Source organism: Actinoplanes sp. NPDC026619 (assembly GCF_040638295.1).
In the GTDB taxonomy this organism is placed as follows: domain Bacteria; phylum Actinomycetota; class Actinomycetes; order Mycobacteriales; family Micromonosporaceae; genus Actinoplanes.
The window spans coordinates 1-54,826 of the sequence record NZ_JBEZYA010000001.1 but is presented as its reverse complement, the minus strand read 5'-3'; the positions used below and the strand labels follow the sequence as shown (position 1 = coordinate 54,826).

The following is a 54,826-nucleotide window of genomic DNA, read 5'->3' as shown; positions in this document are numbered from 1 at the left end:
CGCTGTGCTCGGCCGGCGCGGCCAGCACATCGCGGAGCTGCTCCCGCGCGGCCGCCGCGGTGCCGGCGATGTCCTGCAGGTCGAGGGCGTCGAGCGCGTTGTCGAGCGCCTGGAGAATCCGCATCCGGCGCGGGCCCGAGCCGGGCAGCGCGGCCTGCAGTTCGAGCAGGACATCAAGATCAAGCATCAGCTCGTACGCCTGCTGGTCGAACAACGCGAGATCCATCCGCCGCGTCGTGTAGAGCGGCGCCGGCGACGACGTACGGACATCGCCCTCGTTCGTCGGCTGAAAACCGGTCAGCGTCGGATTCGACGCCGCTTCCAGGAAGAACTCGATCTCCGCGCCGTCACCGACCGGGATCCACTGGTTCCGCGGATTGATCGACTTCACCGGGCTGCCGTCGGCGCGATAGACCAGCGCCTCGCACTGGAACCCCGGCATGCCGACATCAAATCCAAGATCAACGACTGCTTCGGTACGCCGTCCGCGCCACGCCTGCGGGACGCGCCCCCGAAGCCGGAACCAGGTGGTGCTCCAGGCCGGCCCCCACGGCGTGCCGACCGCATACGGCTCGTAGTCCAGCGCGAGACCCTCGGCCGCCGGGATCGGCTCGCCCGGCAGCGCATGAAACGCCACCTCGAACGGCACGCTGTCGGTGTGGATGGCCGGCCGGATGCGCTCGGTGAGCACGCGAGTGACGCGCCCGACCGTCAGCGAGATGTCATCGTGCATACCCAGACCCTGCCGAACAGACGGCGTGTTGGCCAGATTCGGACGGAACGTGGCCGCCACTCCACTTCTCGGCGCGCGGCCAGGCGACGAGCATTTATGGCATGCGCGCCCAGTTCGTACTCTTCGATGGTTTTGATCCGCTCGACGTCGTTGCCCCGTTCGAGGTGCTGACCGCCGGCGCCGCGTTCCTCGGTGGCGGCCTCGACGTCGAACTCGTCTCCGCGGAAGGACCCCGCACGGTCGTCTCCGGCACCCCCGGCATCAGCCTGACCGCCACCGCCGCACTGGACCCCGGCGCGCCCGGCTACGTCGTCGTGCCGGGCGCGACCGGCCCGACGGAGGGCGATCCGGACGAGGGCGCCGAGACGATCCCGGTGCTGCTCGCCCGCTTCGCCGGAAGCGCCGCCGCACCCTTGCTGCGCCGCGCGCTGGCGGATCCCGCGGTGACGGTCGCGACGGTCTGCGGCGGCTCCCTCGCCCTGGCCATGGCCGGCCTCATCGAGGGACGGCACGCAAACACCCACGTCCTCGGCTTCGACATGCTCGAGGCGACCGGCGTCCACGCGGTCCGCGCCCGGGTGGTCGACGACGGCGACCTGATCTCCGCGGGCGGCGTCACCTCCGGCCTCGACCTGGCGCTCCACCTGCTCGAACGCGACTTCGGCCCACAGATCGCGCACGCGGTCGAACAGCTTTTCGAGTACGAACGGCGCGGAACCGTCTGGACGCGCGCCGGCCGTACCCCCGTCCTGGTCTGATCTTCCGAAGGGCACCTCGTGAGCATCGCCGGAGTCTGGCACCTGCGGATGAAGACGCCGATCGGCACGATCGACGCCGAGTACCGCTTCACCGAGTCCGACGCCGGCCTCACCGGCACCGCGTCCGGGGCCGGCGAGGACGTCGTCCTGGAGAACGTCGTGGCCGACGGCGACCGCGTCACCTGGACCCAGCGCATCACCAAGCCGCTGCGGCTGAACCTCGCCTACGACGTGACGGTCACCGGCGACCGGCTCACCGGGCATTCCCGCGCCGGGCGGCTGCCGCGAAGCCAGGTCACCGGACGTTTCCTGAAACACGGCATAGGTTCGGGTGATGAGCTCACTCGGTAACAGCGGCATCGAGGTCTTCCCGCTCGCTCTCGGCGGCAACACGTTCGGCTGGACCAGCGACGAGGCGACCTCGCATCAGGTGCTGGACGCCTTCGTCGAGGCCGGCGGCAACCTCATCGACACCGCCGACGGCTATTCGGCCTGGGTGCCCGGCAACTCCGGCGGCGAGTCGGAAACCATCATCGGCAACTGGCTGACCGCCCGCGGCAACCGCGACCGGGTCGTCATCGGCACCAAGGTCAGCCAGCACCCGCAGTTCCGCGGCCTGGCCGCGGCCAACGTCGCCGCCGCCGCGGACGCGTCCCTCACCCGACTGAGGACCGACCGCATCGACCTCTACTACGCCCACTACGACGACCCGAACACCCCGCTCGAGGAAACGGCGGGTGCCTTCGACGCCCTGGTCAAGGCCGGGAAGGTCCGCGCGATCGCGGTCAGCAACTACACCGCCGACCGGATTCGCGAGTGGTTCGAGATCGCCCGCCGCAACGACTTCACCCTGCCGGTGGCCGTGCAGCCGCACTACAACCTGGTGAAACGGATCGCCTACGAGCGTGACATCGCCCCGGTCGCGGCGGCCGAGCACCTCGCGGTCGTGCCCTACTACGCGCTGGCCAGCGGCTTCCTGACCGGAAAGTACAAGACCACCGAAGACCTCAAGGGCGCGCCCCGCGGGCAGGCGGCCAACGCCTACCTCTCCGAAGCCGGCCTGCAGGTCATCAAGGTCCTGGAAGACGTCGCCTCCGCCCACGGCGTGGCCCCGGCCACCGTCGCCCTGGCCTGGCTGCGCGGCCGCCCCGGCGTCGCCGCCCCACTGGCCAGCGCCCGCACCACCGAGCAGCTGCCCGCCCTGGTCGCCGCGGCCACCCTGGACCTCACCGCCGACGAGCGCACCGCCCTTGACGAGGTGTCGGCTCAGCTGCCCGAGTGACCGAACTGCCGCGCCACCTGCTCCAGGCGGTCGTGGTAGCCGATCCACCACGAGCGGTCGTCCGAGGGAAGGTTGCTGGTGGTCGGGTTGACCCCCGCCGAGCCGTCGACCAGCTCTCGGACGATGTCGGCATGGCCGGCGTGCCGGTGCGTCTCCGCGATCAGGTGCACCAGGACCCGGTGCAGCGTGACCGCCTGACCTTCCGGCCCCCACCAGGGCACAAAGCCGGGCGCCTCCAGCGGAAGCGCCTCGATCGTCGCGTCGGAGTGTGCCCGGACCCGCCCGTACAGCCCGATGATGTCCTTGATCGACTCGTCCGCCGTGGCCCACATGTCCGCGTTCGGCTCGGCATCCATCCACGGCAACGGCTCCGGAAACGGCCGGTCGAAGACCACGCCAAGATATTCGGCGTCGACCGAGGCCACGTGTTTCACCAGCCCCAGCAGATTCGTGCCGGTCGGCGTCAGCGGCCGCCGCGCGTCGTATTCCGAGGCCCCGTCCAGCTTCCACAACAGGGCGTCCCGGCCCTCATCGAGGTACCGCCGCAGGCCGGCCTTGGCATCGAGATCGGTCATGCGCAAGAGCATGCCACCGGGGTACGACATAAACGCGTTGCCCGCCGCACCCGCTCCCGCCTACCGTAGTCATCACCACCGGAGACCAGGTCAGGAGCAGGCAGATGAAGCGGCATATCGCGATCACCCCGCAGCGGATCACGCCGCGCGGCGTGGCCGGCATGCCCTGTGCCGTCCAGATCAAGCCCGTCCAGACCAAGCCCGTCCAGACCAAGCAAGGCCCCCGGAAGCGGTAACGCCCGAGCAAGGCTCGCGCCGCCGCCCCGATCCGGGACCGGCGGCTTTTTTCTGTCTCCTCACCCTTGAAAACTCCACAGTGGATGGCATGCAAGTCATGCGGTTGTAGCTCAGCAGGGAGAGCGCCACCTTGCCAAGGTGGAGGTCGCCGGTTCGATTCCGGTCAGCCGCTCCAGAAATCGCCAGCGCACTTACGCGACGCGCCTGCCCGGAATGGGCCGCGTGGTCCGAGCGCTGAGGCCGGCCGGCGGGGCCATCACCCTCGCCGGCCGCGATGGGAGCTGAGGTAACCGGCAGCATGACCGGCTCTGGACCGGTCCGTGGGGGTTCGAATCCTCCGCTCCCAGCATCGTCATGCCGGTGCAGCACGACTGGTCGTGCAGCCGACTCGTAATCGGCAGGCAGCGGGTTCGAGTCCCGCCTCCGGCTCTTCGTCGCCGTAGCTCAGCAGGTCAGAGCGCCGCCCTGATAAGGCGGAGGCCGGTGGTTCGAACCCACCCGGCGACACGCATCGGGTTGTGGCGCAGCTTGGTCAGCGCGCTCGCTTCGGGAGCGAGAGGACGCCGGTTCGAATCCGGCCAACCCGACTCATGCGCCGTTAGCTCAATTGGTAGAGCAGCTGACTCTTACTCAGCGGGTTCGGGGTTCGAGCCCCCGGCGGCGCACTTCAGAAAATCCCGCCCGTGTAGCTCAGCGGGAGAGCACCCCGTTCACACCGGGGCGGTCCCAGGTTCGAACCCTGGCGCGGGCACTGTGGCTGTAGCTCAGTGGCAGAGCGCCGGGTCGTGGCCCCGGAGATCGCCGGTTCGAATCCGGCCAGTCACCCTCATGCCCTCGTAGCTCAGCGGAAAGAGCACGGCGTTCCGAGCGCCGGGGCCGCTGGTTCGAGTCCAGCCGGGGGCACGCACGGTCGTATGCCCGAGTGGTCAGGGAGCCGCCTGCAAAGCGGCGCACGCCGGTTCGAATCCGGCTACGGCCTCCGCGCGGCAGACCCCGCACAGCGTCAGCGAGTTCGGCCGGCTCTGGCCGGCGGTCGGCGTCCCAGCGGTGGCTGCCCGGGGCGATCAGGGTGGCGCCGTTGCTGGGGGTGAAGTCGTCGAGCGCCCAGATCACGTTGGTCTCCGCATCCACGTCGCGGGGGAGGGATAGACCCCCGCGTCGAAGTGGAGCGGCTGGGCGCCCTGGCCCGAGTCGACGGCGGCCTCCACCATGGTTACGACCGTCGGCCGTCGCACCAGGGTCGGTTCGGTCACGATGACACCAGTGGCGTCATCACCACATCCGAGCCGGATCTGCATGTCCGCGAGCCTACCGAGGTAGCCAGCCGACGGAGTCTGCACGCACGCTCGGCGGCATGGGCGATCGACAGTTCGGCTAGTCCTCGTCCAGGAACCATCCCTCGGCTTCGTCCTGGGCAAGGGCCCGCGTGTATGCCACGAGCTGACCCAAGAATTCGACTCGGTTGTACTCCCTTCCGATGGAGCGGGCGCACCATTCACCGTTGTCGAGCTTCACAAGAAGGAAGGCGGAATGGAGGGCGGCGCCTCCTGGAAGGGGAGCAACCATCTGGCCGCGCAGAATCTCCTCGCCCGGAATGGGGCGGCGTGTTTCATCCTCGGACACGCGCCCAATTGTTCCCGAGCCTGCGGAAGTATGCGCTCGATTTCCCGATCCGCGGAAACGCTACATGGTCGGGCGAGCGCGGCCGCCGTCAACGCGGCAGATCCGGATGTCGGACCTGTCGCAACACCCCGCGACTACTTAATTCGTCGAGGCGAATAAGGTGCTTCCACGGCCGGTCTTCGCCAGCCGCTGCGCCTGGGCGTACAGCTCGTCCCGTGCCATTGAGTTCGGAACGAACCCGCCCGCCCAGTCGGTCAGAAACCGCTCGGCGGCCTGCTTACGCGCGCCCGCCGACGCCGCTGCCCGATAGGCTGGATCCTGGAGCAGGCGGCGCGCCAAATCCTCGTATTGCTTGCTGAGCCGGGCATACCTTTCCCGTGCGACCTCATCAGCTTTGTCGGCGGCGCCGTAGATGGCGTCCCACCGCGTCCGGTTGTCCAGGTCGGAAGGGATGTGCGCCTCGGCCACGCGATAACGCTGGGTGCGCCTAGCCGATCGATACTCGGGCATCACAAGCAACTCAGCCACCAGCTCCTCCACCTTGGCCCGCCGCTCCTCGTCGCTGAGGCGGGGCGTCGCTCGCCCGCCGAAGAACGATGGCAGCCCCTCCTCGGTGGGCAGGCTGTTCTCGTTGAGCGACTTCTCTGACCGTTCCCGTTCCTCGTACCACTCGGCGTACGAATCCCAGGCGTGGACAACTCCGCCAGCCACGAACACGGCTTCCAGCCGGCAAACGCGACCCTCGTATGCCAGCAGCACGGGGTCGGTGACCTGCTCTTCCTCTGGGTCGAACTTTTCGGGGTCCAGGTACAACGCCCGCACACCCATCTGCCGGCCCAGCTCCAGAAACTCGACCCATTCCATGTCGAGGCTCAGGCGTACCTCGGGCACGCCCTCCCACACCGGAACAGCCGGCACGAGGGCGATGCCGTGCTGATTGGAGAAATGCACGGCAGCGGTCAGCAGTTCAGCGAGATCGTCATCCACAGTGCGGCACCGTAGCTACTGGCCACGACAAGAACAGGGGATGCGCGCCGAACGGGTCACCCGATCGAGCCCGCACCGGAATCTTGCTTCGCTTTGCCAAACTGGGAACGGCGGCTTTTTCAACCACTCTCATGCCCTCGTAGCTCAGCGGAAAGGGCACGGCGTTCCGGGCGCCGGGGCCGCTGGTTCGAGTCCAGCCGGGGGCACGCACGGTCGTATGCCCGAGTGGTCAGGGAGCCGCCTGCAAAGCGGCGCACGGCGGTTCGAATCCGGCTACGGCTTCTATAGTGGTCGGCTACGTCACCACGCCGCCGCTGGCTCGGGAGTTCGGCGATGATTTCGGTGACCGGTGCAACGTTGCGGTAGTGAGGGTCCGTTTTAACGCCGTGAGAGCCGACGAGGAAGAAGCCTTCCGCCAAGTTCGTCGCCGCGCAGCTGCTTCCGCTGCGGAAGCTGGCGTACGTCACCTGCGGGGACTGGCACTTGGCCGAGGACGCGGTCGCGACCGCCCTGGCCAAGCTGTACCCGCGATGGCGTCGGCTGGACCGGCCCGATCTGTACGCCAAGACGATGGTCTACCGAGCCGCGATCGACGAACGGCGGCGCCCGTGGCGGCGGGAACAGTCAGCGAGCGACGCCATGCCCGACGTGACGCAGCGCGACCCCACGCTGCTCAGCGACGAACGGCTGCTCGTTCGGGCGGCTTTGCTGGAGGTGCCGCCACGGCAACGGGCGGCCCTGGTGCTGCGGTACTACCTCGGTCTGACGCAGGAGGAGACGGCCACGGTCCTCGGCTGCACCACCGGCACGGCCAAGAGCCAGGTGTCGCGCGGGCTGAGAAAGCTGCGTGACCTGCTGATCGCCGAACAGATCGAGCTGAGCGACGTGGAGGTGTGGAGCAATGCGCATTCGTGAGGTGGTGAACATGGCGACCGACGACGGGCCACCCCTGGGGGTGAGTGTCGACGACATCGTGGCCTCCGGACGGCGGGTGCAGCGGCGCCGCCGGACCGGCCTGGCAGCCGGCCTGGCGATGGCGGCAGTGGCCGCGGTAGTGGTGACGACGACCGCCCTGGTGCCGGCGAGACACCGTACGGAAAAACAGACGGCGCCGGTGGCTGCGTCGAGTAGCCCCGCCGTCGCCGAAGCGGCGGCCGTCCCGCTGCTGTCGGACCCGCTCGAGTTCACCTTTTCCGGGTACTCGGTGGGGCCGGTGCATGTGCAGAGCCCGATCGTGGCGGGCAACGCCTACCAGATCGCCGCGGTGACCGTCGACGGGACGACCGACAGCCGCCACCGGGGGAAGGTGTCCGACCGGCGCGACGCGAAGCCGAGGCTGGACGCGACACTCACGCTCTACCGGCCGGGCGCCTACGCCGTGCAGCGGCTGGCGGGCGCCGCCTCGACCACCGTGGCCGGGCACCGGGCGCTGGCGGCGGAGCATCACCAGAGCCCCGGTCCTTGGCTCAGGACGCTGGTCTGGCAGTACGCGCCGAACGCCTGGGCGGTGCTCGACAGCAACGCCGACCGGGCCGACCTGCCGACGATGCAGCAGCTGGAGGCGACGGCCGCCGCGCTGACCGGCGCCGCGGCCCGGCCGGTCACGGTGCCGTTCACGTTGACCTACGTCCCGGCGGGATACGACGTGTTCGCCGTTGGCGACCACATGACCGGCAGCCTCGACGCCGTCGGCGGCCCGAGCGCCACCCAGTACAGCGGTCTCATCTTCGCCAAGAACGGGCTTCCCAAGTCGGGACTGCTGGGGCCCTACGACAACATGATGTGGGGCGCGTTCCAGATCATGATCTCGGCGAACACCCCTGACGCACCCGCCACACCCGGCTGCGATTCGGGGCTCTGCACCCGGCTGGCCGACGGCGGCAAGGTGACCGTCGCGGTGGCGAGCAACGCTGGCAGCCTCTCGAACGCCGAGTCGATGAAAGTCCTCAACGGAGTCAAGCTGGCCGACGTACACGACACCGGCACCTGGGTCGACATCCGTACGGCACTGGCCCGATAACCCTCGAGCCGACCCCACCCGATCCGTGCGTCCCGTGCCCGACACGCCATCCGGCGCACGGCTCGCGGCGATCGTTTGCCCAGCGATCTCCCACCCTCCGCCGGTAGGGCCGGGACACGGAGCCCGCGGGTCAGAGCCGAGCCAGTATCTCTTCGGTCTCGACCACAGGGCCGAAGCGCGGGAGAACCACAGAGAGGGCGTGGTGGTGTTCGGCGGAGGTCATGCCACTCATGGCGTCGGCTACGAACAGCACGTCGAAGCCGTGGTCGGCGGCCGCGCGGGCGGTGGATTCGACGCCCATGGTCGTGGCCAGACCGGTCATGACCACGGTGTCGACACCTCGTTCCTGCAGCCGAACGGACAGGTCTGTTCCGTAAAAGGCCCCGATGGTGCGTTTGACGACGACGATGTCGCGTTCCTGCGGCTGGATCTCCGGTACGAAACCGCTGCCTGGCGGCTGTGATGTGACGCCAGGACGTTCCACCCGCACCAACACGACCGGCGCCCCGACTCGCCGCCAGGCGTTTGCCAGCAGTACCGCCCGGGCGACCACATCTGCGCCGCGGTGCGGGCCGAGATCCAAGCTCACCAGTCTCGGCATCAGATCCACGATGACGAGTGCGGCTCGTCCGACGGTGAAGGTCACGCCGGGATGCTAGACGCGACGCACACGCCTGCGCAGCCGGAATAGGAGTGCGCTTGTCGCCCGACATCCGGATCTGCCGCAGACAACGCTCGCGAGCAGATAGTCGTTTCCCGAGCCAGGTCGTCGAGTGGATCACTTGATGCCGGCCGCCGCGTCCAGTTCCTGGAGGAGGTTGTGGGCGGCCAGTTCGATGGCCTTGTGTTGCCACTCCGCAGCGCGGTAGACGCAGGCGATCAGGCCGCTGCGGTGCAGGCGGCGCAGGTCGCCGTAGGCGAAGGCGTACCGGGCCTTGGTCTCGTCCGAGGCGCCGTCGGTCAGGCCGAGGTACCAGGAGGCGTACTCGTCCCAGGAATGTTTGTCGAGGAATGCGTTCTCGGTGTCGGCGCGTGGTTGCACACCGCCCCAGTCGCTCTCCAGCACGTACTGCTTCGAGGCGATGAGCTGCCGGGCCCGTCGCAGCGCCGCCTCGTTCACTTCGTACTTGGCCATGACCTTGCTTTACCCCGCGGTGGGCCGGCCACGCGGCGCGGCCGCAATCGGCTACGCGGTGGTCAGCTCTTGGCGCCGTAGTTCATGGTGTCCGGATCTGCTCCCGTGCGTCCCTTGTCGCCGCGGTCGAGCGCGGTGATGCTGCCCATCGCAGCGCCGTCGAGCTCGAAGTCGAAGATCTCGAAGTTCTCGCGGACCCGCTCGGCCGTCTTCGACTTCGGGAAGATGATGTCGCCGCGCTGGATGTGCCAGCGCAGGACGACCTGGGCCGGGCTCTTGCCCGACTGGCGGGCGATCTCGGTGATCACCGGGTCGGCGAGGACCTCCCCCTGGGCAATCGGGGAGTACGCCTCCGTCGCGATCTCGTTGTCCGCGTTGTACGCACGCAGAGCGTCGTTGGTCAGGTAGGGGTGCACTTCGATCTGGTTGACTGCCGGGCGGACCTGGGTTTCGGCGCGCAGCCGGCCCAGGTGGTGCGGGGTGAAGTTCGAGACGCCGATCGAGCGGGCCCGACCCTCGCGGTAGAACTCCTCGAGGGTGTTCCAGGTCTGCACGAAGTCACCGCCGTAGCTGGCCGGCATCGGCCAGTGGATGAGGAACAGGTCGACATAGTCGGTGCCGAGCGCCTTGAGGGTGTCGTGGAACGCGCTGCGGGCGTCGTCGGGCTCGTGGAAGCCGTTGTTGAGCTTGCTGGTAATGAAGAACTCGCTGCGGTCCAGGCCGGAGTTGTTTACGGCCTCGCCGACGCCGGCCTCGTTGCCGTACATCTGGGCGGTGTCGATGTGCCGATAGCCGATCTCGATGGCCGTCTCGACCGCCGCGCGAGTCTCCTCCGGCGGCACCTGGAAGACGCCGAAGCCCAGTTGCGGGATGGTACGGCCGTCGTTTAGCGAGATGGTCGGGATTGCGGAACTCATGGTTCTCCCTCGTGCTCGGCAGGGGTGCTCTACCCGAGCCATACCCGCTGAGCGGGCCGATCCACCAGTTCGGCCGCGTGCGTTACTAGTTTTGCCGCAGCCACTGCTCGGGGTCCTGGCCCGCGACGAAGCCGAGGTAATCGCTGGCCGGTGCCACTCCGGCCAGGCGCCGGAGTTCGGGGGTCAGGTTTCGGAGCTGGTCGACGCCGGTGGCCAGGATGTGGTTGTCGGCGGGGCGCAGCCACGGCAGGACGTGCTCGCAGATCAGAGCCCGGCGGGTGGTCTCGGCGCCGTTGTGACCGGCGGCGTGCCACAGGCGGCCGCTGTAGACCAGCGCGCTGCCGGCGGGCATGACCGCCGGAACGAGCTCGTCCGGCTGCGGCCGGCGGCCGGCGGCCCAGCGGTGGCTGCCCGGAGCGATCAGGGTGGCGCCGTTGGTGGGAGTGAAGTCGTCGAGCGCCCAGATCACGTTGGTCTCCGCCTCCACGTCGCGGGGGAGGGGATAGACCCCCGCGTCGAAGTGGAGCGGCTGGGCGCCCTGGCCCGGGTCGACGGCGGAGAGGAACAGCATGCCGAACTGGTAGACCTTGCCCAGGCGTGCGGTGACGAGCCGGCGCACCTCGGGGTGCAGCAGCAACGGTTCGAGTGAACCGGCGCGGCTCAGCAGGCCGTACACGCGTCGGGTTTGCCGGCCGTCGAAGTCGTTGTCGCCCCAGCCGGCCCCGCGCAGCAGGTTGTCCGCGTGTTCGCGAGCTTCGGCGAGCTCGACATCGGACAACAGCCCGCGCAGCACGACGAAGCCGTCTTCCTCCAGAGCAGCGAGAGTCACGACGGTGGATTTTAGACGCCCCACATGGCGGCCACGTGCCGGGCGTCGGTGCCGCAGCAGCCGCCGATCAGGGTGAGGCTCGGCAGGTGCGGGCGCAGCGCGTCCTGGGCGCGCGCCAGCCCGGCCGGGTTGCCCTCGTCCAGCTCGGTGGCTGCGTCCAGTTCCTCGTGGCTGCGCTCGGAGGCGTTCGCCCGCAGGCCCACGATGCGCGAGCGCCAGGCGCCGTCCTCGGCCAGGCCGGGGGCGACGTGCCGGGGGTGAGCGCAGTTGACCATGAAGTAGTCGGGGGCGGCCACGGCGTCGACCGCGGTGACGGCCACCGCCAGCGTCGTGCCGGAGGGGAGCCGGCCGTCCTGCTCCACGGTGAACGACACGACCACCGGGAGGGCGGCCGCCCGGGCCGCGCGGACGATGCCGATCGCCTCGCCGGGGTCGGTCAGGGTCAGGGCGCTGACCAGGTCGGCGCCCGCCGCGGCGAAGGAGTCGATCTGCGGCGCGTGGTATTTTGCGGCGTCCTCGGGGGTGAGCGCGCCGGCCACGTAACCGTCCCCGCGCGGGCCGATGCAGCCGCTGACCAGCAGCGAGCTCAGGCCGGACCGCTCGCGCAGCTCGACGAGCAGGGCGACCGACGCGCGGTTGAGTCGGTCGAGGTCGGCGGCGGTGTGGCCGAGCCGGTCACCCCAGTCGCTGCTGGCCCGCCACGTCGGCGTCTCCAACTGCAGGCCGACGCCGGCGCGCCGGGCGATGTCCACATAGTCCGCGTAGTAGCTCAGCAGCAGCTCGCGGCCACGCTCGTCGTCGACCAGCGGGAACGCCGCGAAGTCCGGCAGGTCGACGTCGTGGTGGTAGATGAGATCGGTCTCCAGGCCGCCGTCGGTGACCATCGGATGGCCGGCCATCTGCGGTAACGGTGTCATGATCCGTACCCCCTAGCGTTTGTTACAGACTAATCAGTCTGATACAACGGGTCCATGCCCCGAAATGGTCAACCCACCCGCGACCGGCTCCTGCTCGTCGCCGAGCGGCTGATGACCGAGCAGGGCTACGGCTCCACCTCGGTCGACCAGGTGATCGCCGAGGCACACAGCTCCAAGGGCGCGTTCTTCCACCACTTCCGGTCCAAGACCGACCTGGCCACCCAGGTGGTCGCGCGCTATGCGGCCGCCGATCTCGCCCACCTCGATGCCGGCCTCGCCGCCACCGCCCATCTCGCCGATCCGGCCGAGCGGGTGGTGGCGTTCCTGCGTTTCTACGAGGACGGGGCCGACGAGCTGATGGCCGAGCAGTCCGGCTGCCTCTATGCCACCGTGCTGGCCGAGCGGGAGCTGACCGGCACCGCGATCAACGATCAGGTCGCCGGCGCCGCGCAGGCCTGGCGGGACGCGCTGGCCGGCCTGTTCCGGGGTGCCCTGCCGGCCGGTGCCACGATCGACGCCGAGGCGCTGGCCGACCACCTCTACACCACTTTCGAGGGCGGCTTCATCCTGTGCCGCACGACCGGCGACCCGTCCGCGATGCGCGCGCAACTGCGGATCTACCGCCAGCTGGTGGAGGCACTCCTGAGCGGGCGGTAGGCCGGGGAGTGCGGGGCATTGCCGACTCTCGAACGTCCTGTAACGGAACGACGTGCCGCCTCGGCCGGCGGTTAGCGTCAGTGGATGCCGGTCCGACTCGAGCGGCGACGTGCTGGACACCTGCCTATACACCGCGCCGGGCCGGCACGGCGGCGGGGGAGCGGGCACGACGTGGCTGGTCGGCTCACCGGACGAGGTGGCCGCGGCTATGCGCCGCTACGCCGACCTGGGCATCACCCAATTCGCCGGCTGGCCGAGACCGGCGCGCCCCGGCCGGAGCTGAACCGGGGCGACGTCGACCGGTTGCGTGAGCATCTCGACCAGATCTGGCAGCACGCCCACACGATCGACCCGGCCAGCGAGCGCGACCTGAGCCAGGCCCGTCATCGGGACGTCTTCCACCGGGCGGTGGCTCGGTGTCCCGGCATCGGAGCCGAGCTAATCGCCGCGCTGTACGCGGTGATGCCGGATCAGTGGATCCCCTTCGACGACACCCTCGCGGTCCTTCGGGAGCTGAAGTCGCGCGGCGTCCGGATCGCGGTGCTGTCCAACATCGGACCGGTGCACGGCCTGGGCACAGTTCTCCGGATGGTGGGGTCAGACGGTGCGTAGGTCGAGGGCGTGCCGGACGAACTCGTCCTGGCTGCCGGTCGACCACTGCAGGACGCCGGCGCGGTAACGGACGTCGGTGGCGTCGGGGCTGATCTCGACGGTGGTGTGCCGGGCCATGTCGTACGCCAGCAGCTGGAACCGGCCGCTCAGGTCGGAGTTGTCGGTGAGCTGGGAGAAGAGCTCGAAACGGTCCAGCACCGCGGTGTCGGTGACGACCGTCGCGGCGGTGTTGCCGGCGATCTTGCGGCGCTCGGTGCCGTCCGGGCGCATCAGCTCGATCTGCGGGTAACCCTTGCGGTCGAACGACACCACCCGGCACCAGACCGGGCTGCACGCGGTCACCCCGCGGGCGGTCACCGGGACCGCCCGCTCCTGGCCGGTGCTCATGTTGCGCAGCCGGGTGGTTCCCCCGGCCGCGGTCACCCCGTCGACCAGCCAGGGCCAAGCCGACAAAGACCAAGACCCCGATTCCGTGTGTACGCCGACCCGCCCGCCCCCCACCGCAATCGAGCGAACCTCCGTGGTGTCGTCCGGGCCGGCCGCCACCCAGTGCACCCGTCCCTCCGCGATCACCAGGTCGTACTGCGACTCGTAGAACCGTGCGTCACCGGTGTCGGCGGTCAGCAGCCGGGCGGGCCGCCGGTCGTCCAGGTTGATCGTCCAGAGCTGCTCGCGGTTCTGCGAGCTTTCCGCCCACACCACCTGCCGGCCGTCGACGGTCGGGCTCTGGAACGATGGGTTCTGGCTGCTCGGCAGCGCCCGCAGGGCCCGCACCGAACCGTCGGCGGCCCGCAGCACCAGGCGCAGCGTGCGGTGGTCGGGCGCCGGCGCGGTGCCGATCGACCGGGTGGCGTCGAGAAAGACGGCCGGCTCGTAGGCGGCGCCGTCGGCCAGGGTGGCCGGCAGGACCGCGCGCTGCGCCTGCGGCCAGGCGACGCGGGCGTTGAGCGGCGGCACCGGTTTCTGCTTCGGCCCGGGCGGTGCGGCCAGCATCGCCCCGGACGCCAGCAGCGCGGCCCCGAGGCTCACCCACCTCTTCACGCCCAGCAATCAAGCCTCGTCTCATCGGGCCGGCACCGCCGACGATGCTAGCCGCCCGGCCGCCGGTCGCCACCTCGCGCGGGACAGCAGCAGCGACAGGGCCAGCAGCGCGGTGGCGGTCAGCGTGATGCTGGCGCCGGCCGCGATGTTCCAGCGCATCGACGCGTAGAGACCGCCGAGGCCGCTGGCCGCCCCGAACACCACGGCCAGGGCGGTGATGACGCCCAGCCGGGTGGACCAGGCGCGGGCCGCGGCGGCCGGGGCGACGATCAGCGCGAGGGCCAGGATGGTCCCGACCGCGGGAACGATCGTCACGACCACGACCTCGATGGTCAGCAGCAGCACGATGTCCCAGGCGCCGGTGGCGAAGCCGGCCGACTGCGCGCCGGCCCGGTCGAAACCGGTGAAGGTCAGCGGCCGGTGGCAGGCGAGCAGGACCACCGCGACGACCACCAGGACCGCACCCGTGATCATCAGGTCCGTGGGGCTGACCGTGAGGATCGAGCCGACCAGGAACGACGACAGGTCCCGGCTGAATCCGTTCTGGGTGGCCACCAGCCCGGCGCCGATCGCGAAGCCGGCGGAGAGCAGCACCCCGGTCGCGGAGGCGGCGTTCTGGCCCCGGCGGCGGCTGAGCGCGGCGACGCCGAGCGCGATGATCCCGCCGGCGACCGCCCCGCCGAGCAGGATGTTCACCCCGATGATCGAGGCGGCCACCACGCCGGGGAAGGTCGCGTGGGTCAGCGCCATCGTGAAGAACGACAGCCGCCGCAGCACCACCTGCACCCCGACGAGCCCGGCGAGCGCCCCAGTCAGCAGCACCTCGGCCGTCGCCCGGTGCAGCGCGTCATCCCACCAGTTCATGCGGCGACCTCCCGGTTGACGCTGGTCGGGTGCGGGTGCGGAACGGCAGAAGCGCCAGGTAGGCGAACACGAGGACCAACACGACCGCGGACGCCGAGGTGAGCGCGAAGCCGTAGTCCACCGAGGCGGTCCAACTGGCGAGCAGGCCGCCATAGCCGGCCAGCAGGATCAGGCCGGTGCCGATCGCGGCCATCACGAGCAGCCGGGAGGTGATCATCCGGGCGGCCGCGGCGGGCACGATGAGCAGCGCCACCACCAGGATCGTGCCGACCGCGCGGACGGCCGCCACGACCACCAGCGCGACCACCAGGTTGAGCCACAGGTCGAGGCCGACGATCCGGTAACCGGCCGCGGCCGCGCCGGCCGGGTCGAAGGCGCGGAAGATCATCGCGCGGGCGCCGATCAGCAGCAGGCCGAGGATGACGACCGCGAGCACGGCGGTCTCGGCCAGCTGCCGCGGCGTCACGGTCAGAAGGCGGCCGAAGAGAAAGGTCGTCAGATCGGAGGTGTACGACGATCGCCGCGACACCAGCGCAACGCCGATCGAGAACATCGCGGTGAGCACGACGGCCGTGGACGCGTCGTCGGAGAGCGCGCCACCCCGGGTGAGCAGGGTCAGCGCCACCGCGGTGACGACCGCCGCGACCAGCGCCCCGGCGAAGATCCCCTCGACGCCGCCGGCCAGGAAACCGACGACGACGCCGGGAAAGACGGTGTGGGTGAGCGCGTCGGAGACGAACGACAGCCGGCGGGCGAAGACGAACACGCTGACCGGGCCGCAGATCACCGCGAGCAGCGCGAGCTCGGCCAGCGCCCGGGCCAGGAAAGGGACGCCGAAGGGTTCGATCACAGTTCCACCAGGGCCGATCCGCCGTACGCCGCCCGCAGTTTCTCGGCCGTGAGGGTCTCGCCGGGCGGCCCGGCCGCCCATTGCCGGCCGTTGAGCAGGCAGACGATGTCGGCGAGCTCGCTCGCGACGGTGAGGTCGTGGGTGCTGAGCACCACCGCGACGCCGGCCGCGGACAAACTGCGCAAGACGGCGAGGATGGCTTCCTGGCTGACCGTGTCGACGCCGTTGAACGGCTCGTCGAGCAGCAGCAGCCGGGGCTCGGCGGCGATCGCCCGGGCGAGCAGCACCCGCTGGCGCTGCCCGCCGGAGAGGGTGCCGAAGTGTTTTCCGGCCCGGTCGGCCAGGCCGACCTGGTCGAGGGCGGCCCGCACGGCGCTCCGGTCGGCCGCCCGGGTCGGCCGCCACCAGCCGATCCGCCGGTAGCGGCCCATCAGCACCACCTGGGCGGCGGTGACCGGGAAGTCGGCGTCGAGCGAGTCGGTCTGCGGAACGTAACCGGTCATCGACCGGGCCTGGGCCGGCGGCCGGCCGAGCACGGCGGCCGTGCCGCCCAGCACCGGCACCAGGCCGAGCATCGACTTGATCAGGGTGGATTTGCCGGCGCCGTTCGGGCCGACCAGGGCGAGCCGCTGCCCGGCCGCCAGGGTGAGGTCGACGTGGGTGAGCACGGGCGTGCCGTGGTAGCCGGCGCTCACCCCGGCGTAGCTGAGGGCAGCGTCCATCTCAGCCGCCCAGCGCCGCGACGATGACCTGGGTGTTGTGCCGCTCGGCGCCGAGGTAGGTGCCCTGCTCGGTGCCGGCCGCGCCGAGGCTGTCGCCGTAGAGCGCGTCCTCGCCGCCGACGACCTTGACGCCGGCCTGTTTCGCGATGGCCTCCGCGGTCTTCGGCGGCAGCGAGCTCTCCGTGAAGATCGCCTTGGTGCCGGTCGCCCGGATCTTCGCGACCAGGTCGGTGAGCTGCTGCGCGGACAGCTCGGCCGAGGTGTCCATGCTCGGGATGACCGAGCCGACGAAGGTCAACCGGTAGCGGTCGACGTAGTAGCCGAACGCGTCGTGGTTGGTGACGAGCTTGCGCTGATCGGCCGGGACCTTCGCGTAGGCGGCCTCGTTGTCGGCGTCGAGCTTGTCGAGCTGGGCGGTGTAGCTGGTGAGGTTGGCCGCGTACACCTGGGTGTGTTGGGGGTCGGCGGCCGCCAGGCCCTTCTCGATGTTGCTGACCATGATCTTGGCGTTGCGGGGGTCGTGCCAGATGTGCGGATCGCCGTTCTTCATCTCCGCGTCGTCCGGGTCGCCCTTGCGCCGCTGCACGCCCTGGCTCGAGTCGACGACGGCGCCGCCGAAACCGGCCGACTGAATGGTCTGGTCGAGCCACGACTCCAGGCCGACGCCGTTCTTCACGACGAGCTTGGCCTGGCTGATGGCCTGGATGTCGGCGGGGGTCGGCTCGTATTCGTGCGGGTCCACATTGGGCTTGATGATCTGGGTGACGGTCACGTCGTCGCCGGCGATGTTGCGGACGAAGTCGGCGACCTCCGGCGTGGTGGCGACCACGGTGATCCAGGCGCCGGCGCTGCTGGCCGCGGCGTCGTTGCCGGCCGAGCCGCATCCGCCCAGCAGGGCGAGGAGAGCAGCGGCGGCGAGGGGGGTCTTCTTCACGAGAACCACTCCGTTTCTGAGGTACGCAGACGGTAATGGTTTTCATTTCTTATCGTCTAATGGCGAAATGACGATGAGTTGATACAGCCGCCCGGCGGGGACGGAACTTCGCGGACGGCCCGGCGGCACTTTCGCCCGGACGGCGGATGCGCTGTTACCCCTGAGTCGCAGGGTGCGAATGAGGCGGACATTGCGGCCTCGAAGGCAGAGTTACGACCGGTTTATCGCGATTCTTTATTTAAAAGAGGTTTGTCAGTAAATATCGGTCTTGTCAGGAAACTCTGCAACTTTTCGACGTTAGGCTGACATTCCCTCCGACAATTTGGGACATCAATGCGCAGAATTGTGGCACTCGGCGTGGCAGGAGTCGTGCTCTGCGGCAGCCTGTCCGGCTGCGGCAGCCTCAAGGAAATGACGAGCAGCAGCAAGCCGTTGATCGGCAGCTCGCCCAGCAGCAGCCCAAGCGCGTCACCCGCCCCCACGGCGACCACGTCGGCTGACACCGTCGTGGCCAAACTGCCGGTCCGGTCCAGTGGCCCGCTGGACACCGGCAGCGTCGTGCACCGCCTCAAGCAGGGCAACTTCACGGTCCAGCTCACCTACTGGACCACGGACAACGCCAAGCTCTACAGCGCCGGCACGGTCAAGACCATCAACGTCGCCGCCCACATCGAGGACGCCGACAGCACCCACCGCATGGCCGTCACCACCTTCCAGGTGACTCAGGACGACGGCACGAAGCGGGCAGTGGTCAGCACCGACAGCGGCAGGTTCGACGTCACTCCGCCGTACCCCTACAACACGGTGGTGACGCTCCCGGCAGCGACGGCGGGGGCGACTCAGCTGACTCTGAGCATCCGGCTGGACCTTCTCGCCGAGACCGCCCCGAAGTCGGACAGCTATTACCGCTCCACCGCTCTCGACACCCTGACCCTGCCGTTGCTAACGAATGGTGCCAACTGATGACCGACCTCAGCCCCGGCCTGCGCCGAGCTACCGACCGTCAGATTCTGCTGCCCCGCAGTTCCAAGGCCGGCCCGCTCGCACTGCCGCCGGCCGTCCCGCAGCTGCACGAGCTGGAGTCCATCGAGACGGTGGCCGGGGAGATCGCGGCCGCCGCCACCGTCACCGGCCCCCGGCACGCCACCATCAGCTGCATCATTCCCTGCTACAACGAGCAGGACACGATCGCTGACGTGATCAAGAGCATCCTCGCGCAGACCCGGATGCCCGACGTCATCCACGTCATCATCAACAACACCGACGACGACACCCCCGAGATCGCCCGTACGTTCGCCGGCAAGCACACCCGCACCATCAAGGGCGACGTGTTCGAGACCGTCGTCCACGTGCACGACATGGGCGTCAACCCGGACAAGAAGGTCGGCGCGCTCAACTACGGCTACTTCCTGTCCCGCGGCTTCGACTACGTCCTCGGCGTGGACGGCGACACCACCCTCGCCCGCGACACCGTCGAGCGCCTCGAGCTGGAGATGACCGACGACCCGCGGATCGGCGGGCTGAGCGCGATCTACAGCATCGACAAGGGCCGCATCAAGGGCGCGATGGCCCGGTTCCTGGTCGCCGGCCAGCGGGCGCAGTTCGCCGCGTTCAACATGGACAACCTGCTCCGCGGCCGCAACATGGCGGTGCTCGGCGGCCAGTGCAGCCTGTTCAACATGCGGGCGCTCGAGACCGTCATGATCCGCCACCACCAGCAGGCGCCGTGGGTCCGCGACAGCGAGGTCGAGGACAGCAAGCTGTCGCTGCAGATCAAGGACGCCGGCTACAGCACCAAGATCAGCGCCAGCGCCCGCGCGTTCGTCGGCCCGATGACGAACCTGCGCGCGCTGCACGGCCAGCAGGTCAAATGGAACTTCGGCGCCATCGACCTGTTCTGGCCCGGCCAGCGCGGCGACAACAAGGGTCAGCCGATGCACCCCAACCTGCGGCTGCGGTGGTACGAGAACATCTCGATGGCGTTCAACATCGCGTCGCGGCTCGGCTTCCTGCTGCTGCTGATGGCGGCGATCTCGATCCACGCCTTCGTGTTCAACCCGATCTGGCTGATCCCGCCGGCCGTCGCGATGCTGCTGAACTTCCGCCTCGCCCTGTCGATGAAGGACAAGAGCGCTTCCGACCTGCTGTACGCCGTTCTCGCCCTCCCGGCCGAGCTGTACATGTTCATCCGGATGGGCCACTTCGTCTCCGCGTGGGCGCAGTTCCTCGCCAAATCGGACCAGGACAACTGGGCCGCCCAGGCGAACGCCGAGAAGGGCAAGGGCTCGGCGTACGTCATGCCCCTGATCGTGCTGATCGCCATCCTGGGCGGCGGGATCTTCGCCTGGACCCAGCAGAGCGTGAGCGTGCAGTCGGCGATCCTGTCGCTGGGCTGGCCGATCCTCTACATCGCCACCATCGCCCAGACCGTCTTCATGCTGCGCAAGCTGGTCCGCCGCCACCGCGGGTTCCTGGTCTGACGCACCCCTGACGGCGCCTGCCGGACCGGTCGCCCCCGACCGGTTCGGCAGGCGCTTTTTTCGTGTCCCGCGATCGAGAGGATCATCGGAGGATGACGACGAGGATCGCGATGTGGTCCGGGCCGCGCAACATCTCGACCGCGATGATGCGCAGCTTCGGGGCCCGGGCCGACACGCTGGTGGTCGACGAGCCGCTCTACGCGCACTATCTGGACGTCACCGGCATCGACCACCCCGGCCGCGACGAGATCATCGCGTCGCAGTCGCCCCGGTGGCCGCAGGTGGCGGCGGAGCTGACCGGGCCGCTCCCCGGCGACCCGGCCGTTCACTACCAGAAGCACATGACCCACCACCTGCTGCCGGTGATCGGCCGGGAGTGGCTGGGCGCGCTCACCCACGCGTTCCTGATCCGCGACCCGGCGCACGTCGTCGCGTCCTACGCCCGGGTGCGCGGCGAACCCACCCTCGAAGATCTCGGTTACCCGCAACAGGCGGAGATCTTCCGGGCGTACGGCGGCCCGGTCGTCGACGCCGCCGACGTGCTCCGCGACCCGGCCGCCACGCTGCGCCGGCTCTGCGAAGCGCTCGGCATCGGCTTCGACCCGGCCATGCTCACCTGGGCGCCGGGCCCGCGGGCGACCGACGGCGTGTGGGCGCCGCACTGGTACGCCGCGGTCGAGGCGTCCACCGGCTTCGCGCCGTACGACCCGCGACCGGCCGAGGTCCCGGCCCGGTTGCGCCCGCTGGTCGAGGCGGCCCAGCCCTACTACGACGAGCTGGCCGCCCACCGCCTGGTCAGGGACGCAGGGTGACCGAGGCGCGGAACGAGCCGTCCATCTCGAACGGCACCGACTCGTGCTCGTGGGTGACCAGCCAGCGCCCGTCGATGCGGCGCAGCCCCAGCGTCACCCGGAACCAGAGCGTGAAGCCCTCGGTCGCGCCGCGCGGCGTGGCCGTCAGGGAGTCGAGGCTGGTCGCGAACGCCACGTCACCGTCCGTGGTGATCTCCAGCTGGGTCACCTCCCGGTGCGGCGGCGTCTGGAACGTCGCCATCCAGGCCGCAAGCGCCGCCGGGTCGCGTGCGTCGCCCGGCTGACGCAGCGGCGGGGCGAGGGTGTATTCGACGTACGTGTCGGCATAGTGCGAGAGGACGGCCTTGGCATCGCCGGTCTCCAGCAGCGCGGCCTTTCCCTCGATGACTTCCCGGATCTCGTTCATGGGAGTTCCACCTTTCTGTTCGCCGGAACGTCGAAGCCGGGCCGGCCGGTTTCGACATCCTTGCCGAGAGAAAGGGCACAACTCATGAAGTACGTCATCCTGATCCAGTCCAACCCGCAGTCCCTCGCCGTCTGGGAGACCCTGACCGACCAGCAGCGCATCGACTTCGGCCGCGGCCACCGGCAGCTCAGCGCCCAGATGCGCGAGGCCGGCGTGCTGGTGGCCGGCGAAGGGCTGGGCGATCCGGCGCTGGCCACCCAGGTCTCCGTCCGCGACGACAAGACGATCACCTCGGACGGCCCGTACGCCGAGGTCAAGGAGCATCTGGCCGGGTTCTACCTGATCGACGTGGCGGATCTCGACGAGGCGGTCGGCTGGGCCGCGAAGGCGCCGGACGCGGCCTACACCCGAGTCGAGGTGCGGCCGGTCCTGGACATGAGCGCATGGGACCTCTGACCGGCCTGCCGGAGCTGCTGCGCGAGCTGGCCCCGCAGGCCCTGGCCGCGGTGGTGCGCCGCTACGGCGATTTCGAGGCGTGCGAGGACGCGGTCCAGGAGGCGCTGCTGGCGGCCGCCCGGCAGTGGCCCGAGACCGGCGTCCCCGCGCAGCCGCGGAACTGGCTGATCACCGTCGCCGGCCGCCGCCGGGTGGAGTTGCTGCGCAACGAGACCGCCCGGCGGCGGCGCGAGGAGGCGGTGCAGCACGAGCCGGCGCCCGAGGTCCGCGGCGACGACGAGCTCGCCCTGCTGCTGCTCTGCTGTCATCCCGCGCTGACCGAGCCGGCCCAGGTCACCCTCACCCTCCGGGCGGTCGGCGGGCTCACCACCGCGGAGATCGCCCGCGCCTTGCTGCTGCCGGAGGCCACCGTCGGCCAGCGGATCAGCCGGGCCAAGCAGCGGATCCGCGACACCGGCACCCGGTTCGAGATGCCCGCGCAGCCTGAGCGGCTGACTGCGGTCCGCCACGTGCTCTATCTGATCTTCAACGAGGGCTACACGGCCAGCTCCGGCGACGCCCTGAACCGGGTGGAGCTGACCCGCGAGGCGATCCGGCTGACCCGGCAGCTGCACCGGCGGCTGCCGGCCGACGGCGAGGTGGCCGGGCTGCTGGCGTTGATGCTGCTCACCGACGCGCGCCGGCCCGCCCGCACCGGGCCGGGCGAGACGCTGATCCCGCTCGCCGAGCAGGTCCGCGGGTGTTGGGACGCGGCCGCGATCGCCGAGGGCGTGGCGATCCTCACGCACGCCCTGTCGACGGCCCCGATCGGGCCCCTTCAACTGCAGGCCGCGATCGCCGCGGTGCACGACGAGGCGGCGCGGCCCGAGGACACCGACTGGCCGCAGATCCAGCTTCTGTACGGGATGTTGCACGCGCTCGCGCCCAGCCCGATGGTCACGCTGAACCGGATCGTGGCCGGCGCCATGGTTGACGGCCCGGCGGCCGGCCTCGCCGCCCTCGACGCGCTGGCCGGCGACCCGGTGCTGGCCCGTCACCACCGGACCGCCGCGGTCCGCGCCCACCTGCTGGAGATGGCCGGCGACCCCGACGGGGCGCGGGCGCACTACCGGCAGGCGGCGCGGCTCACCCTCAGCCGCCCCGAGCAGGAGTACCTGGAGTCGCGGGCCGCGAGACTCTAGGGCTGCACGTCGAGGCGCACGCCGTTGGCCGCGGCGTACCCCTGGTAGAGCTTTGCCATCCGGGCCGTCAGCGGGCCGGTCTCGCCCGCGCCGATGGTCCGGCCGTCGATCACCGTGACGCCGGCGATCTCGCCCATCGTGCCGGTGCAGAACACCTCGTCGGCGTTGTACATCTCGGTCAGCGAGAGGTCCCGCACGACCGCCGGGAGGCCGGCCGCGGCGGCCAGCTCGAGGACCGTCTGCCGGGTGATCCCCTCCGGGCAGGCGGCGGTGTACGGGGTGGCCAGGCCGCCGCCGGAGACCGCGAACAGGTGGGTGGCGTTCGTCTCGGCGACGAATCCGCGCTGGTCGAGCATCAGCGCGTCGTCGGCGCCGGCGAAGTTCGCCTCGATCTTGGCGAGGATCGAGTTCAGCAGGTTCGCGTGGTGGATCTTCGGGTCGAGCACATCCGGGCCCGGGCGGCGCACGCTGGCGGTGGCCAGGCGCAGGCCGGTCGTGTCGTACACCGGGGGCTTGTGCTCGGCCAGCACGATCAGCGTCGGGCCGGAGCGGTTGAGGCGGGGGTCCATGCCACTGGTCACCTTCACCCCGCGGGTCAGGGTCAGCCGTACGTGCACACCGTCGTACATCCGATTCGCGCGCAGCGTGGCCGTGACCGCCTCGATGATCGCGTCGTCGCCGGGGATGTCCGCGAAGTCGAGCGCGGCCGCCGACCGGCGCAGCCGGGCAAGATGCTCGCGCAGGCCGTAGATCGCGCCGCGGTAGAGCCGCAGCCCTTCCCAGACCGCGTCGCCGCCCTGCACCACCGAGTCGAACGGGGAGAGGCCCGGCTGGTCACGGTGCAGCAGCGCCCCGTTGACCCAGTACTGGAGATCGGCGTTGCGCTCGTCGTATTTCTGCAGCATGCCGCCGAGATTAGTGCGGCGGCGGTGGCGGCGCGGTGGACAGGTCCGGGGGTTCGTCCGGCCAGATCAGCAGGACCCGGCAGGGCGCGTGGTCGATGACGAAGCGGGCGTGGTGGCCGAGGCTCTTCGGGCCGAGCCGGGTGTGGTCGCCGTCGCGGGCCAGCACGAGCAGGCCGGCGTCCGCGCAGGCGGCGATGACCTCGCGTTCGATGCGGCCCTGCCGGGCGAGCTGCTGCGACGGGCGGCCGAGGCGTTTCTGCGCCGCGTCGAGCAACGCCGACTGACCGTCGAGAAGCACCTGTTCGGCGTCGCCGGCCGGGCGCAACCCGCGGCCGAGAAGACCGGCGCGAGCGCCGCTGACCGCATGCACGGCGTTGGTGTCGAGCACGTGCAGCAGCGTGACGTCGGTGGCCGGCAGATCTCGGGCAGCGTCCACGGCGGAGTGCCAGGTGCCCTCGGTGACCCACACGATGACCTTCACGGCCCATCACTCTGCCGGTTCTTGGCCCGAAACGCCAGGATTAGGCCGGTCGGATGGCCACCTGCGGGCGACTGACCTGCGGCTTTACGGTCGGCATTCTGACCCGCATGTCTTCCTGCGTATCCGGTGCAGCCGGGGTTGGCCCTTGACGGGCATGATTTGGGTGATGACGGCCGCGCTCGGGGCGGCGGCCGCGTGGGGGATCTCCGACTTTCTCGCCGGGGTGCTCGGCCACCGTCTGCCGGTGCTCACGATCCTGTTCGGATCAGAGCTCGCGGCCATGGCGCTGGTCCTGCTCGCGCTGGCGGCGCGCGGCGAACTGCCGGCCTGGGACGCCCGGCTGTGGCTGGCGGTGGTGGCCGGGCTGGTCGGGCTGCCGGCGATGGGCCTGCTCTATCGGGCGATGCGGGACGGCACGCCGGCCGTGGTGGCGCCGGTCGCCGCGATCGGCGCGCTGGTCCCGGTCGGCTGGGGGCTGCTGCATGGCGAACGGCTCGGTCTCGCCACCGGCCTCGGCGTCGTGGCCGGGCTGGTCGGGGCGACGATGGCGAGTTGGCCGGTGCCGGGCGGCGAGCGCAACCGGCTGCGGCATTCGGCCAACCTGTGCGCCCTCGGGGCCGCCCTCGGCCTCGGCGTCTTCTTCGTGCTCCTGCACGAGGCCGGGCAGGCGGACCAGCTCGCGGCGCTGGCCGTCGCCCGCACCACCGAGGGCGTGATCGCGCTGTTCCTGGCGATGGCCCTGAACCGCTTCGACCGCCGGCTGATGGGCGCGTCGATCATCGTGGTCGGCGGGCTGGACGTGGCGGCCGACGCGGCGTTCATCGCGTCGGCCACGGCGGCTCTCGCCCCCGCGGCCGTCGTCGCGTCGCTCTATCCGGCGGTCACGCTGCTGCTCAACCGCTCGTTCCTGCGCGAGCGGCTGCACGCCGTACACCTGTGTGGGGTGTTTGCCGCTCTTGTTGCCGTTGCCTGTCTGGCCCGTTGACCTATGAATCGAAGGAGTAGCCCAGCATGTTGGCGGCCTTGAGGACCAGGCCGTCGCGGCCGCGGCGGTCGGCACGGGCGATCGCCCGCCGGACCAGCTGCACCGCCGGGTAGATCAGCGGCTCCGGGGGGATCGGCAGCGGGCGGCGGGTGGCCATCCGCAGCCGGGTCCGCGGGGTGTTCGCGCCGGCCAGCAGGTCGAGCATCACCGAGCCGGCGAACCGGGTGGCGGCGACGCCGAGGCCGGTGAAGCCGCTGGCGTACGCGACCTTGCCGCCCATCGCCGCCCCCTGGAACGCGGCCAACTGGGTGGACATGTCGATCATGCCGCCCCAGGCGTGGCTGAATCGGACGTCGCCGAGCTGCGGGAACGTACGCAGGAAGTGGTCGGCCAGCCGGGAGAACGTCTCCGGGCGCTGGTCGTAGTCGGGCCGGATGGCGCCGCCGCGGTGGTAGACCGCGTCGTAGCCGCCCCAGAGGATCCGGTTGTCGGCGGTCTTGCGGTAGTAGTGGAACTGCCGCGACGTGTCCGAGATGCCGAACGGGCGCTCCCAGCCGATCTCGTCGAGCTGTCCGGGCGTCAGCGGCTCGGTCATCAGGACGTAGTCGTAGACCGGCAGGGTGAGCTTGCGGTTGCGGCGCAGCAGCGACGGGAAGCCGTTGGTGGCCAGCGCCACCTGCCGGGCGCGGATGATGCCGTTGTCGGTGCGCGCGCAGACGATCGTGCCCTCGTCGGTGATTTCCGCCACCGGGGTGTGCTCGAAGATGCGCACGCCGAGCTTCTGGCAGGCCGCCTTGAGGCCCCAGGCCAGCTTGGCCGGGTGCACCAGGGCAATGCCGTCCTTCTTGAAGGTGCCGGCCCGATAGAGCGGGGAGCGGACCAGCTCGGTCAGCTCCTCGCGGTCGTAGAAGACGCCCTCGGCCGTGCGCAGCGCCGCGACCTGGTGTTCCTCGGTCGCGACGTTGAGCCCGCCGCCGTGCTGGTATTCCGCGTCGATGTCGTGCCGCAGCAGCGACTCGTGGAACTGGCGGAAGTTCTCCTCGGCCAGGCCGGACAGCACACCGAGGTCACCGGCGAAGTAGCGGCGGCCGTTCTCCGGCCCGTGGGTGAGGCTCGCCTCGACGAAGCCACCGTTGCGGCCGCTCGCCGCCCAGCCGATCTCGGCGCTCTCCACCAGCACGACGTCGCGCGCAGGGTCGGTCTCCTTGGCCTGCAGAGCGGTCCAGAGCCCGCAGTAGCCGCCGCCGATGACCAGCAGATCGGTCTCGGTCGTGCCGGTGAACCACGGCTGCGCCGCCGGCCGGCCCGGGTCCTCGAGCCAGAACGGGGTGCGCGCCGCCCCGGCGAGGGCGGCGTCGATGCGCTTCTGGTCGGTCCGGATGTCCAGGTCGTAGGCGGGCGTGGTGCTCATGGATCAAGAAGAACGCGAGCGCTATGCTTAAGTCAATGCGTTGACATAAGGAGTTGGTGAGATGGCGACCACCCGTGCGGCCGCCGGCCGGGTCCGGCGGCGGCCGACCCGCTCCGGCGTGGTCCTCGACCCCGACATGATCATCAATGCGGCGTTGCACCTGATCGAGGCGCCCGGCGGCAACGCGCTGACCGTGCGCCGGCTCGGGGTCGAGCTCGGCGCCGACCCGAGCGCCATCTATCGGTACTTCCGCAATCTCGACGCGCTGCTGATCGCGATCACCGACCGGCTGCTCGCCGAGACGCTCGACGGGTTCACCCCGGCGGCCTATTGGGCCGACTCGCTCCGGCTGCTCGCCGAAGGGATCTATCGCTCGACGCTGCGACACCCGCGGCTCGCCCTGCTGCGTGCGGTCCGGTTCACCGCCGGGCCGTACGAGTTGCGGGCCGCCGACATCGGCGTCGGGCTGCTCATGGAGGCGGGCTTCGGCGGCCCCGACGCGGTCCGGCATTACCGGGACCTGATCGAGGCCGCCTGGGCCCTGGCCGCCATCGACGCCAGCGAGATGACGCCCGAGCAGGAGCGGGACGAGGAGCGGGCGCTGGCCCGGGCGTACGCCACGTTGCCCGCGGATGATTACCCGCACCTCGCCGCCGTGCGCGCTGAGCTGCCGGCGATGAGCGAGCCGGCGTTCCCGGGCGTACTCGCCAAATTGATCGACGCCCTGGAGCGATTGCTGCCCCCTTACTCGCCGCCCAGTTGATCGCTGTGCTTCTCGAAGCCGATGTACAGACGGGCTGAGGCGTTCGCGCCGAGCGCGCCCAGCGTCTCCAGCTCGCGCAGCCGGAGCAGGGCCGGGTGCTGCGCGTACGCCTCGGCGCCCGCGGCCAGCCGGCGCAGCGCGTCGACCTCGGCGTCGGCCCGGATCCGCTTCGCCTCGGCGTCGGCCTCGGCGGCCATCCGGGTCGACTCGGCCTTCGACGTCGCCTCCAGCGCCTCCCGCTCGGCCCGGGTGCGGGCCTCGACCATCTGGGCCTCGGCCATCCGCTGCGCGGTGAGCACGCGGTTCATGATCTCCTGAAGGTTGCCCGGGAAGACCAGGTCCTTCACGTCGGCCCGGATGATCCGCACGCCGTACCCGGCGGAGACGCCCTCGACGTCGCGCAGAATGTCCTCGGAGAGCTGGTTCCGGTTGGTCAGAATGGCCTCGAGCGTCATCGACGCGAGCGACCGCCGGGCGGCGAGCTGCACGTCGCTGTAGATCCGGTCGCTGTAGTCGGCGACCTGCTCGAGCGCGGCCTCCGGGTCCACCACGCGGAAATGCGTGATGATGTTGACCCGAACCGCGACCTTGTCGGCGGTGAGAATCTCCTGACCCTTGATGTTCAGCTCACGCTCGCGCACATCGACCGGCACGATCTCGACGCGCGGCACCCGCTGCCCGGGAAAACGGCGCTTGGGCAGCTCATAGCGCCCCGGCTCGAGCACCCGGTCGAAGCGCCCGTCGGAATAGCGGAGCCCACGGAATCCACTGTGGATTATCATTTCGTTCTTGTTCATGTCTTACCTCTATGGGAATAGCTTGGAATGGCCCCGAAGCGGATCCGATTTGAAGGATCGGTCGCCGAGAAGGGCTACGGATCAGCGTGGTTTGATCGCCAATGCATCCGTGCGGAAGCGCGTTACTTCTGAAACCGCCGGGGCCGAGATCAGAATGACAAACCCCACCCGGCGACACAACGCATTAACCCAGCCCATGCCGTCAGCGGGGCGCGGCCCGCGCCATTGCCGGGGGTCTCGCGGTTGGACGGGTGCGGCCCCGGGTCTCGCGGTTAGCGGGGTGCGGCTTTCGGCATGATCCGGGTCTCGCCGGTGGCGGCCATGCCGTGCAGCATGCCGCTCGCCAGCGGAAGCAGCCGGGCCAGCGCGGGCCGGCCGTAGCGCCGGGCCAGCTCGGGGCCGAGGCGGGACATCAGCTTGGTGAGCGCCGGCAGCGGCCGGATGAAAAGCGTGATCTCGGCGATCAGGCCGTCATCGGCCAGGCGCAGCCGCTGGGCCTCGTGCAGCCGCAGCCCGTCGATGCTGCCCTCGTAGAACAGCGCGACATCAGGCCCTTGCCGGATCTCGTCGGTGTAGCGGATCGCATCGATCGCGGGCAGCGCCACCTCGAGCAGGACGCGCACCTGCTCCCGCCCGGCGAACTCGAACTGGTCGGTGATCGGCGAGATCAGCCGCACCTCCGGCGCCAGCGCGGTGACCGCCTGGGCGGCATCCCGATTCTCGCCGCCCGCGCGCCACCGGGCCACCGCGTCGTTCAGATCCATGCCCGGCAGTCTGCCAGCAGACAGCCAGTTCACGGCCGGGTCCAGCTGCCGCCGGCGTGCCCCCATCCCACTTCAGGGAAACCGGGGCCTTGTCCGCATCGCAGGACACCGGTTTCAAGGAAACCGGTGTGGGGGCGGATCGGTCGCGTGCATCACTTGGCTCGGTGCAGCAGGAGCCAGGCGTCGGCTGGGAAGAGTTTGCGGGCGATCGCCCAGGTCAGGCGGGAGTAATACGGGCGGGCCGCTGCCTCGTCGATGATGCGGGGGGCGTCGACCCGGTGGTCGGCGCCCCGCCAGCGGATGGTGCAGCCGTCGGCGGCCATGACGTTCCGGACCCAGTTCGTGGCCGCGCCCCAGGGCAGGTTGATCACGAAGTCGTCCGGGGTGACGATCACCGCGACCGGTACCGCCAGGCTGCGGCCGGTCTTGCGGCCCCGATGCTGCACGACGGCCCAGCCGGGAAACCAGCGCCGCCCGGCCATGACACGGGTGGCAGGCGCGGTGGCACGGGCGAAACGCCAGGAAGTGTTGTGCGGGGCGGTCGTCATGACTCGATCCTCCGCCCGGGCGCGATGCCCGCGCTTCCCGGCAATCCGTCAGGTGGTGTGGCGGTTTTCCGCTATCTCCCGCCACGCATAGGCGACCGCGTCCGTCCGGCCGCGTGCGCCGATCTTGCGGTAGAGGTTGGCCAGATGCCGCTCGACAGTGTGCACCGCGATGCCGAGTCGTCCGGCGATCTCGATGTTCGAGTCACCCGTCGCGAGCAGCTGCAAAACCTCGGTCTCCCGCGGCGTAAGCGATCTGGAGCCACCCGGCCCAGCGGTCGTAGCGCCGGGCGCGGTCGTCCCGCGGCCGGATGCGGTCGTCCCGTGGGCGCGCGCGGCTGTCCCACCGGCGGGCGCCATCGTTCCGTGGGCGGATGCAGTCGTTCCGTGGGCGGATGCGGTCGTTCCGTGGGCGGATGCGGTCGTTCCGTGGGCGGATGCGGTCGTTCCGTGGGCGGATGCGGTCGTTCCGTGGGCGGATGGGGCCGTTCCAACGTCGGGTGCAGCCGTCCCGCCGGCGGGTGCGGTCGTTCCGTGGGCGGGGGCGGGCGTTCCGCCGGTGGGGGTGGTGTCGGCTGAGCCGGTTACGAAGTCGGTGATCAGCTCGAGGTCGGTGGCTTGGTTCTCGATGAACAGGGTTGGCGTCGAGCCGGGCAGCTCGACGAACCGCGCCCCGGGCAGGCCGCCGGCCAGGCGCTGGGAAACCTCGACCGGGATCTGCCCGGCGCCTTGCCGATGCAGGACCAGGGTGGGCGCACGCACCTGCCCGAGCTCGCCGGTGACATCGACCCGCTCCGCCGCGTCGAACCACGCCCGGGCGAACGGCGCGGTGGTAGCGGTGCGGAACGACTCGGCGGTCCACCGGCCGGACGGCGCCTTGTCCCACCCGAGCCAGGCGGTCGCGGCCGCGTCGGCGAACAGACTCCAGTCCTGATCGACCAGCGACAGCAGAGCCTGCGTCTGAGCCGGCCGCATGGCGTCCCGCAGCCGAGGCGCCCCGCCGAACAGCACCAGCCGCTCGACCCGCTCCGGATGCCGGGCCGCGAAGGCGATCGCGGTCGGCACCGAGTGGTAGTACCCGAGCAGGGAAACCCGCTGCAGACCGGCGTCATCCAGCACCGCGACCAGATCCCGGAGGTGAGCCTCGACCCCGAGATCACGCATGTCGATCCGCCGGTCGGAGCTGCCGGTCCCGCGCCCGTCGTAGAGCGTGACCGTCATCCGCCGGGCCAGCGCTTCATACGCCGAACGCAGAGCCGGCACCCGCCACTGCGCGACGATGTTGCTCAGCGAGGGCAGCCACACCATCGAGGCCCCGGCCCCGAACTGCTGGTAGCCGATCGTCACGCCGTCACCGGTCCGGGCGTACCGCACCTCGGGAGCCTGATCCACCCGCCCAGTATCCGCCAGCCGCCATGTTCATGACCGGCACGGTGGCTTCGACGACGATGTCTGTCTGACCGGACGGCTGAGGCACCGGCCAAGTCCGCAACCGGCATCAGCACGGCGAAGCCGGGCGACCGCCACCACACCGTTGATATCTACTCCACCCACCGCAGCTGCCGCCGTGCTGGAGAGCTGGGCGAAGCGCTCGGCGAGTGGGACTACTACGACTGCGATCGGACCTTCGGCGGCTATGCCCTCCGGCCGCGCTCGAGACTGGTGCCGGCTTCGGCAACTGGCCGGTCAACGACTGGCACGGCCCGTGGGGTGACAACGGCAGCCACCACGGTGCCGGTGGCGGTTGGCTGCACGTCAGCTGCTTAGCGGTGCGGCCCATTCGGGGCGCTTCACCAGGCAGAACGGGTGGCCGGCCGGGTCGGCGAAGACGCCGTCGCCGGGCAGCTTGGTGGCTCCCAGCTCGAGCACCTGCGGCGTCGCGGCGGCGACGTCCTCGACCATGACGTCGAAGTGGATCTGCTGGGGGACGGCGCCGTCCGGCCAGGTCGGGGGCCGGTGGTCCGGCGCCAGTTGGAACGCCAGGCCGGAGGCCTGCGAGCTGGTCGACACCACCACCCAGTCGTCGCTGACGTAGGTGATCGGATGGCCGAGCAGCCGCGACCAGAAGCGCGCCAGCGCCATCGGGTCGGGACAGTCGAGCGCGACGTGGTGAAGGCGACCCAGCATGACCAATATGCTGCCAGTCCACCTTCCTGAGGAGACGTGTGAGCATCACCTATGACCACGCCGTGGGCGCCGGCGGCGTACCCATCGTCCTGATTCATGCCGGTGTTGCCGATCGCCGGATGTGGGATCCGCAGTGGGCGGCCGTCAGCGAGGCGCGCGACGCGGTGCGGCTCGACCTGCGTGGGTTCGGCGGGTCGGCCGAGCGGCCGGACGGGGTGCTGTCGCATGTCGACGATGTGCTCGCGACGCTTGCCGGGCTCGGCATCGGGCGGTGCCATCTGGTCGGCTCGTCGTTCGGGGCCGGTGTCGCGGTCGAGGTGGCGCTGACGGCGCCGCAGCTCGTGCAGTCGCTTCTGCTCTGCCCGCCGGGTGGCAGCCTGCTCGCCGAGCTCACCGACGACCTCGCGGCTTTTTTCGCCGCCGAGCGCGGTGCGCTGGCCGCCGGCGACATCGAGGCCGCGGTCGAGGCCAACATCGCCACCTGGGTGGTCGGTCCCGGCCGCGACCCCGAGAAGATCAACCCCGACTTCCAGGATTTGGTACGCCGGATGCAGCGCCGCGCTTTCGAGGTGACCGCGTCCTGGGCGGACGTCGACGAAGCCGAGCTGGATCCGCCCGCGCTCGAGCGGCTGGCCGAGATCGAGGCGCCCGCCCTGGTCCTGATCGGCGGGCACGACCTCGCCACCACCCAGGACTCCGCCGACCGGCTGTGCGCCGGTCTCCCCGGCGTGCGCCGGGTCGATTGGCCCGACGTCGCCCACCTGCCCTCGCTGGAGCAGCCGGAGCGATTCCTCGCCCTGCTCCTGGACTGGGTGGCCGGCCACGAGGGCTGAGCGCGATCAGCCCTGCTGGAGGATCCGGATCGCGTTGCCGGACGGGTCCCGCAGGCCCATGTCGGTGCCGTAGAAGTGCTTGGTGGGCTCCTGGGTGAAGTCGGTGAAGCCGCTCGCCCGGAGACCCTCGTACAGGCCCTGGATGTCGTCGGTGTTGAGGACCGGGCCGCTCAGGGCGCCCTTCGCGATCAGCTCGCGCAGCTGCGCGGCGGTGGCCTCGTCGTGCAGCGGCGCGCCCGGCTGTTCCAGGGAGATCTCGGTGCCGCCGTCGCCGGGGACGCGGACGGTCAGCCAGCGGTAGTCGCCCTGCTGGACGTCGTTGCCCTTCTCGAGCCCGAGCTTGCCGACGTAGAACTCCAGCGCCTCGTCCTTGTCCAGGACGTAGATGGTGGCGACGTTCAGCTTCGTGATCATGGTGCGCTCTCCTCTGCCATCGGGGTGGTAACCCCACCAAGGCTAAAGAAGGCACCGCGGCCGGGGCTTCTCGAAAACTGCTCGATTCGAGGCCGCGCAGTGTCGACGCTACCCGACAGATCCAGGCTTGACCGTCGCTTTCGGACTGCGGTGTTAATCCGCCGGAAATATTGACGACATCCATTGCCCCACTTAAAGTTCCGGCACCGAGAGAGCGCTCTCACGGAGGCTGTGAGTGGAGGCGTGATGGGACGAACCTTGCGGGTGATGGTGCTGACGGCTCTCCTGGCCGGCGTCGGAGCGGTGGCCCTCGGCGGCGCCGCGGACGCGGGCACGGTCGGCGCCGGCAGTTACACCGAGACTCTTCCGGCCGGCGCGAGCCTGCCGGTCGGCTGCGGCGACCTGGCCACGAACCCCCGCCAGTTCATGACCGCCAACGCGCCGGCCGGCCCGGTGCCGACCAACGACTGGTGGTCGTCGCTGGTCTTCAAGAAGTTCGACTGCGCCTACAGCGAGAACCTGCACGCGCACCCGACCAGCTACGACACCACCGCGAGCGGGCTCGGCTTCTCCTACAACACCACGCCGCAGATCAGTGGCTCGGCCACCGGGGTCGGCGAGTACCACTACATCTACCAGGAGGATTTCACCGCCGGGGTGGCCGGGCTGAATGCGCCGCGGACCCTCGTCGACAACTGGACCGACTGGACCGTCACGCCGTACTGGAGCGATGGCACCCACACCATGAAGGCGACCATCGGGCACGGCCTGCCGTTCGCGTACTTCCAGATCACCGGCGGCAACGCCCAGATCACCGCGAAGAGCACCCCGGCCGTCTGGTCCAACAGCGGCTCGTGGATCGGTTACTCGGTCGCCGGCAAGGACTACGTGGCCTACGCCCCGACCGGCGCCACCTGGACGGTCAGCGGCAACGTGATCACCTCCACGCTGGCCGGCAAGGGCTATTTCTCGATCGCCGTCCTGCCCACCGGGATCACCGACAAAATCGCAATGGCCAACAGCTTCGGTGTGTACGCGCACAACCACGTCACCGGCACCCGCGTCTCGTACGCCTACAACCAGGCCGCCAGCCGAGTTGCCACCACCTACACGTACACCACCACGGCGCGCGAGGGCTCCGGCACCGGGACCGTCATCGGCCTCTACCCGCACCAGTGGCGGGCGCTGACCGGTGCGACGCCGATCGCGCCGACCTACGTCACCGCCCGGGGCGCGATGAAGGTTTTGGTGGGCGCTACGGCGTACACCACCTCGGCGGTCTTCAATGGTGTTCTTCCCGAAGTGCCGGCGGTGGCCGACAGCGCCGCGGCCGATCTGGCCACCCTCAATGGCTATCTCGACCAGGTGAAGGACAACCCGGTCAACGTGCTGGGCAACGACACCTACTGGACGGGCAAGGCCCTCGGTGCCGGCGCGCGGATCGCCGAGATCGCCGATCAGCTCGGCCGCACCGACGTGCGGGACACCGCGCTCGCCGCCATTCGCAGCCAGCTGACCGAATGGTTCACCGCCGCGCCGGGCAAGGCGCAGAAGCTGTTCTACTACGACAAGAACTGGGGCACGCTGATCGGCTATCCGGCGTCCTACGGGTCCGATGCCGAGCTCAACGACCACCACTTCCACTACGGCTATTTCATTGCCGCCGCCGCGACGCTGGCCAAGTTCGATCCGTCCTGGGCCACTAATGCGCAATACGGCGGGATGGTGGACCTGCTGATCCGCGACGCCAACAACTACGACCGTGGTGACAACCGGTTCCCGTACCTCCGGGACTTCGATATCTATGCCGGTCATGACTGGGCGGCCGGGCACGGCGCGTTCTTCGCCGGCAACAACCAGGAGTCCTCGTCGGAGGGGATGAATTTCGCCAACGGCCTGATCCAGTGGGGGCAGGCGACCGGCAACACCGCGATCCGCGACGCCGGCATCTACATCTGGACGACCGAGTCGGCCGCGATCAATGAATATTGGTTCGACACCCGCAACGAGAACTTCCCGGCGGCGTTCGGCCACCACACGGTCGGCATGGTCTGGGGCGACGGTGGCGCCTATTCCACCTGGTTCGCCTCCGCGCCCGAGCAGATCCACGGCATCAACATGCTGCCGGTCACCGGCGGTCACTTCTACCTGGGCAACGACCCGGCGTACGTCACGCGCAACTACGCCGAGATGGTCACCAACGCCGGGCACGAACCGGCGCTCTGGCAGGACATCGCCTGGCAGTACCTGGCGCTCGGCGACGGCGACGCGGCGCTGGCCAAGTTCCGGGCCGGCAGCGGCTACACCCCGGAGGAGGGCGAGACCAGGGCGCACACGTTCCACTGGATCCGCAACCTCGCCGCCCTCGGCACGACCGACCTCACGGTCACCGCGAACCATCCGCTCTACCGGGTGTTCAGCAAGAACGGCGCCCGGACGTACGTCGCCGCGAACATCACCAACGCAGCGATCACCGTCACCTTCTCGGACGGCAAGGTGCTGGCGGTCCCGGCCGGCCGCACGGTCGCGGCGGGCGCGGTGAACTGGTCCGGCGGCAACGCGACCGGCGGCGGCATCGGCACGACTGGTAGTCCGACGCCGACCTCGTTTCCCACCACTCCGCCGACTACCACTCCGCCGACTACCACTCCGCCGACTACCACTCCGCCGACCACCACCCCGCCGACCACCACCCCGCCGGCCGGTGGGGGAGCGGTCCGGTATCTGCAGGCCGGCGGCGTGCTGGCCGGTGCCGCCGGCGGGGACGGCACCGCGACCGTGGCCAAGGCATCGGGCGCCAACGACAACCAGCCGCACTCGCCGGCGACGTTCGTCGCGACCGGCCTGAACCTGGCCTACCGCGCCGGCGCCGCGACCACGTTCGACATCGCGGTGGACGCCGGAACCTCGGTGGGCAACGCCACCCAGGCCCGGGTCTCCTACGACCTGACCGGAGACGGCACGTTCGACCGGGTCGAGACGTTCCGCTACTTCGCCACCGACCCGGTGACCGGCTGGGAGCGGTACACCGACGCGACCGGGCTGGCCACCAGTACCGGAGCCGCCGGCGCCCTGGTGAACGGCACGGTCAAGCTGGAGATCTGGAGCGCCATCGGCTCGGCCCCGAGCACGGTCGCGCTGGGCACGCTCTCCACGCTGACCCTGCCGTATCAGTGAGAGACGGCGGCCACCGCCGCGGCGGTGGCCGCCAGGCCGGCGTTCATCCGGCGAGGAACTGTTCCAGCAGGCCGGGGACGGCGGTGCGGGCCACCCGGAGGGCTTCGGCGTCGGGGACGTCCGGGACGGCGTACTGCTGCCGGCCGCCGGCCGTGGTGGCGACCAGCGTGGTCAGGCCCGCCCGGCGCTGGAACACCGAGGTTGTCATGTTCCAGCCGATCACCGAGTCGGTGTGCAGCACGTAGCGGCGTCGCACCAGGCTGCCGTGCCGGCTGACCAGCCAGTTCTCGGTGAGGGCGTGGCCCAAGCTCGCGGCGCGGTCCGCGGCCAGGGCCGCGCCGATCGGCAGCAGCGCCAGCGCCGTCCAGAACGCCCACCACGGTGCGCCGGCCAGCAGCACGAACGCCAGCACGATCAGGATCACGATCGTGCTGACCACCGCCGCCCGGGTGAAGCGGCGCCGGCGCGCCCGCGGGCCGTGCCCGGTCAGCGCCACGGTCAGCGGTTCGACGTCGCCGATGACCGTGCCGGCCACCTCGACCGCGACGGCGCGGGGCGCGGGTGGCAGCAGGATCGAACCGCCGCGGTCGGCGCCCCGGCCGACCCGCAGGCCGGTGGCGATGGCCAGGACCCGGGCGCCGTGCGCCGCCCGCAGCAGCAGCGGCTCGCTCAGTTCCACGCCGCGCAGCCGTCGTTCCTCGATCGTGGTGCTGCGGGTGGTGAGCAGGCCGCGGCGCACGTGCAGGGTGCCGCTGCGGTGCCGGCTCAGCCGGAAGTTCCAGAAGGTCAGGACGTAACCGATGGTCGACGCGATCACGGTGAACACCACGATCACGGCGGCGACCAGGAGGATCGCCACCGGCAGCGGCTGGTCCCGCAGGTACTCGATCGAGTCGTGCACGAAGCCGATCTTCGTCGGGTCGACGTGGCTCTCGTTCACCAGGCGGGAGCCGATGCCGAACAGCACGCCGATCGCGATCAGGCCGGACAGCGTGAACGGCCCGTAGCGAACCCAGGCCGGGTCCAGGGCGGCCAGCACCGACTCCTCGGTGGCCGGCTGCGGCTGAGCCGCCGACGCCGACGCTGCCGTGGCCACCGGGCGATGCAGCAGCTCACGGTGCAGATTCTCGGCGGCGGCGGCGCTCAGCCCGTCCAGCTTCACGCCGTCGTTCTTCTTGTCGGTCTGTCCGGTGCCGACGGTGACCCGGGCCAGGCCGAAGATCCGGTGCAGCACGTTCGAGGTGACGTCCACGGTGCGGATCCGGTCCCGCGGCACGGTCAGCGTGCGCCGGCGGAGCAGGCCACGGCGTACCTGCACATGGGTCGGGGTGATCCGGAAGGAGGTGGTGAAATAGCGCAGGAAGCCGATCGCGATGCCGATGCCGCCGATGCCCAGCGCCCACCAGCCGCCCTCGCCGCCGTCCCCGCTGCGCACCCCGATCAGCACCGCGACGAGCGGAAAGATCAACCGCCGAAGTTCCATGACCGGGTGTACGGCGAGCATCCGCGGGCTGAGCCGGCGCCACGCCACCTCTTCGGTGGGGCGGACCATGGTGGTCACGTCGCGTCCCCGGTGGTCTGACCGACCCGGGTGGTCAGGTCGGCGACCAACTGGTCGGCGTCCGCCACGGCCAGCCCGTCGATCTTGATGGGGCCGGCCGCCGACGCGGTCGTCACGGTCACGTTCGCGAGCTTGAACAGCTGCTCGATCGGCCCGCGCTCACTGTCCACGGTCTGCACTCGGGAGATCGGCGCGATCCGCCGTTCCTGGCTGAGCCAGCCGGTCTGGGTGTAGACCGCGGTGTCGGTGGCCTCCCAGCGGTGCACCCGGTAACGCCACTGCGGCATCACGACCAGGTGCACGGCCGCCAGCACCAGCCAGACCACACCCACGACAAGGTGTTTCCAGCCCTCGCTGTCCGCGAACCACCAGATCACCTGGGGCACGAGCAGCACGATCCACAGCACCGCGGCCCGGGCCGCCCAATACCAGAGGGCGCGGGGGCTGACCCGATTCATCGGGGGCCGCAGCCGTACGACATCCGCCGTCATGTTCACGTCTCCCACGATCGCACCCGGTGCCTAATCTTCACCGGCCCGTTCGTCGTGGGACGCCCGGGACAAATGTCATAGGACGGTGATCGTGACCTTGATGGCGGGGTGCTGGAGGCTGGCACAGACGTACCGGCCGGGCTCGTCGAGAGCGAGAATCTCGGTCTCGCCGGCCTCCAGCCGGGTGTGGTCCTTGCTGTTGCCCGGTGTGCAGCTCACGCTCTGCGGGTCACCCGAGGAGTTGACCACGGCGAAGTTCTCGGTCGCCTTGACCTCGGCCTTCGCGGGCGTGAACTTGCCGGCGCCGATGGTGAGGGTGGGGTCCGGGGCGCCGCATCCGCTGTCCCCGGCGACGGTGAGGCGCAGCACCGCGTCACCGGTCTTCCCCGAGAACTTGCCGGCCTCGGGGAACTGGATGACCTGCCGCTCCTCGAGGCCGATGACGCTGGTGACCATCCCGGCATCCGGGGCGGACCGCAGCGGGTGCGCCGCGTTCGACTTGTTGGTGACGGCCAGGTACGCCCCGCGCTGAATGGTCAGCCCGACCGGGCTGAACGCGTATCCGTCGCCCTTGTCGACGATCGCGACCTTCGTCGCCTTGGTGCAGTCGGCGCTGCCCTTCTCACTCGTCGGGCGGGCTGTCGCCGTCGCTCTTGGTGGCGCCGCGGCGGTGGGCACCGCCGGCGCACAGCCCGACAGCGCCACCACACTTCCGATAACCACACCACACACCACTACGCGCACCGCTGGCCCTCCCGCCGTCGTCCGTCATGGGTAACGGACCGCGGGTGTCGCCTGGATCAATCAGGCGTGTGTCACTGGTGCCACTGCTGGTTGTCCTGGCCGTTGCAATCCCAGACCTGCACCTTGCTGCCGTTGCGGGTGCCGCCGGCGATGTCCTCGTCGAGGCAGCGCCCGTCGTGCGCGCTCCGGATCGTGCCGTCGGAGCCGAACGACCACCGCTGGTTGTCCTGGCCGTTGCACACCCAGACCTGCACCTTGGTGCCGTTGCGGGTGCCCCCGGCGATGTCCTCGTCCAGGCAGCGCCCGTCCTGCAGGCTGCGCAGCGTGCCGTTGGGCCCGACCGACCACGACTGGTTCTTCCACCCGTTGCACTGCCAGACCTGCACCTTGGTGCCGTCGTGGGTCGGCCCGGCCACGTCGGAGTCCAGGCACCGCCCGTCGTGGCCGCTGACGAAGGCGCCGTCCCCGGCCCAAGCCGCGGAAGCCGGAGCGACAAGCGCGGCCGCGACGAGAACCAGGGCCCCCGAGCCCTTCAGAAGTGCTGCACGCATGACTGCTGTCCTCACCTCAGACCGCCGACCGACGCTGGCCAAGCGGAGGATCCGCCTCAATGTAGAGCGATTTCGCCCACTTTCGGACGATTCCCCCAGGAGGCCAAAGGTCGGACCGGGCGAGTGCGTCCCGGGCACCCTGGGACCACGGCGGGACGCGACCGCAACGGGAGCGACCAGAGCCTGGACCAGGTCCCGGCCGCGGTGACCGCCTATCGGAACCTGGTGGAAGCGGCTCGTCTCTAGTTCGTAGCGCTCTCGATCGGGAGCGATCCGGCGGAGGGCGTGAAGGAGTACGGCGGGCCTGATGCGCCGAAGCCGGTCTGGCCGGTCGTGCTCAGGAACTCGAAGGCGAACCCCGCGTGGCCGTTCGCCTGGGCGTCACCGGAGGCGAAGACCCGCAGATAGCCGTACGCCGGCTGGGTGATCGTCAGTTGCAGCGGCACCGGGTCGTGGGCCGCGCAGGTCGCGGTGCCGTGACCCAGCACGGTGTCCCCGGAGTCGCCCTGCTTGACGACGACACTGACCCGGCCGGCGCCGAGGCAGAAGAAGTTGAACGCGTAGGTGTCGGCCGGCATGTCGTTCAGATCGTCCTCGTAGGACGACGTGACCACCCCGTTGGTCGCATTGATCGAGGTGGGCGTCTTGCTGCGGTCCGCGAGCAGGTCGCCGGCCGCCTGCATCGGGTCGTCCTCCGACCCGGTCGGCCCGGGTATGACCGACGGCTCGGCGCTGGACGGGCCGGCGGGCTCGGCCGCGTTGAACTCGCCGCCACCGCTGTCGCCCGGGCTCAGCGCAACGCCCGCGCCGACCAGCACCGCGGCGACCGCGACCCCGGCGCCCACCGTGACGGCGGCGCCGCGCTTACGGCGTACGGCTGCGGCTCGGGCCTGCGGCGCGCCTGGCGGGACGATCTCGCTGAGCGTGCGGGCGCGCAGGTCTTCGAAGAGCTTCTCGAGTTCGTCGGTCATCGCGGATTCTCCTTCGGCACGGCCGCGCGCGGGTTCGGCTTCTCGGTGAGGTCGAGCTCGGCGGCCAGCGCCTGCCGGGCGCGGTGCAGCCAGGACTTCACGGTTCCCTCCGGTACGCCTTCACGGCCGGCGATCTCGGCGACGGTCAGGTCGGCGAGGTAACGCAGCACCATCGCGCGGCGCTGGTTGTCGGGCAGGGTGGCCAGCGCCGCGACCAGCGCGACCCGCTCGGGCTCGGGGCCGTCGACCCGCGGTTCGACCGGGCGCTGGCGGCGCAGGAAGGTGCGAACGGTCCGCTTGCGGCGCCATCCACTGACGGCCAGGTTCCAGGCGACCCGGCGGACCCAGGCGACCGGGTCATCGAATCGGGACATGGTCCGCCATCTTGCGTACGCCCGGCAGAACGCCTCCTGGACGACGTCCTGGGCCTCCTGCCGGTCGCCGAAGTAGGCGTAGAGCTGCACGGTGAGGTCGCCGTAGTGCGCGGCATAGATCTCGTCGAAGGACGATGTCTCGTTCGGCACGGCTGGCAGCGCCTCCGGTCTCGTTCCGGCGAATGCTGTCACGGCGACTACACGCCTGGCCCGGGACAGGCGTTGCACAGCACGATAAAGTCGTCTCGCTCGAGCGACCCGTCCGGGCCGGCGGGCGATGGCGGACTGTCAGCGTGGCATTCGGGCGATCACGTCGTCCCAGATGCCCTCGGGCAGGTCGTGGCCTACGCCGGGGTAGAGGACGAACTCCGCGCCGGGGATCTGGGCGGCCAGGTCGCGGCCGCCGCTCGGCTTGACGAGCTGGTCGTCGGCGCCGGAGACGACCAGGGTGGGTGCGGTGATGCCGGAGAGCGGTGGCAGTTTCGTGGCCCGGCCGGCGGCGAGGTGGCGCTGGGTGGTGCGTGGATTGCGGGGGGAGCGGCTCTGGCTCAGCGTCGCCATCTCGCGGACCCACTCCTCGGGGAAGGGGTAGCCGGGGGAGGCCTGTGCGCGGTAGATCGCGATCAGGTTGTCGATCTCCTGCTCCGGCGTGGTTGCCTTCGGCAGCTTGCGGAACTCGCGGTAGATGCCGAACTTCAGGTAGCGCAGGATGCGCAGCGGGTGGGCGGTGGCCGGGAAGCTCATGCAGAAGGTGAGGCCGCGGATCCGGTCGGGGTGCAACAGCGCCAGGCCCTGGGCGTACGCCGAGGCGCCGCCCAGGACGTGCGCGTCGGCCCAGCCCAGCGCGTCCATCACCGCCAGCCCGTCATCGATCATGTCGGCCATCGTGTAGATCGGGCGGCCGCCGCCGAGCAGGGCCCGCCAGGGGCTGCCGCCGGCCGGCTGGGGGTAGTGGGTGGACAGGCCGGTGTCGCGGTTGTCGTAGCGGGCCACCTGGTAGCCCGCCTTGACCAGGCGCTCGCAGAACTCGTCGGGCCACCAGACCATCTGGTAGTCGATCCCCAGCACCAGCAGCAGCGGCACACCGGAGTCGCCGAAGGTCTCGTACGCGATTTTGGCGTCGCCGTTCACGGCGTACTCAATGGTCATGTCTTGCCTCCCGTTTTTTAATGCGATCGCATGGTAACCGTCGGCGTCGGCGGGTGGCAATGCGATTGCATGGGATAAGTTCGGGGCGTGCCGAAGCAGGTGGACCACGAGCAGCGCCGACGCCTCCTGGCCGAGGCGGTCTTCGCCGTCATCGGCACGCGCGGGTTCGAAGCGGTGAGCCTGCGCGACGTCGCCGAGCAGGCCGGCGTCTCGATGGGCACGGTGCAGCACTACTTCCCGGCCAAGCAGCAGATGCTCTTGTTCGCGCTGTCGCACATGCGCGCACGCGTGCTGACCCGGCTCCAGGCCGCCGTCGCCGCGCTGCACGAGCCCGCCCGCCGCGACCTGATCCGTGCTGCCACCGCGACGATGCTCCCGGTCGACCCGGCCGGCCGCGAGGAGGCGTGCGTGAACATCGCGTTCTTCTCGGCCGCAACCGTCACACCGGCGTACGCCGAGCAGCTCCGCGACGGCTACGGCCGCATCCTGACGGTGACGGTCGCCGGCTTCCGTGAGGCGTCCCGGTCGGGCGAACTGCGCGACGGCATCGATCCCGATGTGGAGGGGCCGGCGCTCTACTTCCTCACCCAGGGCCTGGTGGGGCCGATTCTCGTCGGCCTCTACACCCCGGCCGAGGCGCTGTCGCTCGTCGACGCCCAGCTCGACCGCGTCTTTCGCCCGGCCTCACTGTGACCCGGCGGCTACCAGCGTCGCGGTGATCGGCTCGAGTTCGGCGATCAGCTCGGCGAGTTCGGTGGGGGAGAGGGCGTCGTAGGGCGGGGCGGCGAGTTCGTCGGTCAGAGCCTCGATGCGTTGCTGGGTCTCGCGGCCGGCGTCGGTGAACCGGCCGTCGGTGTCGATGAGCCCGCGCTCGCGCAGGCCGGCCATGACTGCGGCCAGGCGCTTCTTCGGGAGGTGGTGGATCCGCCCGAACGACTCCGCCGGGTAGATGCCCATGGCCAGGGCGCTGATCACGTGGGCCTCGGTGCCGCCGATGCCCGCGCCGACCAGGGCGGCGATGTGCCCGTCGCCGCGGTGCTCGCGCAGCATGGTCGCGGAGTGCCAGAGGCGGGCTATCGGGTCGCTCGGCACCGTCCGGGTGCGCATTCCGGCGTACATCATCCGGCCTGCTGTTGATTGGCTTGTTGCGGCTTTGGTGGTCAGGTCGGCGGCGCGGGTCAGGCCTGGGGAATCGGCCAGGTCGTCGCCGAGGATTCGCCGCAGGGAGGCGGCGCTGCCGCGCTCCCGGGCGGCGACCGATGCCTCGGGCGGGATCTTTTCCCATGCGCTCGGGATGTGCCGGGCGGCCTCGCCTTCGGCGAAGTTATAGAAGGCCGCGTGTACGACCTGGGCCGGCACCCGTCCGAGCGGGGCGGCGCGGCTGGCGAAGTAGCCGTCCCAGTAGGTGGGGTGGCCGAGCGCGGCCAGCTCCTCGTTGCATTCTTCGGCGAAGAAGGTGACCAGGCAGATCGGCTCCAGCAGCTCGAACATGCGGCGGGCTAGGGATTCGTTTTTCGGCTTCATACCCCCTCCACGATCAGGCGGGCCCGGATCGGACATCCATCAGGCTTACGAGTCCGTGGGGCGCGCCGCTGCCGAAGATCAGGTCGATGGTCTCGTGTGCGGCGACGGCTTCGGCGTGGGCACGGCGGAACATGACTTGTTCGTACGCGGTGAAAGCGGCCTCGATGTCGCCGGGATGAGCAGCGATGGCCTCGCCGAGTTCGGCGCCGTCGAGCATGGCGATGTTGGCGCCTTCGCCGCCGGGCACGGTCACGTGGGCGGCGTCGCCGAGGAGTGTCACGCCGGGCACGCGGGTCCATCGGTGCTGGTCGGGGAGTTGGTAGATGCTGCGGAGGACCGGCGCGGAATCGGCGTCGGTGAGCAGGGCGGTGAGCTCCGGCGCCCATCCGTCGAACTCGGCGGCGATCCGCTCCGTGGACGCGCCGGCGCCGGCGAACCATTCGACCGGGCGGTTGAGGATGACGTACGTGTGGATGACGTTGCCCGCTTCCCGGTGAGCGAGGAAGCCCTTGCCGGGGATGAGGGCGTACATGGCGCCGTCACCGACCGCTGCGGCCGCCTTCGGGTGGCGGTCGTCGACGTCGTGCAGGTAGGTGTCGATGTAGCTCATTCCGGCGTACGTGGGTTGCTCGTCCGACAGCAGCGCTCGCACCCTCGACCAGGTGCCCTCGGCGCCCACGAGGATGTCGGTGGTGGCCGTGGTGTGGTCGGCGAAGGTGAGTTCGTGCCGGCCCTGGCCGAGCGCGGTGGCGGAGAGCAGTTTCTTGCCCCATTGCACGGCGCCGGCCGGCAGTGACCGCAGCAGGATGCGCCGGATGTCTCCGCGCAGCGCCTCGGGACGGGTCAGGGAGCCGTCGTCCGGAAGCTCGGCGAGCACCTTGCCCTGCTGGTCGAGGACCCGCTGCGCGCCGCCGCCCCGGTGGATGATCGCGGCGTACTCCTCGGTCAGGCCGGCCATCCGGAGGGCCAGCTGGCCGTCGCTGCTGCCGGAGCACGACGACCGTCAGCAGTTCCTCGCCGGAGTCGACATCTTCCTGGCCGGCGTCGCTGCCGTCAGGTAGTTGCCGCCCGGATTGATCCGAAGACCGCCGGACCGCCGTAATACCGGGCAGAGATGCAGGTATCGACGGAAGGATGGTCGCGTTCGTGGCGGCGGCGTTCCCGGGTCAACCGGCAGTGTTCGAACGAGCAGCCCTTTCCGATCACGTGCCTGACGCAGAGTATCCGGGCGAACCTGCACAGTATCGGTCTCGTCAACGCGTCGCGTACATCCTGCCTGGTGACGGTGATGATCCCGCACCGCAGCGATGGTCCGGGTCCGGGCCGAACATGTACGAGACGGACTGGTCAACCCACCGGCACCGCCGAGGCCGACGCCGGCGGCCGGGCCGAACGGTATTCGTCGTGGTGGCGATGGGTGCCGTCGCGGCCGTCGCGGGCGGAGTCATCGCCTTCGGCGGCGCCGCCAAGCCGACCGCCGAGCCGGTCGCGATCGACGCGGCGCTTCAGCGGGAGACCAGGGCTGCCACGCGGAGTGAGGTACGCCTTGCGCCGACGCCGGCCAAGTCGTCCGCTTCTCCCACCCGATCGCCGAAGGCGTCGTCCAGCCCTCGGCCACCGAAGCCGGTGACGGGCCTCAACCAGGCGCAGATGAACAATGCTGCGGTGATCGTGCAGGTCGGTCAGAAACGTGGCGTTCCCCGCCGGGCGATGCTGGTGGCCATGATGACCGGGCTGCAGGAGTCCAGCCTGCGCAACCTCGCCAACACGACGGTCCCGGACTCCCTCGACGAGCCGAACGAGGGAAGCGGCGAGAACTTCGACTCACTTGGTGTTTTCCAGCAGCGTCCGAGTCAGGGTTGGGGCTCGGTGGAGCAGTTGATGAGTCCGCGGTATGCCGCGGATGCTTTCTACGAGCGGCTGCTCAAGGTGGCCGGCTGGGAGACCAGGCCCCTGGGCGAGGCAGCGCAGGCGGTGCAGCGTTCCGCAGTGCCGGACGCCTACGCCGTGCACGAGGACCGAGCAACCGAGGTCCTCGACGCGTTGCTGTAAGCCGACCTGGAGGCGCCGTCGACACCACCCAAGCGGGCCCACCACCTACCGGCAGAGCGGCGCAGCCTCTCGTCTGCCGCGGACCACGGGCCGGGCAATGCCAATCTCGCCGCCGTAGTCGAAGGTGATCCGTATCGCGAAGCCGGTCGCCGCGATGGTCTTGTGCCCCGGCGCCGAAAGGCGAGACCATCACGCATGCTCGATGCCTCGCCCGAGGACGACGCGACCGCACCGACCGTTTCCACGCCGCGTTTCGTCGGTCGCGATCGAGAGATGGCCGCGCTGCGGGGCGCCCTGGACCGTCCTCCGGCGATCGTTCTGGTGGAGGGCGAGGCCGGGATCGGCAAGAGCCGGCTGCTGCGCGAGTGGCTGGCCGCGCCGGATCAGCGCACCGCCCTGGTGTCGGTGTGCCCACCGCTTCGGGAATCGCTGACGCTGGGGCCGATCGTCGACGCGTTCCTCGGCATCGAGCGCCCGGTGCCGGGCTCGCGGCTCACCGAGCTCGCGGGCGCGTTACGGCCCCTGTTCCCGGAATGGTCCGCGGACCTGCCGCCGGCACTGCCGCCTTTGGACGATGCGAAGGCGGCCCGGCATCGCCTGTTCCGGGCCCTGGACGAGTTGCTGCGGGCTCTGCGTGTCGACGTTCTCGTGCTCGAGGACGCGCACTGGGCCGACGAGGTGACCCTGGAATTCCTGCTGTTCGTCATCTCCCGGCAGCAGTCGGACGGGCTCAGCCTGGTGATCTCCTATCGGCCGGAGGAAGTGGACGACGGGTCGCTGTTGCTGCGGCTGACGTCCCGGCTGCCCGCCGGCGTGACCCAGTTGAGGATCGCCCTGGCACCGATGCGACCCGGCGACACGGCGGCGCTGGTGTCCTCGATGCTGGACGGCAACCCGATCTCGCCGGAGTTCACGGCGTTCATGCACGACCGGACCGGCGGCGTTCCGCTGGCCGTGGAGGAGTCGGTCCGCCTCATGTCCGACCGCGCCGACCTCGTCTTCCGCGACGGGCAGTGGGTCCGGCTGAAGCTGCGTGAGCTACGGGTTCCGCCGACGGTGCGCGACTCGACCCGGGAGCGGGTGAGCCGTCTGTCGCCGACGACGCAGCAGGTGTTGCGCGCGGCGGCCACCCTGGCCGAGCCGTCCTCTTCGGCGACGATCGCGATGACCGCCGACCTGTCACCGGCCGCGTGCCGGAGCGCCATCGCGGAGGCGGCCGCCGCGGGTGTCCTGGACGCAGACGACCGCGACCGGTGGCGGTTCCGGCATGTGCTGGCCGCCACCGCTGTCTACGAGGCGATCCCGCTGACCGACCGCAGGTACTTCCACCTGCTGGCCGGCCGGGCCTTGGAGCGCCTCCATCCGCCACCCGTGGCCCGCCTCGCCCATCACTTCCGCGAGGCCGGCGAGACGCTTTCCTGGGCGCGGTACGCCGAACAGGGCGCCGAGCTGGCGATGGCCTCGGGTGACCACACGAAGGCGGTCGACCTGCTGGTCGATCTGCTGTCGTGGGCCGTCCTGCCGCCGGTGGACCGGGCGCGGGTGGCGCGCATCGCCGGGGTCGCCGCGCTGGGCCGTCGTGAACCGGTCGACGAGGTCTACCACCGCGTGATCCGCACCCTGCGCTCGGTGCTGGAGACTCCCGGCCTCTCCGCCCGCCAGCAGGCCGAGATCCGCAACCCGCTGGGCCGGCTTCTGATCACCGGGGGCGAGGCGCAGGCCGCGCTCAGCGAGCTGGAGCAGGCGGTGGCCAACCTCGACCACGACCCGGTCGAGGCGGCCCGGGCGATGACCTACCTCGGCTGGGCGTACGCGGGCCCGTGGCCGGCCTCGACCCATCGGCGCTGGCTGGATCGCGCCGCTGAACTGACCACCCGGATCGACTCTCCCGCGCAGCGGCTGAACCTGGCCGGAAACCGGGCCGCGGCGTTGCTCATGCTGGGCGAACAGGAGGCGTGGGACGTCGTCGCCGATCTGCCCGTCGACGGCACGACGGCGGCGGAGCGGCTCGACGTGGCCCGCATCCACGTCAATGTCGGCACCGGGGCGCTGATCTGGGGACGGTACGCCGACGCCGAGGAACACCTCGCCGTGGCCCTGCGTCTCGCCGAGGCCGAGCAGGCGTCCCGGTTGCAGCACAACGTCCGGCTCGAACAGGCCAACCTGGCGTGGAACACCGGCCGGTGGGACGGTCTCGCGGAGACGAGCGCGGCCCTCGCCGATGCCGACCGGGACCGGCCGGCCCATTACCTCGGCAGCATTCGCCTCGCGGCCCGGCTGGCCGCCGCAGCCGGCCGGCGGCGCGCCGCAGAGGAGCAGTTCCGGCAGGTCCTGGAGGAGTCGGCCCGGCTCGGTGCGGCCGACGACACGATGGAGGCCGCCGCCGCGCTGGCCCGGCTGTGGCTGACGGACGGAAACAGCCGCCGGGCGCTGCGGATCACGAACGAGCCGATGGAGACCGTGCGGCGAAAGGGCATCTGGATCTGGGCGACGGACCTCGTGCCGGCCCGGGTCGAGGCGCTCCTCGCCGCCGGCGACCTGACCGCGGCGACACGCCTGGTCGACCAGTTCGCCCGAGGACTGCGTGGCCGTACGGCACCCGCGCCGCGCGCCGCGCTCACCGGGTGCCGTGCCCTGCTGCTCGCCGCGTCCGGAGAAAACGGAAGGGCGGCGACGGCCTACGACCGAGCGGCGCGCGCCTGGAGCGCGTTGCCCCGTCCCTACGACGCCATGCGCGCCCGCGAGCGCCAGGCCGAGGCGCTCTTGGCAGAAGGCCGGATCGAACCGGGCCGCGAGCTGCTGGCGGCGCAGTACGAGGAGCTGTTCCGGCTGGGCGCCCGCGGCGACGCGGACCGGGTCGCCCAGCGGCTTCGCGAGCACGGCGCCGAGGTCCCGCGATTGTGGCGCGGCGGCCGGCGCGGGTACGGGGACCAGCTCTCACCTCGCGAGCTCGACGTGGTCCAGTTGGTCGTCGCCGGCAAGACGAACCGGGAGATCAGCCGGATCCTGACCAAGTCTCCGGCCACTGTGGATCAACAGCTGCGCGCGGCGATGCGCAAGCTGAAAGTGAGCTCCCGGACCGCGCTCGCGGTCAAGGCGGTCGAGGCCGGCGTGTTCGCCGAGTAGTGATGTTTGACGTATCCGCCTAATAGCTAAGGCCCCTCGTTCCGCCCGAGCATGGCTCCATGATTCATAGCCTGTGGCCGATGCATGCCTGAGGACGACTCCGCCACCGAGGACCCGCCACCTCTCGATCTGTCGCCGGAGCCGCACGACAGCGCCGACGACGACTCCGACGACCACGAGAGCCACGACCCCTACCAACCCCTGTAGGCGGAAGAGACCCCCATGAGACTCAAAACCCTCGCGGCAACGCTGGCCGTAGCGGTCGGCCTGAGCATGCTCCAGCAACTACCGGCCTCCGCGGCGGAGCCGGATCCCGGTCCGGCCGACAAGATCGCGCCGACCTTGAAGGACCGTTTCCGTACGTCTCCGTCCTCCGACTTCTGGATCACCTTCGAGACCGGGGCCGACCTCGCGCCGGCGAAGAAGATCACCGACTGGACCGCTCGTGGCCGGTTTGTCTACGACGCGCTGACCGCGGCGGCGAAGAACTCCGTGGCATCCGTCTCCACCGAACTCGACCGGGCCGGTGTCAAGTACACCTCCTACCCGATCGCCAACGCCGTACTCGTCAAGGGTGGCACCGAGAAGCTCGCCCTCGACGTAGCGGCGCGGGTGCAGGTGGCCGAGATCCACGCGACGCCGCAGGTCGCGCTGGTCGAGCCGGTGGACGAGAAAATCCCCGCCGCCTCGCGGTCCGCAGCCGCGGACGACACCGTCACGTGGGGTCTGGAGTCCATTCACGCCCCGCAGGCGTGGGCGATGGGCGCCACCGGCGCCGGCATCACCGTGTCCAACCTGGACTCGGGCGTGCAGTTCGACCACCCCGCCCTGGTGCACCAGTACCGCGGCACGAAGCCCGACGGCACCGTCGACCACAACTACAACTGGATGGCCACCCGGGGCTCGTGCGCGAGCGCGCCGTGCGACGACAACGGCCACGGCACGCACACGATGGGCACCATGGTCGGCGCCGACGGCACCGACCACGTCGGCGTCGCACCGGACGCGCAGTGGATCGCGACGAACGGCTGCTGCGACAGCACCGGCGTCGAGTCGCTGCTGCGGTCCGGCTGGTGGCTGCTCGCACCGACCGATCTCCAGGGGAACAACCCCGATCCGTCCAGGCGCCCCCAGGTCATCAACAACTCGTGGGGTCAGAACGTCGAACACGACTTCGACGACTTCTTCCAGGCCGTCGACGAGGCCTGGACCGCCGCGGGCATCTTCAGCACCTGGTCGTCGGGGAACACCTCGCCGTACGCGGACTGCGACACCGTCTCCTCGCCCGGCGCCGCCGCGGACGCCTACTCCGTCGGCGCCTACTCGTCGGACGGCACGCTCGCATCGTTCTCCCGCAAGGGCGAGGGCGAAGGCGGCAAGATCAAGCCCGAGATCTCCGCCCCGGGTGACGTCGTCCGCTCGTCCTATCCGAACGACAGCTATATCGAGATGTCCGGTACGTCGATGGCGGCGCCGCACATCGCCGGCGCCGTCGCGGACCTCTGGAGCTACGACCCGACCCTGATCGGGCAGGTCGACGAGACCCGCCGCCTGCTCGGCGAGTCGGCCGTCGACGTCGACGACACCGAGTGCGGCGGCACCGCCGAGGTCAACAACAAGTACGGCGAGGGCCGGCTCGACCTCGTACGCCTGCTGGAGCTCGCGCCCCGGAAAGGTGGCACACTTACCGGCGTCGTCACCGCCGGCGGCTCTCCCATCCCCGCCGCCGACGTGACGATCAGCGGTCCGTTCAGCCGGTCGATCGGCACCGACAAGGACGGCCGGTTCACGACGAACCTCCCGGCCGGCGACTACCAGCTCAGCACCAAGGTCTTCGGCTACCTGACCGCGACCGCCAAGGTCACGATCACCCTCGGCCAGGACACCTCGGTCACGCTGCCGCTCACCGCTGCCGCGAAGCACGACATCAGCGGCCGGGTCGTCGACGACAAGAAACGGCCGGTCCCGAACGCCGACGTCGCCATCAAGGACACGCCGCTGAAGGCGGTCCGCACGAATGCCGACGGCGCGTTCACGATCACCGCCGTCCCCGAGGGCGCGTACGGCCTGGCCGTCAAGCCCAACGCCTGCTTCTCGCCCAGCACGGTCCCGCTGACCGTCGGCGCGCAGAACGAGCCGTCCGAGATCCCGGTCGGGCTCGTCGTCGACAAGGGCGGCTACAGCTGCGCCGTCACCGAGGGCGAGTATCTGCGCGGCACCGACCCGGTCACCTTCACCAGCGGGGTGTGGGCCACGGTGCAGCTGCCGTTCCCGATCGCGCTCTACAACGGCACCCACGACACCCTCGGCATCGGACTGCGCGGCGTCATCGCCCCGGACGGCAGCACCGGACCCGGCTTCGGCGGTGCGGGCATCTTCCCGTTCTACATGCAGACCCCCGTCGAGTTCACCCCCGGCGGCGGCGTCTTCACGGCGGCCACCAAGGTCAACGGTGAGGACGCGTTCGTCGTCGAGTACCGCAACGCCAAACTCTGGGCTTGGCCGACCCGGTCGGAGTACACCGAGCCGGTCAACTTCTCGGCCACGCTCACCCGGTCGGGCACCATGATCTTCGGGTACGGCGACGGCGTCGGAACCGACGACCCGGTGACCGCCGGAGCGGAAGCCATCACGGGCATCCAGGGCTGGGCCGGCGTCGACGGCATCCGGTTCTCCGACCATGCCCCGGTGCTGCACGACGGCATGATCGTCACCTACGACCTGCCCGACTTCGGGTACCTCGACGCGACCGTCGCCGACCGGAACGACGGGCTGCCGGTGGCCGGCGCGAAGGTCTCCTTCAGCACCAAGGACGGGCTGGTCGAGACCGTCACCACCAACGGGACCGGCATCGTGCACCGCCAGCTTCCGGTCGGCGACTACACCATGACGGTCGAGGCGACGAACTACACGACCGCGGCGTACCCCTTCTCGCTGAAGGAGCTCTACGCGAAGGCCACGATCGACGCACGCCTGACCACGGGCGCCGCCGGCCTGAAGACCGACGGCCTCGACGCGCTGCTGGGCACCGACCAGAACGGCGCGGGCTCGCTCACGCTGACCAACAACGGCTCCGCCCCCCTCACGTACGACCTGGGCGAAGCCGCCCGGCACCCCGAGCTCGACGCCGCCGGCGCCACCGCGCGCACCGGCACGGGTGCGGCCAGCAAGATCGACCTCGCCGCGTGGAAGGCCGGCGCGACCGGCATGAAACCGTCGAACGTCGCCACCTCCAGCACCGCTTCCATCGTCACCGAAGCGCAGGCGGCGGCCAAGGTCGGCGCGACCTCGGGCGGCGACGTCATCACCCGGATCACCATCCCCGGCACGACCGCGGAGAAGGAACCTTCCGGCATCGGGTACGACGGCGACGTCTGGGTCCACGACTACAACGCGCGGACCAACACCGCCTACACGGTGACGGGCAAGAAGACCGGGAAGGTCTTCGACGCGTCGTGGAACCCCGCGTACCGCGCGTTCGACATGGCCCTGGACACCAAGACCGGTGACATGTGCCAGATGGAGGACAGCCCGGCCAGCTACATCCACTGCTTCAACCGGGACACCGGAAAGGAGACGCGGCAGATCAAGGGCGACTGGTCCACGCTGCAGTTGACCGGTCTCGCCTACAACCCGGCCCAGGACGTCTTCTACGTCGGCGGCCGGGCGAACGGCATGATCGGCACCGTCGCCGGCACGTCGCACGACAACCCGGGCGCGCTCCTGTCCTTCTGCGCCCCGCCGCTGCCCGAGGTGATGGGCCTGGCCTACAACCAGTCGTCGAACACGATCTGGTACACCGACCTCACCACGAACCGGCCGACCCGCCTGCTGCAGGTCGACCCCGGCGACTGCTCGCTGGTGAACGCGTGGTGGTTCCCGGGCCAGAAGACGGGCCAGGGCGGCGGCCTCGAGACCGACGCCACCGGAGCGCTGTGGGCGGCGGACCAGATCGCCGACGACGTCGTGCTCGTCGACGTCGAGGACGACCTGCTCACCGACCTGCCGTGGCTGTCGCTCTCCTCGACCGGCGGCACCCTCGCCCCCGGCCAGTCGACGACCGTCCAGGTCTCGATCTCGTCGAAGGGCGCCAAGCCCGGAGTCCAGGGCGCGAACATCGTGGTCCGGTCCGACTCCGGACGCCAATCCAAGACCTACGTCCCGGTGACGCTCACGACCACGAAGTACCAGGTCGGCGTGAACGCCGGCGGCGCGAAGCTCACCGACGGCTCCGGCTACACCTGGTCCGCCGACCAGGCCGCCGGCAAGACGACCTGGGGCTACCAGGGCAAGACAAAGGTCAACGTCACCAAGACCCCGATTGCCGGTACGCCGGACGACGCCCTGTTCCAATCGCAGCGCACCACGGCGGACAAACAGCTGTTCTACCGCTTCCCGGACGCGCCCAAGGGAACGTACGCGATCGACTTCGGGTTCGCCGAGATCGACCGGGTGGTCAGGGGCAAGCGGGTGTTCGACGTCCTCGTCGACGGAGCGCTGACCGACTACGCGTACGACCCGACCGCGGCCGTGGGGCCGAACACCGCCGACTGGCGCAAGGCGGTCGTGCAGCACGAGGGCGGTCCGCTGACCGTGGAGCTGCGCGGCTCGAAGGGCCTGAAGCCTCCGACCATCGCCGCGCTGCGGGTGACGCTCGACCCACGCGCCGACGCGGCGGAGCCGGAGGACCAGCCCGAGGAACCGGCCCCGGGCCCCGTGCCGGTGGCTCCCGCCGGTCGCTCGTACACGATGAAGGTGGCCGACGGGCTCTACCGCCAGGGCACGGAGGAGTCCGGCTGGCACGGCGACGACCTCTGCGGCGTGCTGTGGTTCAACGCCGACTACCTCCAACCGTTCTACGACACCGCCTGGGATGGCGTGTGCGTGACGACGAACGGCACGCTGACCTTCGACCGCGCCAACACGTCGGGGAACAACACAGCGCTGCCGTCGCCGTCCCCGATCGACGCGATCTACCCGTTCTGGGACGACCTCATCGTCGACGACGAGGCCGGCATCTACTTCGGCACGACCGAGGTGGACGGGGTGGCGGCGCAGGTCGTCGAATGGCGCAACGTCGCGTTCTACAGTGACCAGACGGCCCGCGTCAGCTTCTCGGTCACCCTGATCGCCGACGGACGGATCCAGATCGGCTACGGCCCCGGCGTCGGCGGCGACAACCCCCTCACCCAAGGGTCGTCGGCGACGATCGGCGTGGAGAGCCTGAACCGCAACCCCGCGGGCCAGTACGCCGTCAACCAGCCCGTCCTGAAGGCCGGCCTGGGCCTGGAATACAGCCTCCCGGCCGCAGGCACGATCGAGGGCACGGTCACCGACAAGAACGACAGCAAGCCGATCGAGGGCGCGATAGTCACGCTCAAGGGCCCGGCGGGCGAGCGGGTCATCACGACCGACGCGAAGGGCCGGTGGAAGGCCCAGGCGCTGGTAGGCGAGAACACCGTGCAGGTCGAGGCGCCGAACTACGTCACCGCCGGCCAGCCGGTGACCATCACCAAGAAGGACCAGGCCGAGGTACGAGACACGGCTCTGACCACGGGCATCGCCACCGTCACCGGAGGCGACCTCGACTGGCTGCTCGACAAGGGCAAGAAGGCGACGGCCACCGTGACCGTCACCAACAGCGGCTCCGCCCCGCTCGAGGTGCGGATCAGCGAGCAGCCACGCACCACCGAGGCCACCGACCTCCCGTGGCTGACCCTCACGGGCGCGGCGGCAACCGGCCCGGTCACGCTCGCGGCCGGCACGTCCACCACGGTCACGGCGACGGGCAACAACGCCGGCATCAAGCCCGGCGTACTCGTCGGGGACCTGCTCGTGGCATCGACCGCCGGCAAGGGCGAGACCCAGCTCAAGCCGGTCCGTCTGGCAACATCGGCTTACTGGAAGGCCGTCGACGCCGGCGGATCAGGGTACGCCGATGCCGGCGGCTCCATCTGGTCGCCTGACAGAGATGATGTTCATGAGCACCTCCCGCCGAGGTCTGACTCATCGCCTGACTGACTTCGGGTCCTTAACGGGATTTGTCGGCCTCG

Annotated in this window: 56 protein-coding genes, 12 tRNA genes and 1 pseudogene (1 of these 69 cut by a window edge); 34 read left to right on the top strand and 35 right to left on the bottom strand. The window is 70.3% G+C overall.

All coding sequences use genetic code 11. The features are described from left to right. Positions 1–733: the beginning of a glycoside hydrolase family 38 C-terminal domain-containing protein gene (locus AB0E90_RS00345; protein ID WP_360397334.1), read on the bottom strand. It extends 2,210 nt beyond the left edge of the window; the window shows 733 of its 2,943 coding nt (coding positions 1–733); its start codon is at positions 731–733; its stop codon lies beyond the left edge, outside the window. 101 nt (positions 734–834) lie between these two features. Between AB0E90_RS00345 and AB0E90_RS00340 the strand changes: the two genes are divergently transcribed. From AB0E90_RS00340 to AB0E90_RS00330, 3 genes are read left to right on the top strand one after another with little or no spacing between them, the layout of a single operon-like run. Then, positions 835–1,491 carry a DJ-1/PfpI family protein gene (locus AB0E90_RS00340; protein ID WP_360397332.1) on the top strand — a complete coding sequence of 219 codons (657 nt, stop codon included), beginning with the start codon at positions 835–837 and terminating at the stop codon, positions 1,489–1,491. 18 nt (positions 1,492–1,509) lie between these two features. Then, entirely contained in the window at positions 1,510–1,842 is a 333-nt protein-coding gene (locus AB0E90_RS00335; protein WP_360397330.1) for a hypothetical protein, read from the top strand. Beyond that, the gene (locus tag AB0E90_RS00330; RefSeq protein WP_360397328.1) at positions 1,826–2,773 is read left to right on the top strand and encodes an aldo/keto reductase; all 948 of its coding nucleotides are present in this window, start codon (positions 1,826–1,828) and stop codon (positions 2,771–2,773) included. The genes AB0E90_RS00335 and AB0E90_RS00330 overlap by 17 nt, the downstream gene beginning before the upstream one ends. Here AB0E90_RS00330 and AB0E90_RS00325 read toward each other — a convergent pair. Continuing rightward, positions 2,758–3,348 carry a DinB family protein gene (locus tag AB0E90_RS00325; protein WP_360397326.1) on the bottom strand — a complete coding sequence of 197 codons (591 nt, stop codon included), beginning with the start codon at positions 3,346–3,348 and terminating at the stop codon, positions 2,758–2,760. The two genes, AB0E90_RS00330 and AB0E90_RS00325, sit on opposite strands and share 16 nt — an antisense overlap. Before the next feature lie 104 nt (positions 3,349–3,452). Here AB0E90_RS00325 and AB0E90_RS00320 point away from each other — a divergent pair, with 104 nt between their 5' ends. The 11 genes from AB0E90_RS00320 (at position 3,453) to AB0E90_RS00270 (ending at position 4,564) form a co-directional block, all read left to right on the top strand. Then, positions 3,453–3,584 carry a hypothetical protein gene (locus AB0E90_RS00320; protein WP_360397324.1) on the top strand — a complete coding sequence of 44 codons (132 nt, stop codon included), beginning with the start codon at positions 3,453–3,455 and terminating at the stop codon, positions 3,582–3,584. A gap of 100 nt (positions 3,585–3,684) precedes the next feature. Next, a tRNA-Gly gene (locus AB0E90_RS00315) sits at positions 3,685–3,760 on the top strand. 100 nt (positions 3,761–3,860) lie between these two features. After that, positions 3,861–3,932 (top strand) — tRNA-Gln (locus tag AB0E90_RS00310). Positions 3,933–3,941: 9 nt separating this feature from the next. After that, positions 3,942–4,014: transfer RNA gene (locus tag AB0E90_RS00305), tRNA-Thr, on the top strand. A 4-nt stretch (positions 4,015–4,018) separates the two neighbouring features. After that, a tRNA-Ile gene (locus AB0E90_RS00300) sits at positions 4,019–4,092 on the top strand. A gap of 5 nt (positions 4,093–4,097) precedes the next feature. Next, positions 4,098–4,172 (top strand) — tRNA-Pro (locus tag AB0E90_RS00295). Positions 4,173–4,177: 5 nt separating this feature from the next. Next, positions 4,178–4,250, top strand: a tRNA-Lys gene (locus tag AB0E90_RS00290). A 14-nt stretch (positions 4,251–4,264) separates the two neighbouring features. After that, positions 4,265–4,336: transfer RNA gene (locus tag AB0E90_RS00285), tRNA-Val, on the top strand. Positions 4,337–4,338: 2 nt separating this feature from the next. Then, positions 4,339–4,410, top strand: a tRNA-His gene (locus AB0E90_RS00280). A 5-nt stretch (positions 4,411–4,415) separates the two neighbouring features. Then, positions 4,416–4,488, top strand: a tRNA-Arg gene (locus tag AB0E90_RS00275). 5 nt (positions 4,489–4,493) lie between these two features. Continuing rightward, positions 4,494–4,564, top strand: a tRNA-Cys gene (locus AB0E90_RS00270). Between the two features lie 86 nt (positions 4,565–4,650). Here the strand turns inward: AB0E90_RS00270 and AB0E90_RS00265 are convergent. From AB0E90_RS00265 to AB0E90_RS00250, 4 genes and pseudogenes are all read right to left on the bottom strand, one after another. Beyond that, positions 4,651–4,698: pseudogene (locus AB0E90_RS00265) on the bottom strand (hypothetical protein); the annotation flags it as partial. Beyond that, positions 4,695–4,838: a hypothetical protein gene (locus AB0E90_RS00260; RefSeq protein ID WP_360397322.1), complete on the bottom strand. Its 144-nt coding sequence runs from the start codon at positions 4,836–4,838 to the stop codon at positions 4,695–4,697. The gene AB0E90_RS00260 and the pseudogene AB0E90_RS00265, both read right to left, overlap by 4 nt. 121 nt (positions 4,839–4,959) lie before the next feature. Further along, positions 4,960–5,208, bottom strand: coding sequence for a hypothetical protein (locus AB0E90_RS00255; protein WP_360397320.1), 249 nt, complete (start codon positions 5,206–5,208; stop codon positions 4,960–4,962). A 138-nt stretch (positions 5,209–5,346) separates the two neighbouring features. Beyond that, complete coding sequence (locus AB0E90_RS00250; RefSeq protein ID WP_360397318.1) at positions 5,347–6,195, bottom strand: hypothetical protein; 849 nt, start codon at positions 6,193–6,195, stop codon at positions 5,347–5,349. Between the two features lie 133 nt (positions 6,196–6,328). Between AB0E90_RS00250 and AB0E90_RS00245 the strand changes: the two genes are divergently transcribed. From AB0E90_RS00245 to AB0E90_RS00230, 4 genes are all read left to right on the top strand, one after another. Next, positions 6,329–6,401: transfer RNA gene (locus AB0E90_RS00245), tRNA-Arg, on the top strand. A 5-nt stretch (positions 6,402–6,406) separates the two neighbouring features. Then, positions 6,407–6,477: transfer RNA gene (locus AB0E90_RS00240), tRNA-Cys, on the top strand. Positions 6,478–6,630: 153 nt separating this feature from the next. Further along, on the top strand, positions 6,631–7,110 hold the full coding sequence (locus tag AB0E90_RS00235) for a SigE family RNA polymerase sigma factor (protein ID WP_360399399.1): 480 nt from the start codon (positions 6,631–6,633) through the stop codon (positions 7,108–7,110). Beyond that, the gene (locus tag AB0E90_RS00230; RefSeq protein ID WP_360397316.1) at positions 7,097–8,215 is read left to right on the top strand and encodes a hypothetical protein; all 1,119 of its coding nucleotides are present in this window, start codon (positions 7,097–7,099) and stop codon (positions 8,213–8,215) included. Before AB0E90_RS00235 ends, AB0E90_RS00230 begins: the two co-directional genes overlap by 14 nt. A gap of 130 nt (positions 8,216–8,345) precedes the next feature. Here AB0E90_RS00230 and AB0E90_RS00225 read toward each other — a convergent pair whose 3' ends face one another. The 5 genes from AB0E90_RS00225 to AB0E90_RS00205 form a co-directional block, all read right to left on the bottom strand. Continuing rightward, a complete protein-coding gene (locus tag AB0E90_RS00225) occupies positions 8,346–8,861 on the bottom strand; it encodes an isochorismatase family protein (RefSeq protein WP_360397314.1) in 516 nt (171 codons plus the stop codon). A gap of 132 nt (positions 8,862–8,993) precedes the next feature. Then, entirely contained in the window at positions 8,994–9,350 is a 357-nt protein-coding gene (locus AB0E90_RS00220; protein WP_360397312.1) for a hypothetical protein, read from the bottom strand. Positions 9,351–9,412: 62 nt separating this feature from the next. Next, the gene (locus AB0E90_RS00215) at positions 9,413–10,267 is read right to left on the bottom strand and encodes an aldo/keto reductase (protein WP_360397310.1); all 855 of its coding nucleotides are present in this window, start codon (positions 10,265–10,267) and stop codon (positions 9,413–9,415) included. Between the two features lie 85 nt (positions 10,268–10,352). Further along, positions 10,353–11,096 carry a phytanoyl-CoA dioxygenase family protein gene (locus AB0E90_RS00210; RefSeq protein ID WP_360397308.1) on the bottom strand — a complete coding sequence of 248 codons (744 nt, stop codon included), beginning with the start codon at positions 11,094–11,096 and terminating at the stop codon, positions 10,353–10,355. A gap of 11 nt (positions 11,097–11,107) precedes the next feature. Continuing rightward, complete coding sequence (locus AB0E90_RS00205; RefSeq protein WP_360397307.1) at positions 11,108–12,013, bottom strand: homocysteine S-methyltransferase family protein; 906 nt, start codon at positions 12,011–12,013, stop codon at positions 11,108–11,110. Between the two features lie 54 nt (positions 12,014–12,067). Between AB0E90_RS00205 and AB0E90_RS00200 the strand changes: the two genes are divergently transcribed. Continuing rightward, positions 12,068–12,670: a TetR/AcrR family transcriptional regulator gene (locus AB0E90_RS00200; RefSeq protein WP_360397306.1), complete on the top strand. Its 603-nt coding sequence runs from the start codon at positions 12,068–12,070 to the stop codon at positions 12,668–12,670. Between the two features lie 171 nt (positions 12,671–12,841). Then, on the top strand, positions 12,842–13,282 hold the full coding sequence (locus tag AB0E90_RS00195; RefSeq protein ID WP_360397304.1) for a hypothetical protein: 441 nt from the start codon (positions 12,842–12,844) through the stop codon (positions 13,280–13,282). On the opposite strand, the gene AB0E90_RS00190 is transcribed toward AB0E90_RS00195, so the two are convergent. From AB0E90_RS00190 to AB0E90_RS00170, 5 genes are read right to left on the bottom strand one after another with little or no spacing between them, the layout of a single operon-like run. Further along, entirely contained in the window at positions 13,268–14,323 is a 1,056-nt protein-coding gene (locus AB0E90_RS00190; protein WP_360397302.1) for a hypothetical protein, read from the bottom strand. The genes AB0E90_RS00195 and AB0E90_RS00190 overlap by 15 nt on opposite strands. Before the next feature lie 21 nt (positions 14,324–14,344). Further along, a complete protein-coding gene (locus AB0E90_RS00185) occupies positions 14,345–15,187 on the bottom strand; it encodes a metal ABC transporter permease (RefSeq protein ID WP_360397300.1) in 843 nt (280 codons plus the stop codon). Further along, positions 15,171–16,037: a metal ABC transporter permease gene (locus AB0E90_RS00180; RefSeq protein WP_360397298.1), complete on the bottom strand. Its 867-nt coding sequence runs from the start codon at positions 16,035–16,037 to the stop codon at positions 15,171–15,173. Before AB0E90_RS00180 ends, AB0E90_RS00185 begins: the two co-directional genes overlap by 17 nt. Continuing rightward, complete coding sequence (locus AB0E90_RS00175; protein ID WP_360397296.1) at positions 16,034–16,759, bottom strand: metal ABC transporter ATP-binding protein; 726 nt, start codon at positions 16,757–16,759, stop codon at positions 16,034–16,036. The genes AB0E90_RS00180 and AB0E90_RS00175 overlap by 4 nt, the downstream gene beginning before the upstream one ends. Before the next feature lies 1 nt (position 16,760). Further along, entirely contained in the window at positions 16,761–17,693 is a 933-nt protein-coding gene (locus AB0E90_RS00170; protein WP_360397294.1) for a metal ABC transporter substrate-binding protein, read from the bottom strand. 333 nt (positions 17,694–18,026) lie between these two features. Between AB0E90_RS00170 and AB0E90_RS00165 the strand changes: the two genes are divergently transcribed. The 3 genes from AB0E90_RS00165 to AB0E90_RS00155 all read left to right on the top strand — a co-directional run bounded on the left by AB0E90_RS00165 (position 18,027) and on the right by AB0E90_RS00155 (position 20,985). Beyond that, entirely contained in the window at positions 18,027–18,656 is a 630-nt protein-coding gene (locus tag AB0E90_RS00165; protein WP_360397292.1) for a hypothetical protein, read from the top strand. Then, positions 18,656–20,173 carry a glycosyltransferase family 2 protein gene (locus AB0E90_RS00160; protein ID WP_360397290.1) on the top strand — a complete coding sequence of 506 codons (1,518 nt, stop codon included), beginning with the start codon at positions 18,656–18,658 and terminating at the stop codon, positions 20,171–20,173. The genes AB0E90_RS00165 and AB0E90_RS00160 overlap by 1 nt, the downstream gene beginning before the upstream one ends. A 92-nt stretch (positions 20,174–20,265) precedes the next feature. Then, positions 20,266–20,985: an HAD family hydrolase gene (locus AB0E90_RS00155; RefSeq protein ID WP_360397288.1), complete on the top strand. Its 720-nt coding sequence runs from the start codon at positions 20,266–20,268 to the stop codon at positions 20,983–20,985. Here the strand turns inward: AB0E90_RS00155 and AB0E90_RS00150 are convergent. Beyond that, positions 20,969–21,391 (bottom strand): nuclear transport factor 2 family protein, encoded by a 423-nt coding sequence (locus AB0E90_RS00150; RefSeq protein WP_360397286.1) that lies wholly within the window; start codon positions 21,389–21,391, stop codon positions 20,969–20,971. The genes AB0E90_RS00155 and AB0E90_RS00150 overlap by 17 nt on opposite strands. Before the next feature lie 84 nt (positions 21,392–21,475). Here AB0E90_RS00150 and AB0E90_RS00145 point away from each other — a divergent pair, with 84 nt between their 5' ends. After that, positions 21,476–21,847: a YciI family protein gene (locus AB0E90_RS00145; protein ID WP_360397284.1), complete on the top strand. Its 372-nt coding sequence runs from the start codon at positions 21,476–21,478 to the stop codon at positions 21,845–21,847. Further along, on the top strand, positions 21,835–23,028 hold the full coding sequence (locus tag AB0E90_RS00140) for a sigma-70 family RNA polymerase sigma factor (protein ID WP_360397282.1): 1,194 nt from the start codon (positions 21,835–21,837) through the stop codon (positions 23,026–23,028). Before AB0E90_RS00145 ends, AB0E90_RS00140 begins: the two co-directional genes overlap by 13 nt. Here AB0E90_RS00140 and AB0E90_RS00135 read toward each other — a convergent pair. Further along, the gene (locus tag AB0E90_RS00135; RefSeq protein WP_360397280.1) at positions 23,025–23,933 is read right to left on the bottom strand and encodes an aminotransferase class IV; all 909 of its coding nucleotides are present in this window, start codon (positions 23,931–23,933) and stop codon (positions 23,025–23,027) included. The genes AB0E90_RS00140 and AB0E90_RS00135 overlap by 4 nt on opposite strands. Positions 23,934–23,943: 10 nt before the next feature. Continuing rightward, positions 23,944–24,414 (bottom strand): universal stress protein, encoded by a 471-nt coding sequence (locus AB0E90_RS00130; protein WP_360397278.1) that lies wholly within the window; start codon positions 24,412–24,414, stop codon positions 23,944–23,946. A 166-nt stretch (positions 24,415–24,580) separates the two neighbouring features. Between AB0E90_RS00130 and AB0E90_RS00125 the strand changes: the two genes are divergently transcribed. After that, positions 24,581–25,399, top strand: a complete 819-nt coding sequence (locus AB0E90_RS00125; protein ID WP_360397276.1) for an EamA family transporter — start codon at positions 24,581–24,583, stop codon at positions 25,397–25,399. A 1-nt stretch (position 25,400) separates the two neighbouring features. Here the strand turns inward: AB0E90_RS00125 and AB0E90_RS00120 are convergent, their stop codons facing one another. After that, positions 25,401–26,810, bottom strand: a complete 1,410-nt coding sequence (locus AB0E90_RS00120) for an FAD-binding oxidoreductase (protein WP_360397274.1) — start codon at positions 26,808–26,810, stop codon at positions 25,401–25,403. Positions 26,811–26,871: 61 nt separating this feature from the next. Here AB0E90_RS00120 and AB0E90_RS00115 point away from each other — a divergent pair, with 61 nt between their 5' ends. Beyond that, positions 26,872–27,573 carry a TetR/AcrR family transcriptional regulator C-terminal domain-containing protein gene (locus AB0E90_RS00115; RefSeq protein ID WP_360397272.1) on the top strand — a complete coding sequence of 234 codons (702 nt, stop codon included), beginning with the start codon at positions 26,872–26,874 and terminating at the stop codon, positions 27,571–27,573. Here the strand turns inward: AB0E90_RS00115 and AB0E90_RS00110 are convergent. From AB0E90_RS00110 to AB0E90_RS00090, 5 genes are all read right to left on the bottom strand, one after another. Further along, a complete protein-coding gene (locus AB0E90_RS00110) occupies positions 27,555–28,370 on the bottom strand; it encodes an SPFH domain-containing protein (RefSeq protein ID WP_360397270.1) in 816 nt (271 codons plus the stop codon). The two genes, AB0E90_RS00115 and AB0E90_RS00110, sit on opposite strands and share 19 nt — an antisense overlap. A gap of 272 nt (positions 28,371–28,642) precedes the next feature. Then, positions 28,643–29,134, bottom strand: coding sequence for a hypothetical protein (locus AB0E90_RS00105; RefSeq protein ID WP_360397268.1), 492 nt, complete (start codon positions 29,132–29,134; stop codon positions 28,643–28,645). Between the two features lie 152 nt (positions 29,135–29,286). Further along, entirely contained in the window at positions 29,287–29,682 is a 396-nt protein-coding gene (locus AB0E90_RS00100) for a nitroreductase/quinone reductase family protein (RefSeq protein WP_360397266.1), read from the bottom strand. Positions 29,683–29,730: 48 nt separating this feature from the next. Continuing rightward, on the bottom strand, positions 29,731–31,071 hold the full coding sequence (locus AB0E90_RS00095) for an alpha/beta fold hydrolase (protein ID WP_360397264.1): 1,341 nt from the start codon (positions 31,069–31,071) through the stop codon (positions 29,731–29,733). Positions 31,072–31,434: 363 nt separating this feature from the next. Further along, on the bottom strand, positions 31,435–31,806 hold the full coding sequence (locus AB0E90_RS00090) for a VOC family protein (RefSeq protein ID WP_360397262.1): 372 nt from the start codon (positions 31,804–31,806) through the stop codon (positions 31,435–31,437). A 38-nt stretch (positions 31,807–31,844) separates the two neighbouring features. On the opposite strand from AB0E90_RS00090, the gene AB0E90_RS00085 reads away from it, so the two are divergent. Further along, positions 31,845–32,639: an alpha/beta hydrolase gene (locus tag AB0E90_RS00085; RefSeq protein ID WP_360397260.1), complete on the top strand. Its 795-nt coding sequence runs from the start codon at positions 31,845–31,847 to the stop codon at positions 32,637–32,639. A gap of 6 nt (positions 32,640–32,645) precedes the next feature. Here AB0E90_RS00085 and AB0E90_RS00080 read toward each other — a convergent pair whose 3' ends face one another. Then, entirely contained in the window at positions 32,646–33,053 is a 408-nt protein-coding gene (locus tag AB0E90_RS00080; protein ID WP_360397258.1) for a VOC family protein, read from the bottom strand. 246 nt (positions 33,054–33,299) lie between these two features. On the opposite strand from AB0E90_RS00080, the gene AB0E90_RS00075 reads away from it, so the two are divergent. Beyond that, the gene (locus AB0E90_RS00075; protein WP_360397256.1) at positions 33,300–36,230 is read left to right on the top strand and encodes a glycosyl hydrolase; all 2,931 of its coding nucleotides are present in this window, start codon (positions 33,300–33,302) and stop codon (positions 36,228–36,230) included. Between the two features lie 43 nt (positions 36,231–36,273). Here the strand turns inward: AB0E90_RS00075 and AB0E90_RS00070 are convergent, their stop codons facing one another. The 7 genes from AB0E90_RS00070 to AB0E90_RS00040 form a co-directional block, all read right to left on the bottom strand. Continuing rightward, the gene (locus AB0E90_RS00070; protein WP_360399396.1) at positions 36,274–37,782 is read right to left on the bottom strand and encodes a PH domain-containing protein; all 1,509 of its coding nucleotides are present in this window, start codon (positions 37,780–37,782) and stop codon (positions 36,274–36,276) included. 5 nt (positions 37,783–37,787) lie between these two features. Beyond that, positions 37,788–38,282, bottom strand: a complete 495-nt coding sequence (locus AB0E90_RS00065) for a PH domain-containing protein (RefSeq protein WP_360397254.1) — start codon at positions 38,280–38,282, stop codon at positions 37,788–37,790. Between the two features lie 75 nt (positions 38,283–38,357). Beyond that, positions 38,358–39,005 carry a hypothetical protein gene (locus AB0E90_RS00060; RefSeq protein ID WP_360397252.1) on the bottom strand — a complete coding sequence of 216 codons (648 nt, stop codon included), beginning with the start codon at positions 39,003–39,005 and terminating at the stop codon, positions 38,358–38,360. 92 nt (positions 39,006–39,097) lie between these two features. Continuing rightward, a complete protein-coding gene (locus AB0E90_RS00055; RefSeq protein WP_360397250.1) occupies positions 39,098–39,577 on the bottom strand; it encodes an RICIN domain-containing protein in 480 nt (159 codons plus the stop codon). A gap of 242 nt (positions 39,578–39,819) precedes the next feature. Next, positions 39,820–40,548 carry a hypothetical protein gene (locus tag AB0E90_RS00050; RefSeq protein WP_360397248.1) on the bottom strand — a complete coding sequence of 243 codons (729 nt, stop codon included), beginning with the start codon at positions 40,546–40,548 and terminating at the stop codon, positions 39,820–39,822. After that, entirely contained in the window at positions 40,545–41,072 is a 528-nt protein-coding gene (locus tag AB0E90_RS00045) for a SigE family RNA polymerase sigma factor (RefSeq protein ID WP_360397246.1), read from the bottom strand. Before AB0E90_RS00045 ends, AB0E90_RS00050 begins: the two co-directional genes overlap by 4 nt. A gap of 138 nt (positions 41,073–41,210) precedes the next feature. Next, positions 41,211–42,071 carry an alpha/beta fold hydrolase gene (locus AB0E90_RS00040; RefSeq protein ID WP_360397244.1) on the bottom strand — a complete coding sequence of 287 codons (861 nt, stop codon included), beginning with the start codon at positions 42,069–42,071 and terminating at the stop codon, positions 41,211–41,213. 87 nt (positions 42,072–42,158) lie between these two features. Between AB0E90_RS00040 and AB0E90_RS00035 the strand changes: the two genes are divergently transcribed. Beyond that, on the top strand, positions 42,159–42,764 hold the full coding sequence (locus AB0E90_RS00035) for a TetR/AcrR family transcriptional regulator (RefSeq protein WP_360397242.1): 606 nt from the start codon (positions 42,159–42,161) through the stop codon (positions 42,762–42,764). Here the strand turns inward: AB0E90_RS00035 and AB0E90_RS00030 are convergent. Continuing rightward, the gene (locus AB0E90_RS00030; RefSeq protein WP_360397240.1) at positions 42,756–43,595 is read right to left on the bottom strand and encodes a MarR family transcriptional regulator; all 840 of its coding nucleotides are present in this window, start codon (positions 43,593–43,595) and stop codon (positions 42,756–42,758) included. The genes AB0E90_RS00035 and AB0E90_RS00030 overlap by 9 nt on opposite strands. Before the next feature lie 13 nt (positions 43,596–43,608). Beyond that, positions 43,609–44,553, bottom strand: coding sequence for an FAD-dependent monooxygenase (locus AB0E90_RS00025; RefSeq protein WP_360397239.1), 945 nt, complete (start codon positions 44,551–44,553; stop codon positions 43,609–43,611). Between the two features lie 176 nt (positions 44,554–44,729). Here AB0E90_RS00025 and AB0E90_RS00020 point away from each other — a divergent pair, with 176 nt between their 5' ends. From AB0E90_RS00020 to AB0E90_RS00005, 4 genes are all read left to right on the top strand, one after another. Next, positions 44,730–45,647 carry a hypothetical protein gene (locus AB0E90_RS00020; protein WP_360397237.1) on the top strand — a complete coding sequence of 306 codons (918 nt, stop codon included), beginning with the start codon at positions 44,730–44,732 and terminating at the stop codon, positions 45,645–45,647. 195 nt (positions 45,648–45,842) lie between these two features. Further along, a complete protein-coding gene (locus tag AB0E90_RS00015) occupies positions 45,843–48,773 on the top strand; it encodes an AAA family ATPase (protein ID WP_360397235.1) in 2,931 nt (976 codons plus the stop codon). Between the two features lie 84 nt (positions 48,774–48,857). Continuing rightward, positions 48,858–48,980, top strand: a complete 123-nt coding sequence (locus AB0E90_RS00010) for a hypothetical protein (RefSeq protein WP_275414741.1) — start codon at positions 48,858–48,860, stop codon at positions 48,978–48,980. A gap of 15 nt (positions 48,981–48,995) precedes the next feature. Further along, positions 48,996–54,794, top strand: a complete 5,799-nt coding sequence (locus AB0E90_RS00005) for a S8 family serine peptidase (RefSeq protein ID WP_360397233.1) — start codon at positions 48,996–48,998, stop codon at positions 54,792–54,794. Positions 54,795–54,826: the final 32 nt, after the last annotated feature.

Coding starts and splice junctions, on each gene's coding strand:
- AB0E90_RS00340 (WP_360397332.1), top strand. CDS start 835: ATGCGCGCCCAGTTCGTACTCTTCGATGGTTTTGATCCGCTCGACGTC.
- AB0E90_RS00330 (WP_360397328.1), top strand. CDS start 1,826: ATGAGCTCACTCGGTAACAGCGGCATCGAGGTCTTCCCGCTCGCTCTC.
- AB0E90_RS00325 (WP_360397326.1), bottom strand. CDS start 3,348: ATGACCGATCTCGATGCCAAGGCCGGCCTGCGGCGGTACCTCGATGAG.
- AB0E90_RS00320 (WP_360397324.1), top strand. CDS start 3,453: ATGAAGCGGCATATCGCGATCACCCCGCAGCGGATCACGCCGCGCGGC.
- AB0E90_RS00230 (WP_360397316.1), top strand. CDS start 7,097: ATGCGCATTCGTGAGGTGGTGAACATGGCGACCGACGACGGGCCACCC.
- AB0E90_RS00220 (WP_360397312.1), bottom strand. CDS start 9,350: ATGGCCAAGTACGAAGTGAACGAGGCGGCGCTGCGACGGGCCCGGCAG.
- AB0E90_RS00215 (WP_360397310.1), bottom strand. CDS start 10,267: ATGAGTTCCGCAATCCCGACCATCTCGCTAAACGACGGCCGTACCATC.
- AB0E90_RS00205 (WP_360397307.1), bottom strand. CDS start 12,013: ATGACACCGTTACCGCAGATGGCCGGCCATCCGATGGTCACCGACGGC.
- AB0E90_RS00200 (WP_360397306.1), top strand. CDS start 12,068: ATGCCCCGAAATGGTCAACCCACCCGCGACCGGCTCCTGCTCGTCGCC.
- AB0E90_RS00185 (WP_360397300.1), bottom strand. CDS start 15,187: ATGAACTGGTGGGATGACGCGCTGCACCGGGCGACGGCCGAGGTGCTG.
- AB0E90_RS00175 (WP_360397296.1), bottom strand. CDS start 16,759: ATGGACGCTGCCCTCAGCTACGCCGGGGTGAGCGCCGGCTACCACGGC.
- AB0E90_RS00165 (WP_360397292.1), top strand. CDS start 18,027: ATGCGCAGAATTGTGGCACTCGGCGTGGCAGGAGTCGTGCTCTGCGGC.
- AB0E90_RS00160 (WP_360397290.1), top strand. CDS start 18,656: ATGACCGACCTCAGCCCCGGCCTGCGCCGAGCTACCGACCGTCAGATT.
- AB0E90_RS00155 (WP_360397288.1), top strand. CDS start 20,266: ATGACGACGAGGATCGCGATGTGGTCCGGGCCGCGCAACATCTCGACC.
- AB0E90_RS00150 (WP_360397286.1), bottom strand. CDS start 21,391: ATGAACGAGATCCGGGAAGTCATCGAGGGAAAGGCCGCGCTGCTGGAG.
- AB0E90_RS00145 (WP_360397284.1), top strand. CDS start 21,476: ATGAAGTACGTCATCCTGATCCAGTCCAACCCGCAGTCCCTCGCCGTC.
- AB0E90_RS00140 (WP_360397282.1), top strand. CDS start 21,835: ATGGGACCTCTGACCGGCCTGCCGGAGCTGCTGCGCGAGCTGGCCCCG.
- AB0E90_RS00135 (WP_360397280.1), bottom strand. CDS start 23,933: ATGCTGCAGAAATACGACGAGCGCAACGCCGATCTCCAGTACTGGGTC.
- AB0E90_RS00125 (WP_360397276.1), top strand. CDS start 24,581: ATGACGGCCGCGCTCGGGGCGGCGGCCGCGTGGGGGATCTCCGACTTT.
- AB0E90_RS00120 (WP_360397274.1), bottom strand. CDS start 26,810: ATGAGCACCACGCCCGCCTACGACCTGGACATCCGGACCGACCAGAAG.
- AB0E90_RS00115 (WP_360397272.1), top strand. CDS start 26,872: ATGGCGACCACCCGTGCGGCCGCCGGCCGGGTCCGGCGGCGGCCGACC.
- AB0E90_RS00110 (WP_360397270.1), bottom strand. CDS start 28,370: ATGAACAAGAACGAAATGATAATCCACAGTGGATTCCGTGGGCTCCGC.
- AB0E90_RS00105 (WP_360397268.1), bottom strand. CDS start 29,134: ATGGATCTGAACGACGCGGTGGCCCGGTGGCGCGCGGGCGGCGAGAAT.
- AB0E90_RS00100 (WP_360397266.1), bottom strand. CDS start 29,682: ATGACGACCGCCCCGCACAACACTTCCTGGCGTTTCGCCCGTGCCACC.
- AB0E90_RS00090 (WP_360397262.1), bottom strand. CDS start 31,806: ATGCTGGGTCGCCTTCACCACGTCGCGCTCGACTGTCCCGACCCGATG.
- AB0E90_RS00080 (WP_360397258.1), bottom strand. CDS start 33,053: ATGATCACGAAGCTGAACGTCGCCACCATCTACGTCCTGGACAAGGAC.
- AB0E90_RS00075 (WP_360397256.1), top strand. CDS start 33,300: ATGGGACGAACCTTGCGGGTGATGGTGCTGACGGCTCTCCTGGCCGGC.
- AB0E90_RS00070 (WP_360399396.1), bottom strand. CDS start 37,782: ATGGTCCGCCCCACCGAAGAGGTGGCGTGGCGCCGGCTCAGCCCGCGG.
- AB0E90_RS00065 (WP_360397254.1), bottom strand. CDS start 38,282: ATGACGGCGGATGTCGTACGGCTGCGGCCCCCGATGAATCGGGTCAGC.
- AB0E90_RS00055 (WP_360397250.1), bottom strand. CDS start 39,577: ATGCGTGCAGCACTTCTGAAGGGCTCGGGGGCCCTGGTTCTCGTCGCG.
- AB0E90_RS00050 (WP_360397248.1), bottom strand. CDS start 40,548: ATGACCGACGAACTCGAGAAGCTCTTCGAAGACCTGCGCGCCCGCACG.
- AB0E90_RS00040 (WP_360397244.1), bottom strand. CDS start 42,071: ATGACCATTGAGTACGCCGTGAACGGCGACGCCAAAATCGCGTACGAG.
- AB0E90_RS00030 (WP_360397240.1), bottom strand. CDS start 43,595: ATGAAGCCGAAAAACGAATCCCTAGCCCGCCGCATGTTCGAGCTGCTG.
- AB0E90_RS00025 (WP_360397239.1), bottom strand. CDS start 44,553: ATGGCCGGCCTGACCGAGGAGTACGCCGCGATCATCCACCGGGGCGGC.
- AB0E90_RS00020 (WP_360397237.1), top strand. CDS start 44,730: ATGGTCGCGTTCGTGGCGGCGGCGTTCCCGGGTCAACCGGCAGTGTTC.
- AB0E90_RS00015 (WP_360397235.1), top strand. CDS start 45,843: ATGCTCGATGCCTCGCCCGAGGACGACGCGACCGCACCGACCGTTTCC.
- AB0E90_RS00010 (WP_275414741.1), top strand. CDS start 48,858: ATGCCTGAGGACGACTCCGCCACCGAGGACCCGCCACCTCTCGATCTG.
- AB0E90_RS00005 (WP_360397233.1), top strand. CDS start 48,996: ATGAGACTCAAAACCCTCGCGGCAACGCTGGCCGTAGCGGTCGGCCTG.